Below are 46,330 nucleotides of genomic sequence, written 5' to 3' on the forward strand. Positions count from 1 at the left end.
ACATTTTGTAGATAATTTGCTAATATAGATTTTATTGAAAACATAAATCATTTTATATGAGATACAAATCTTTCAGTTTCTAAACTCTTTGATCAAGAGCTTTCATTATCTTTACCATATCAAAGAAACAGTGTAAAATGTAGATAAAGAAAAGGGGATGTCTTGATGTTAACGATTGAACAAGTAAAAAGTCTAAATGAGCTGGAGATGGGGATATATGATTACATTATGCAGCATAAGGAAAAAGTACTGCATATGAAGATCAGAGAGCTTGCGACAGAAGCTCATGTATCTACTACTACCATTCTTCGCTTTTGTAAAAAGGCGGGTTGTAATGGATTTGCGGAATTCAAAATCAAATTTAAGTTGTATCTACAACGTCATGAAGCAATCCGTATCGATCATGATATTCCTTTGATGCTTGATTTTTTCAATAAAATTAATTCAAATCAGTTCTTTAAAGAAATAGAAGAAGTGGCACAAAAAATTCAAGCAAGTGATTTTATCATCTGTATTGGTATTGGGACAAGTGGATTGTTAGGGCAGTATGCCGCACGTACCTTTACGAATTATGGGAAACTGGCATTTAGCATTCAAGATCCTTTTTATCCTATTGCGAAGGGATGCTATGAAAAGTCCTGTGTAATTGCGTTATCCGAGAGCGGAGAAACAACAGAAACGATTCAGCAATTAAAAGGTCTGATGGAAGAAAACAGCACTACCATTGCTATTACCAATAAGGAAGATTGTACCATATCTAGAATGTCAGATTATCATTTTCATTATTATATGCCAGAACAAAGAATGCATCAATTCTATAATGTGACAACACAAGTTCCGGTTATCTTCATCCTAGAAACCTTGGCAAAAAGAGTAAAAGAATTGATGGATGAAGCGTAAAAAAAGCTGTGGTTAATTCACAGCTTTTTCATCCTCTAGAACAGAAGTACAGTGTGGACAACGAGTCGCATGAATATCGATTTCACTCATACAATAAGGACATACCTTCGTATCCGGTTCTGCTTTTTCTTCTACTACCGGTTTTTTCACTCGATTAGCAAGTGTATTCATCGTTTTAACAAGCATAAAGATAACAAACGCCATGATAAGAAAATCTATGACCTGTGTTAGAAAAGCACCATAATTTAAGGTTGCTGCTTTTGCTTCTTGAGCTTGCGCAAGGGAAGCGTAACTTTTTCCATCCAAAGAAATAAACCAGTTTGAAAAATCTACACCACCGGTAAATAAGGATATGATCGGCATGATGACATCATTAACCAAAGAGCTGATGATTTTCTGAAATGCACCACCGATGATGACACCGACTGCCATATCTAATACATTGCCACGCATGATAAATTCTTTAAATTCTTGAATGATTCCTCTCATCATAACCTCCTAACTAGCTGCCTGCATAAACTTTTCAATCTCATCTGCATCTTTGATGATTGCTTCAGAAAGATTGATACAGCCATGTTCTGTAACAAGTACATTGTCTTCGATACGAATACCGATTCCTTCTTCTTCTAAATATAAGCCGGGTTCTATTGTAAAGACATTTCCAGGCTCAATCATATAATTAGATAAAGTGACATCATGTGTTTCCAGACCTAACATATGGGATACACCATGCCAGTAATAATCTTCAACTGTATGTCCGTCTTTTAATAAACCAATATGATCCAATTCTTTTTCATAAAAACGAATCAGTTCATTGTTTAATCCACGTAGTGTTACACCCGGTTTCACAAGACTCATGATATAACGATTTGCGGCTAATACGATGTCATAAATCTGACGTTGTCTTGGAGTAAATGTTCCATTCACAGGGAAGGTTCTTGTGATATCAGCATTCATATACTCAAAAGATGCACCTAAATCACATAATACTAGCTCGTTATCTTCAATATACTCATCATTATCACTATAATGAAGGATGGTAGCATTCTTACCACCGGCAACAATAGATGGGAAACTGTGTTTACAAGCATTGGATTTCACAACAAAATCAAAACAAGCTTCTATTTGATGTTCTCCCATTTCCGGTTCACTTGCCTGCATCATTTGAAGAATTCCCTCATTGGTCACTCGTATCGCTTCTTTTAATTGTTCGATTTCGATATCATCTTTGATCAAACGAAGGCGTGTAATCTTAGCCGCAACATTGGCAAGTTCAATATGCGGATATTGTTTTAATAGTTCACGGCAGAACACAAAAGATTCACGATCTGTTTGATATGGTTCTTGCTTAGTGAAATCCGCATAAACCATGATGCGTTCTTCATGATCATAGATTCTTTGAATATAGCTTCCTAAAGTGTCCATCAATTCTTCTAAAAGATAAATTTCCTCGATATCACTGATGTCACTTGCTTCATCAGGAAGGATCCTTCCTCCAACCCATTTCGCTTGTGTTTCATCATATGGTTCGATAAACAAGATCTCTTTTGTGATTTCGCCCATCTTACATAAGGCTAATACCATATTTTCTTTATCTAATCCGGTGAGATAAAAAAAGTTTCTATCTACCGAAAACTCATATTTTTCATCACCGACCTTATAAGGTGCTTTTCCTGAGAAAAATAAGGTGATAGAGCCAGATGGTAAGGAGCGTAATAATTTTGTTCTTCTTTTTTTATACATTTCAATCAACCTCTCTTCATGTTTTCATTTTACCACAGATGATAGACTTCTCCTATACGAAGATAGGTAAAAACCGTTTACAAGCAATCTTTTGCATACTATAATGATTACAGATATTGGAGATGAGGATATGAAATATACAGCTTTGATCGTTGCTGCCGGGAGTGGTTCTCGCATGGGACTTGGTTATAATAAGATGTTGTATCGTTTTCAAAATGGAAAGACGATACTGGAAACAACAGTAGCAATATTTTTAAAGGATGAGCGTTGCAAAGAGGTAATCGTTGTTGGCGGAAAGGATGATATCAAAGAATATCAAACCATTCTTAAACAGGATCGTATCGTATTTGCGTTAGGTGGAAAGACCAGACAAGAATCTGTTCATCGTGGATTAAAAAAGGTCACTCAAGAGTATGTCTTGATTCATGATGGAGCACGACCTTGGCTTACTATGGATTGTATCAATCATTTATGTCAAGCCTTAGAAGAACATCCAGCTTGTTTATTGATGGTACCCGTCAAGGATACTATCAAACAGGTGAAAGATGGTAAGATTGTGACTACCTTAAATAGAAGTGAATTATGGCAAGCGCAGACCCCTCAAGCATTCTTAACTTCCATTATATTAGATTGTCATGAACAAGCAATTCAAGATCATATTGAGGCTACAGATGATGCACAGCTAGTAGAACTATGTAGTAGTCAATCCGTATATGTTGTAAAGGGTGATTATGAAAATCTAAAGGTCACGACCATAGAGGATATTAAGGGAAGGTAAATCTTCTCTTTTTCTTTATAAAGTGAGGCTATGATGGTAGTTCCAGTATTCTTTCATAAAGATAGCCTTCACGTACACCATAATGGCTAACTTGCATCCTTTTACAATGGAAATAGTTTGCGATTTCAGAAAGAATAAACAAACCGGGCAATAGGGTATGAATACGATCAGGTCTTGCTTTTAAAATGGTATGACAAACTTCCTTTGGCGCATGTTTATAATTTGCATACATGAGATCTAATGCATTACATGGGAATTCTATCGCAAAGGGTTCCTTAAGATAAAGGGCATCTATCAATGCTTCAATGGCACGGATGCTACCTCCTGCTGCACAAAGGTATGGTATTTCCTTAGGAAAATCAGTCGGAAGATGTGCATCCAATTCTTTTCGTACTCTTTGCCTGATTGCTTTTTGTTCACTTTCTTTTGGTAGAAGTTTTGATATATAGCGTTGAAACATCGATAAAGAGCCAATGGGGATACTGAATACCTGATAAATTTTCTTGTTTTTAAAATAAACCAATTCACAACTTCCACCACCTAAATCAAGAAACAGGCCTTCTTGTTGTGAAATATGATGAGAGGCACCATAAAAACTTAACTTGCCTTCTGTTTCTCCTGATAATACATCAATGGATATCTTTGTTTTTTCTTTGATCGTATGCAAAACGATATCTTTATTTTTTAGGTTTCGTAATGATGCAGTTGAGAAAACACTGTAGTTGATGATATCTACACTATGTAATAGTTTCTGAAAGCTTATAAGTACATCACAAAGTAATTGAATACCAATCTCACTGAGCGTTCCTTTCTTTATATAGGATAGAATACCAATGGTTTCTTTTTTCGAAAATAATAGCTGTGCTGTTTGTTCCTTACACTCATATACATTCAAACGTATGGTATTGCTACCTAAATCAATGATTCCATATAGCATGAACTACACCTTCCTTTCCACATATAGTGTATAGAAAAGATGTTAGAACTATATGAAGAAAAGGTTAACGAATGGTTAAAAAAACATTCTGTTTAAGACAGAATGCTTTTGGTTATGGTTATGCTGTTACTGTTTCATATTTCTTTAGCCAATTTCCTCTTTTATAATAGATGAAGAGCCATATTGCGCTGATGACCCAACTGATTGGCCATCCGGCAAAGACAACACCAATGTTTTTAAATATAGGAACACTTGTTAATATCCAAGTCATTCTGACACCGCACCAACAGGTAACCATGACGATCATTGGAATTGTGGTAATACCAGCACCTCGAACGATACCGGCAAAAGCATGAGATAAGGCTAAGAATAAATACCCCGGTACTAGAACATGCATCATATAAAGCCCATAATCAATAACAACAGGATCATTAGAGAAAATTGCCAATACTTGTGGACCGAAAATCAATAAGATTGCGGAGATGACAAGGGTTGTGATACAGCTCATGATACAGCCTGTTTTACCACCCTTTCTAACCCGGTCGTACTTTTGTGCACCCATGTTTTGTCCAGTAAAGGTGGTTAGTGCCATCGCAAAGCTCATCGCTGGTAGAATGACAAAGCCATCAATCTTAGTATAAGAACCACAACCCGCCATTGCTAAGGAACCAAAAGCATTGATATTTGTTTGTACAATGACATTTGAGAAAGAAACAATTGCATTCTGAAGTCCACTAGGAAGCCCAAGTCGTACAATTTCCACGAGCATGTGCTTATGGATCTTAAGCTTGCTTAAGATGACTTTATATTCTCGTTTAGATTTTATGAGCAATAGCATAGTAAGTAACATACTAATAGTTTGTGCAATCAGTGTTGCCCATGCCACTCCTGCAATACCCATTTTGAATACTACGACAAATAGTAAATCCAGTCCTATATTGGTGACTGATGAAATAATTAAAAAATACAATGGATTTTTACTATCGCCAACAGATCGTAGGATACCGCTACCCATGTTATAGAGCATAACAGATACCACACCTAGAAAATAAATTCGCAAATATAAGACGGAATTAACCATAACATCTTCCGGTGTTCCCATCAATTCCAAAATAAGCGGGCTTAAGAGGATACCAACAATCGTCATAATGATACCAGCAATAAAAGTGAAGGCCAAGGACGTATGAATCGCAATTTCTAATGATTCATGATTTCTTGCGCCAAAATAACGAGATATGATAACCCCTGCACCAACAGATAGACCCATTAAAAAACTTACCAGCAGATTAATAAGTGGTGCACTAGAACCTACAGCCGCTAGTGCTTGTGGTCCTATGTAATTTCCAACAACGATGGAATCCACCGCATTGTATAGCTGCTGAAACAGATTTCCCAGTAATAATGGTATGGAGAACAGCAGCAGTTCTTTCCAGATGACACCTTCCGTCATCAGTCCTTTTGTTTTACCATCTTTTTTCATATTCTAAACTCTCCCTCAATACCGTATTATTATACTCCTTCATGTTAGTAAAAGATAGAAGAGATGTGGAAAAATCTGTATTCTTTCATTTCAGTTTAAGAACAAAATCCTAAATACTACTTTTGCCTTAGGGATTGATATTATTTGGGTTCCTATAAATATAGCATTGTGAATTGAATACAGAAATAGGGGGATTTATTCTCGCTTATTATAAAGTCGGCAGTATAGTCGGTAGTTAAATCGGCAGTGAAATCATATATTTAAAGGTTATGATTATGTAAAAATGAAATGAAACTCATTTATATAAAGAAAAAGTATGAATAATTGCTTTTTTGATATAAAAATCGGATTAAATGTTTCTCTTTTTCCATAAAAAAGGTATACTATATAATATAGATGTGAAGTCGGCAGTGAAGTCGGCAGTGAAGTCGGCAGTGAAGTCGGCAGTGAAGTCGGCAGTGAATTCGACGTGATTACATTAAAATTGCAAACCATGGAGAACTGCACGATTATGCTAATTTATATTTTGATGCTCGTAATCCTATGATGTATTACATAATAAATCATAATAATGTTAATGACTTATGCATCATTTGTGTTGATAAAAGAGTTCTTGACTTGAAAGATACTATTGTAACAGAATTAAATGCTGCTTCTGAATTAGCACTATTTGAAAAGTCAGAAAGAGGATTAAAATTCATAAAATTTGAGCAGGTGTTCGCAAAATCTTGGGATGATCCTAATTATTTAGAAAAGATAGAAAAGAAAGCGATTAAATGTGCTGAAGTATTAGTTTTAGGTAAAGTGCCAATAGAATACCTTTTGAAAATCAAAGTAGCTACACAATTGGCTAAACAAGAAGCGGAATCACTGAACTTAGGAGTTCCTATTGAAATAGATAAATTTAAGTTTTTTAAATAGAGGAGTGGTGATTATGATAAAAATGAAAATTGGTAATATTTTTGAATCACAAATGGATGTTTTAGTTAATACTGTCAATTGTGTGGGCGTTATGGGGAAAGGCATTGCAAAAACCTTTAAAACTAATTATCCTAAAATGTTTGATGAATATAAATCTCTCTGTGATAAAAAATTAGTCACTACTGGAAAACTTTATCCTTATCTGGAAAATGAAAAAGTCAAAGTTATCAATTTTCCAACAAAACAACATTGGCGTTCTCCATCAAAACTTGAATATGTTATTTCTGGTCTTGATTGGTTTGTAGGAAATTATAAAGATTTAGGAATAGAATCAATTGCATTTCCTCCGTTAGGATGTGGAAATGGTGGATTAGATTGGGATGTTGTTGGTCCAATAATGTATCAGAAACTTTATGATTTACCAATAGATATTGAGGTCTATGCACCTTTTGGAATAGAAAAAGATAAACTATCTACAAAATTTTTGATGCAAAAATCAGAGAACAAAAATACTGTCGGAGTTATATATGATAAAATAAACGATAATTGGTTATTGATTTTAAGATTAGTAAAATGTTTAGAAGAATCTGAGTATAGTGTTAAAGTGGGTAGAACTATTTTCCAAAAGATATGTTATGTGCTAACGAGGTTTGGCACAGATACAGGATTAAATTTTGTGAAAGGAACTTATGGACCTTATTCATCAGATATAAAAAATATGATTACAGTTTTATCAAACAATAATCTGATATACGAAAAAGAATTTGGAAAAATGATGCTTATTTGTGTGAGTGATAGCTTTAAGATAAACCCGGCTATTTATTCCGAAAAAGATAAAATGTATGTAAATAAAACTTACGACTTATTTAAAAGAATTAAGGATACAAATCATGCGGAGCTTATAACAACTATTTTATTTTCATTTGATCAATTAGCAACAGAAAATACAGTTGTAACAGAAAATTTGTTATTTGATTATATAATAGATTGGAAAAAAAAGATATCATACAAAAGAATATGAATATCAGATAAGGGAACTTTCTAAAAGCTTGACATCATTAAAAATGATTGACGTAGATTACAGCAGAGATTTTAAACTAAGCGAAATGTATTAAAAATATTTAATCAATATTAGGTTGATGAAATATAAGATGAAGATTATTAGATGCTGTAAGGCAGAAATAGTCTTCATTTTTTTTGTTTTTTCATAAAAGATATGCATATACTTAATAAGAATTAAGTTTGCAATGAGAAATTTTATAAGATTAATTCTAACGTAAAGGCTTTCAATTAACACAGATTGAAAATAAAATCATTAAGTCTAAAAAAGATTACAAAAATAGAAAATAAATCTTGAATGAGAAGATTATATGTAGTAGAATGAATTAGGTTACAAAATTGAGGAAAAGAATACAATAAGCGGCAGTGTTCATTTATGTATAGGATTATGAATGCTCTATTTTTTATCAAAATAATCTATAAATCTTATGTTATTTAGACTATTTAGATATAAAAAAGAGTGGTTCTCTCAATCAGGATATCTATACATTAACCTATACGTTTATAGATGTTATGCAACCTCAATTAGAACAAAAGGAGGGGAAAGAAAGCAGACCGGTAACGGTCATATGAATTTCAAAAGCAATGAGGACGAAAAAAAATATAAGTTTCATTAGTTTTCTACTAGAGCTTATCTTCATTCTTTTTATGACATTGCTGATGCGTAATTCTGTTGATTATTCTTTGCGTTTTGTGATTCTTTATCTTATGATCCAAGCCATGTTTGGGCATTATCGTGTTTCTACTTTATTGATTTGGGAAGAAATTGAATTGTTGATAAAGAGCCATCTTTGTTTCTATTTTGCCAGCCTCTTATTGATCGACATAGGAAGATATAGCATCTATCTAATGGTGATTAATTTGGTGATTACATTATTGGCATTTGTGTACAGTGTATTGATCAATCGAGCTATTCGTATTGTGATGCGTAATTCCTCAAAAGAAAATGTATTGATCATTGGTACTGGCAAAGAAGCAGCTCAGCTTGCTCATGTATGTAAAACCAATCGTTTTTCTTTGATGGATGTGCAAGGCTTTATTAATGTCAATGATGAAAAGCTATTTCCTAATCTACATCAAGAAGTTCTGGTAGAAGGCGATATTTATCCAGTGATCGATCTTTTAAAGAAGATATCAGATTTGGATATCGATACAGTTATTATCGCAATTCCAAATGTTTCTAGAAGTCAAATGAATCATTTTATGAGTATCCTTTACAATCAAGTGGAGAAAATCAAATATCTACCACAAACATCTAGTTTGATTACCTTTGATACAAAGGTAGAAGACTTTGATGGGTTGCTTGTAGTATCTACATCAAGAGGGATGACGAATATTGGAAGTAGAATAATGAAACGAGTAATTGATATTCTTGGTGGATTAGCAGGATGTTTATTATTACTACCATTGATTTGGTATGTTCGTAAGAAGAATCATGAAAATGGAGATAAAGAACCTATTTTCTTCACACAAGAAAGAATCGGTAAGGATGGTAAGCCATTCAAGATTTATAAGTTTCGAACAATGGTACCTCATGCAGAGGAAGTTCTAGAACAATTGATGGAAGATGATTCGGCAATCAGAGAAGAATATGAAACAAACAAAAAGTTAAGAGATGATCCAAGAATTACAGTAGCAGGAAAAGTATTAAGGGAGAAAAGCCTCGATGAGTTTCCACAGTTTATCAATGTGATAAAAGGACAAATGAGTTTAGTAGGACCAAGACCATATCTACCAAGAGAAATCAAGGATATGGGAATGTATTATAACAGCGTGATCGGTTGCACACCTGGAGTTACCGGAATGTGGCAGAGTCATGGAAGAAGTGATGTTAGTTTTGAAGATCGCCTACAGATGGACGATTACTATTATAGAAATTGGAGTATCTGGTTGGATATGACGATACTGATCAAAACAGTAAAGATGGTATTCAAAGGTGAAGGAGCACTCTAATGAAAGATACAAATTGGTATGTATTGTTTGTGATGGGTGGAAAAGAAAAGCAGATATGTGATTTTCTGAATCAGGAATGTAAGGTCTGGAAGGCGTTTATACCTTCTATTGAAATCATTCATACGAAACAAGGAAAAGAACATATCGTAGAGAAAGTAATGTTTCCAAGTTATCTATTCATAGAAAGTGAAATGAAACAGAAAGAATTCCAGAACAAGCTAAAAAGTGCGAAGCAGAAAAAGACTGGAATCATAAAGGAATTAAAGTTTGATGAAGAAACTCCAGCATTGAGAGATTATGAGCGAGATTATCTAGAAGGATTATTGAATGATCAGTATAAAGTGATACCGTCTACTGGATATATCGAGCATGATAAAGTGATGATTACTGATGGTCCTTTAAAAGGCTATGAAAGTCATATCACAAGAATAGATCGACATAAGAAGAAAGCAGTCTTGAGTCTTGATCTATTGCATAAAGAAGTCAATGTGACAGTTTCTTTGGAGATTATAAAAAAGATCTGAATCAGCGTAATAGTTGTCATAAGAGCACTTTACAAAGATACAAGGACATACATAACCGTTCAACACTATAGGTGGGGGAAGGGAGAAGTGTGTCTTTTTTTATTAAGCATCAGCCGTTATGACTGTTAGATAAAACATAATCTTCCATATAGTATTTATAAGAGGAGATAAACAATGAATCAACTAGATGAAAAAAGAGCAGAAAATGAAGAAATTGAAATAGATATCAGTGCATTATTAAAGTTGTTAAAAAAGAACATAAAAATGATCGTATTAAGCACTATATTATGTGCTGTTCTTGCATTATTGATCACGACTTTTTTTATGTCTAAGAAATATGCAAGTTCCGCACGTATCTATCTAAAACCCAATGTGACAGATCAAGGTGTAGTAGATTATAATACGCTGACATCAAACTCTAAAATGGTAAACAATTATATGTCTTTGATGCAAGGTGAAACGGTTCTTTCTAAAGTCGCAGAGAACCTAAACATTAAAGATGTAGAAGAGATAAAGAATTCTTTATCAGTAACAAACTTAAACGAAACAGAGATCATTATTGTGAAAGCTACCACAGATGATCCTACAAAATCTCAAGCAATTGTGAAGAATACAGTAGATGTATTCTTTGAAGAAATGAAGGAAAAGTTGGATATCAAAAACATGACGATATCTGATCAACCTAAGGTAGATGAAACACCGGTTTCGCCTAGCAAGAAAATGAATACTGTTATTGGTGCGGCACTTGGTCTTTTCTTGTCCTGTGGTTATGTATTCCTTCAGTATCTGTTTGACAAGAGATTGAAAACAAAAGCAGAAGCGGAAAGTTTTCTTGGTGTTCCGGTATTAGGAGAAATTCCTTGGTTTGAGGATTAAGATATGAATTTCATTGATATACATAATCATACTGCTTGGGAAATTGATGATGGTATGCCTTCAAAAGAAGATGCTATACAATCATTAGAACAAGCAAAAAAAGATGGTATTACTGCTATGATTTCTACTCCACATTTTGTGCCAGGAACACAAAAGGATGCTGAGATTCATATGATAAACGAACGTATTCAGGAATTAAAAGAGTTGGCAAATTCTTATGATATTAGCGTTTATTCAGGATCAGAGGTGTTCTTGAATCATGAATATCTGGATATGATTGATCAAAAGCAATTTCATACGCTAGCAGGATCTCATTATATCCTTGTGGAGTTTGATGTGCGAAGGAATATGGACAACAATGACTACGCAGAAGATTATCTTTATGAATTGACGGTTCGTGACTATATCCCAGTCATCGCCCATGTGGAGCGTTATTTTCCAAAAGGCATTGATTTAGATCGAGTACAGGGTTGGATCGATATGGGTTGCTTTGTACAAGTGAATCGAACGAGTATTCTTGGAACACATGGTGATGTTTGTAGAAAGAATGCGGAAAAGCTACTTACAGAAGGTATGGTGCATATCATCGCAAGCGATGCACACCGCTCTCAGGGTCATAGAATCACAAAACTGTCGGATGTTTATGAAGAGATTGCTAAAGATTATGGAAAAGAAAATGCAGCACTTTTGTTGAGAGATAATCCAAATCATATTTTACATGATGAGGAGTTAGAAGAGATGCAGATAGTAAAGAAGAAATCTCTATTCGATAAATTCAGAAGGAGAGGAAGATAAGATGGAACGAAAACTAACACCGAAACGACATACAGGGAAGAAAAAGACAGGAAAACAATCACAGTTTGATTTTTCTGAAGTGTATCGCCAATTGAGAACGAACATTGAATATTCTCAATTTGAAGGGGATATTCAAGTGGTCAATTTGACCAGTACAAATCCTGCAGAAGGAAAAAGTAGTGTTGCGAGTAATTTAGCAACCGTAAGTATTGCGAAATATCATAATGTACTTTTAATGGATTGTGATTTAAGAAAGCCGGTACAACATAAGATCTTCAATGTATCTAATAAGATGGGATTAAGTAATTTGATGAAGAACTTTGATAGTTTTGATGTGAATGAAGATACTTATTTCCAGAAGTTCAAGGACAATAATAGTGATGGAAAGCTATATCTACTTACTAGTGGAATGAAGGTCCCAAATCCACAGGAGTTATTATCTAGTGAAAAATTCAAACATTTGATGGAGCAATTGAGAACAAGATTTGATTTCATTGTGATAGATTGCCCACCTGTAGATGCAGTAGCGGATGCGATTCCGGTTAGTCGAGTAACAGATGGAACAGTGTATGTGGTATCAGCAAAGGAAACGAATAAAAACGATGCGAAGGCAGCATTGACACAGTTAAAAAGAAATGGTGCGAATATCCTTGGAACGGTATTAACAAAAGTAGAGGCAGAAGCAAAACATTATTATGGCTATTATTATAGTGAATCGTAATAGTGGAGAACTATTATGAACTATTTTTATGCTTATCTGCCAACGGATGAAGAAAAGAATCAGATTCAGAAGTTTTCTCAAGGCGATTCTTCTCATATTTTTTTCGATGATATTGAGAATGGACCAATTTGGAATCATTTGATTAAAAAAATCAAAAAGAAAGACAATGTTTACATTCCATCCATTGATAAGTTTTCCTTTGAAGAATTGGATTTAAAAGTGAAATTGGAAACCTTAAAGAAATTACATGTGCATCTATTAAATCTTGAGGAAAAAGAAATTGACATTGATTTAATTCTCGAGGTTATGAATTTTGTAGAGACAAGTAAAAAAGAAAGAGCAAAGCGTCTACAAAGAGTTGGGATAGATCGGGCTTTAGAAAAGAAATATAAAGGGGAAGGTAATTTTGGCAGGCCAAAGACACATTTACCTGTCGATTTTATAGAAAATATTCAGAGAATTGCGAATAAAGAAATGACGCATGAAGCTTATCGAGAAATGATTGGAATGAAGCGTTCTACTTATTACAAGCAGGTGCGAGAAGTGAAGGATGCGATGGAGAAAGCGAATAAGGAGGCGGGTAAATGGAAAATATAAAGAAATACGGAAGACATTTCTTTTGGGTAATGCAACTATTGATAAGCCTTTATTTATTGTATAGTATTTATCGTTTTTTACCTATGAAATATCTATTAATTGCTATTTTGGTTCTAGGTTTATTACTTGGACTTGTGATTTTTATGCAAATTTCGAATAAGACGAATCAGGCTGTAAAAATCGGTAGTAAAGTGTTAGCGATTGTTTTGAGTGTTCTGATGTTATTTATCAATGTCAAGATTGTTAATAAAGCACAAGAAACCATTCATAAAATTTCAAATGGCAATGTGGAAACGACAACGGTTTCTGTATTAGTGAAAAAAGATAGTTCATTTGATAAGATTGAAGATTTAGATGGAAAGTCTTTTGGCATCATGAAAGAAATTGATCGAGAAAATACAGATTTTATGTTGAATCGTTTGAGTGGTCAATTTACAAATGAAATATCAAAGACAGAATATAAAAATGGGGAAGAGATGTTGTCTGAATTATTGGATGGAAAAACAGATGCCATCATTATGAATGAAGGCTTTCGGGATAGTTTTGATTTGATCAACAACAAGTTTGAATCGGAAACAAAGGTTATTTATACTTTGGATCGTGAGAAGGTTATTGAGAATCTAAAGACAGCAGCAGTTACCAAAGAAAGCTTTGTTGTTTATATATCAGGAATTGATACAACTGGTCCAATTTCTACAACCAGCAGAAGTGATGTCAATATGTTAATGGCAGTGAATCCTGTAAAGAAAAAAATTGGCTTGGTCTTTATACCACGAGATTATTATGTTCCTTTGCAATGTCATGATAATGTTTGTCCAACAGGTTCTATGGATAAGTTGACACATGCTGGACTATATGGCGTAGAAGTTAGTCAAGCAACAATTGAACATGTGTTAGGAATTGATATTAATTACAATATACGTATTAATTTTGATACGTTAACGACGATGGTAGACGCACTTGGTGGTATTGATATTACTTCTGATCAGAATGTGACCCTATTACATGGGGAAGGATGTAATATCAAACAAGGTGTTAATCACGTGAATGGGAAATGTGCACTTGGATTTGCGAGAGAACGTTATGCTTACAATGAGGGAGATCGCCATCGTGGTGAAAACCAGCAAGAAGTTATCAAAGCAATGATCAATAAGCTGACGACAAGCAATATCATAAAGAATTATGAGAGCATTTTGAATGGTGTGCAGGGAATGTTTCAAACAAACATGACCACAGATGAAATTACTGCATTGATTCAGATGCAAATAAACGATATGAGCAAATGGGAAGTAAAGAGCACGTTGGTAGATGGTAGTGGAGATATGGTTCCTACGTATTCTTATGGTGCTACTCCGTTATATGTTATGAGGCCAGATAGTGAATCAATCATACAAGCAAAAGCAATGATAGATCAAATTATCAAATAAGGAGATTAAAGAAAATGAAGGGAATTATATTAGCCGGTGGTTCAGGAACAAGATTATATCCATTAACAATGGTAACATCAAAACAATTACTACCAATATACGACAAGCCAATGATTTATTATCCATTGTCTGTGTTAATGAATGCAGGTATCAGAGATATTTTAATTATTTCAACACCACAAGATACACCAAGATTTAAGGAATTATTAAATGATGGAAGCCAATTTGGTATTCATTTAAGTTATGCAGTACAACCATCTCCTGATGGATTAGCACAAGCATTTATCATAGGTGAAGATTTTATTGGTGATGAATCTGTAGCAATGATCTTAGGTGATAATATTTTTGCTGGACATGGATTAAAAAAGCGGTTGAAAGCGGCAGTTGAAAATGCTGATAATGGAAAAGGCGCAACAGTATTTGGTTATTATGTGGATGATCCAGAACGATTTGGTATTGTAGAATTTGATAAGGCAGGAAAGGCTATTTCTGTGGAAGAAAAACCAGAGTATCCAAAAAGCAATTATTGTATTACAGGATTATATTTTTATGATAACAAGGTTATAGATTATGCGAAAAACTTAAAACCATCTTCAAGAGGGGAATTAGAAATTACTGATTTAAATAAAATCTATCTTGAAAAAGAAAAGTTGAATGTAGAATTATTGGGTCAAGGATTTACTTGGTTAGATACTGGAACACATGAAAGCTTAGTAGAAGCAACTAATTTTGTACAGACGATTGAAAACCACCAGCACCGTAAGGTTGCATGTTTGGAGGAAATCGCCTTTTTAAATGGTTGGATAAATCGAGAAGATGTACTGAAATCTTATGAAGTTCTAAAGAAGAATGAATATGGAAAATATTTAAAAGATGTATTAGATGGAAAATACATAGATGTATTACGTTAGAAAGAGGGAATAAGGATGAGTAAAACAATTATAGTTACGGGTGGTGCAGGATTTATTGGTAGTAATTTTGTGTTTTATATGTTGAAAAAGTATAAGGATTATAGAATCGTTTGTTTAGATAAATTAACATATGCAGGAAATTTATCTACATTAAAATCTATCATGAATCATCCAAATTTTAGGTTTGTGAAAGCAGATATCTGTGATCGAGAAGCAGTTTATCGATTATTTGAAGAAGAGAAACCAAATGTTGTGGTAAATTTTGCGGCAGAATCACATGTGGATCGCTCTATTGAAAACCCTGGAATATTCCTTGAAACTAATATCATGGGAACAGCAATTTTATTGGATGCTTGTAGAACTTATGATATCAAACGTTATCACCAAGTTTCTACAGATGAAGTATATGGAGATTTGCCATTGGATCGACCAGATTTATTTTTTACAGAAGAAACACCGATTCATACAAGTAGCCCATATAGTTCTTCTAAAGCCTCTGCAGATCTTTTGGTATTAGCATATTATAGAACCTATGGACTTCCAGTAACGATATCAAGATGTTCTAATAACTATGGACCATATCATTTTCCTGAGAAACTGATTCCTTTGATGATTGCGAATGCATTGAATGATAAACCATTGCCAGTGTACGGAGAAGGTTTGAATGTGCGTGACTGGTTATATGTAGAAGATCATTGTAGTGCAATAGATTTGATTATTCATAAGGGGAAAGTCGGAGAAGTCTACAATGTAGGTGGACATAATGAGATGAAGAATATTGATATTGTGAAAATCATCTGTGAAGCATTAGATAAACCTGAAAGCCTGATTACTTATGTAACAGATCGTAAAGGACATGACATGCGTTATGCAATAGATCCTGAAAAGATACATACAGAATTAGGATGGTTACCTGAAACAAAATTTGAAGATGGAATTAAGAAGACGATTGACTGGTATTTAAACAATCGTGAATGGTGGCAAGAAATTATTTCAGGCGAATATCAGAATTATTATACAGAAATGTATGAGAATCGATAGGTAGGTTGAAGAGTATGAAAGTAGTTGTTACTGGGGTTGCTGGACAACTTGGTTATGATGTGATGAATGAATTGAAAAAAAGAGGGCATGAAGCAATTGGTACAGATATTGCTCCTTTTTGTCATGGTAGTATAGATAATTCTGCTACAACAAACCAACCATATTATTCTTTAGATATCACCAATAAAGAGAATGTACAAAAACTGTTACTTGGTCATAAACCAGATGCAGTTATACATTGTGCTGCATGGACTGCTGTAGATATGGCAGAAGATGAAGCGAATATCAAAAAAGTTAGGGCGGTAAATGTTGAAGGAACAGAAAATATCGCTCAAATTTGTAAAACATTAGATTGCAAAATGATTTATCTAAGTACGGACTATGTTTTTGATGGACAAGGTACAGAGCCATGGAAACCTGATTGTAAGGAATACAAACCGCTTAATGTATATGGAAAAACAAAGCTAGAAGGAGAACAAGCCGTTTCGTCATTATTAGAAAAATATTTTATTGTACGTATTGCATGGGTATTCGGTTTAAATGGGAAAAATTTTATTAAAACCATGCTGAATGTGGGGAAAACACACGATACAATCAAGGTAGTAAATGATCAAATCGGTACACCAACTTATACTTATGATTTGGCTCGTTTACTTGTTGATATGATTGAATCGGATAAATTCGGATATTATCATGCAACCAATGAAGGCGGGTATATTAGTTGGTATGATTTTACTTGTGAAATATTTAAACAGGCAGGTTATTCAACAAAGATAGTACCTGTTACAACAGAAGAATATGGATTATCAAAGGCGAAAAGGCCTTTTAACAGTAGACTAGATAAATCCAAACTAGTTGAAAATGGATTTTTACCATTGCCAACTTGGCAGGATGCGTTAAGTAGATATTTAAAACAAATTAAATATTAGAAAAGAGGGATAATATGGGACAGATTAAGGTTAGTAATTGTCCGATTGAAGGCTTGTATATTATAGAGCCAGCTGTACATGGAGACTCTCGTGGATATTTTATGGAAACATATAACCAAAAGGATATGCAGGAAGCCGGATTAAATATGATATTTGTGCAAGACAATCAGAGTATGTCTACAAAAGGAGTTTTAAGAGGTTTACATTTTCAAAAACAATATCCGCAAGGAAAACTAGTAAGAGTAATCAAAGGAAGTGTTTTTGATGTTGCTGTAGATTTGAGAGAAGGCAGTAAGACTTATGGGCAATGGTATGGGGTTGAATTAACAGAAGATAACAAGAAACAGTTTTATATTTCTGAAGGCTTTGCACATGGTTTTCTTGTATTAAGTGATGAAGCAGAATTCTGTTATAAAGTAACAGACTTTTATCATCCTGGGGATGAGGGAGGTTTAGCTTGGAATGATCCGAGTATAGGAATAAAATGGCCACAGCTTATTGGTGAATATCAAGGATCAGCGAGTGGGGAGAGTTATATGTTAGAGGATGGGACTAAGCTAAAGCTAAGTGATAAAGATCAAAAATGGTTAGGGTTGAAGGATACCTTCCATTTTTAATTGATGGAGGAAATGAATAATATGCAACATGTTTTTATTATAGGCAGTAAGGGTATTCCTGGAAACTATGGGGGATATGAAACTTTTGTTGATAAACTTACAGAGTATCATAAAGATGTAAAGGATTTAAAGTATCATGTTGCCTGCAAAGCAAAAGATACCAATGAATTTGAATATCATAATGCTCATTGTTTTAATATTAACGTTCCCAATATTGGACCAGCTCAGGCAATCTATTATGATGTTGCGGCATTAAAATATTGTTGCAAATACATAAAGGAGCACCATATTTCACATCCAATTGTTTATATTCTAGCATGTAGAATTGGCCCATTTGCAGGACATTATCAAAAGAAGATTCATAAACTCGGTGGAAAGGTATATGTTAATCCAGATGGTCATGAGTGGATGAGAGCTAAATGGTCAGCTCCAGTAAGAAAGTATTGGAAGATATCAGAACAGTTAATGGTAAAGCATTCTGATTTATTGATATGTGATAGCAAAAATATTGAAAAATATATATTAGAAACTTATGATAAATATCATCCAAAGACAACGTTTATTGCATATGGCGCAGAAACCCGAAGAAGCAATTTATCTAATGAAGATTTAAAACTAACAAATTGGTTTAAAGAAAAAGAATTATCATCTAAATCTTATTATCTAGTAGTAGGAAGATTTGTGCCTGAAAATAATTATGAAATTATGATTAGAGAATTTATATTAAGTAAGACAAAAAGAGATTTAGTATTAATAACGAATGTAAGCGACAAATTTTTAGAGAAATTAAAACGAAAGACAAGTTTTGAAAGAGATAAAAGAATTAAGTTTGTAGGAACTGTTTATGATAAAGAACTGTTGAAGAAAATTAGAGAACTATCTTATGCGTATTTACACGGACATGAGGTAGGTGGGACGAATCCTAGTTTATTAGAGGCATTAAGCAGTACAGATTTAAATTTACTATTAGATGTTGGATTTAATAGAGAAGTAGCTGAAGACGGGGCCTTGTATTGGAAAAAAGGAAATGGAACATTAGCAAAACTTATTAATAAAATAGATGAAATGGCTGAAAGCGAAATAAGTAATATTGGTCAGAAAGCTAAAAAGAGAGTGGAAACTGAATATTCTTGGGATAAAATATCTAGTGATTATGAAAATAGTTTTAAAATTGGGTTTCAAAATAAAAGTAAGTGTAAAGGGGATTTAAAATGAAGGTTTTAATGCAAAGTAGAAGGAATTTTTTTTGTTTATCTGGAGGCGATACAATTCAGCTAACAAAAACAAAAAAAGAATTAGAAAAATTAGGTGTAAAAATTGATCTATCGACAGAATTAGAGCCTGACTTATATAAATATGATTTTATTCATTTATCTAATTTAACTAGGATTCAAGAAACATATATTCAAGCAAAAAATGCAGTTAAGCAAAACAAAAAATTTGTTTTGTCTACAATCTATTGGCCGATGGAGGAATTTGAGAAAGAAGGACAAAGGGGATTGCGCAAAATAGTGAATAGTATCTTATCTTTGAATAATTTAGAAAGAGTTAAAGCAATTGTGAAAATTATAAAAAATAAAGAAGAACGGCATAAAGGAAATATAGCAGTTATATTTAGAGGATATAAAGCTATGCAAAAGTATGTAGTGAATAATGCGAGTCTCTTTTTGCCAAACTCATATATAGAATTTGAAATGATGAAAAAGCATATCTGCCCAATAGATGATGATAAATGTATCATTGTACCAAACGCTATTGATAAAGAATTCGCAAAAGAAAGCCTAAATGCAGTAAGTAATGATTTTGAGGAATTCAAAGATTATATTATATGTGTAGGAAGAATTGAACCTAGAAAAAATCAACTTGCATTAGTGAAAGCTTTAGACAATACCAATTATAAACTCTTGCTTGTTGGACAGGTGTCTGATAATCAAAAAAAATATTATGAAGAAATAAAACCGTATTTAGAAAAAAATAATTTTGTGCATATCAAAAAAGTTGATAATTATCAATTATATAATCTCTTTAAAGTTTGTAAAGTCAGCGTATTGCCAAGCTGGCTTGATACTCCAGGATTGGTAAGTTTAGAAGCAGGAGCAATGGGCTGTAATCTAGTAGTAAGTGATAGAGGTTCAACAGAAGAGTATTTCAAAGATCATGCTGAATATTGTCAACCTGATGATCTAAGAAGTATAAAAAAAGCAATTGATTCTGCATATCAGAAAGAAAATGATAGTGAATTACAGAAATTAATTTTTGAAAAGTATACTTGGAAAGAAGCTGGAGAAGTTACTTATAAAGCGTATAAAATGATTATGAATATTTGAAATGAGGAAATTTGATGATAAAATTTGATTTTGATAAATTCTGTTATGGCTGTACAGCCTGTGCTTCCATATGCCCAGTTTCTGCTATAACATTAGAGCAAAATAATGAAGGGTTTATAGTACCTAAAGTGAATGAGGATAAATGTATACAATGCAATGCATGTGAAAGGATTTGTATATTTTTAAACCCACTTAAATCTAAAAAAGATTTGAAATCTTCTAAATTCAATATAATGAGCTTGACAAATATAAAAGAATTACTAAAAAGTACATCAGGAGGCGCCTTTTATGCTATTGCTAAACACTTTATTGAAAATGAAGGATATGTTTGTGGATGTGCATGGAACAAAGAAATGAAAGCTGAGCATATAATCGTAAACACTTTATCTGACTTGGAAAAGCTTCAAGGATCAAAATATGTTCAAAGTGACATTAAGGCATGTATGGAAAAGGTTAAAATTTTAATTTCTGAAGGAAAAAAGGTGTTATTTAGTGGTACCCCTTGTCAAGTTGAGGCAATAAAGCGTGTTGTTAATAACTCTGAGTTATTATTCACGTGTTCTTTATATTGTGAAGGAGTACCATCTCCTAAAGTTCTTGATAAACATATAAAATGTTTAGAAGAAAGATATAATAGTAAAATAATCGATATAAAAATGCGAGAAAAAAAGCCATATGGATGGAATGCACCTAGAGCTGAATATCAATTTTTAAATCAAAAAAAATTATGTAAACTGAGCTATCTTAATGACGAATATATTGAGAGTTTTATTCAAGGTTTGTTTATGAGAAAAAGTTGTTTTAATTGTCATTATAAAGGTTCTAATATAGAAGCTGATTTTATCCTTGGAGATTATTGGGGTGCAAATTATTCAGATATTAAATCTAATAATAATCAAGGACTTTCAAGTGTAATAGTAAGAACTCAAAAGGCTGATGAATTAATAAATAAAGTACAAAACATTCATCTCATGGAAAGTTCCTATGAAAAAGCGGTAAGAAATAATAATAATTTAATTACTTCTATAAAAGAAAATGAGCATCGTGATGAGTTTTTTAAAAATATTGATGATATGGACTTTTTAATTAATGTAAACAGATTTATAAATTATAATTCTATAAAAATGAAAGCTACAGATTTTTTTGATAAAACAAGGCTATATAAATTATTAAGATTTATTCGTAATAGGAGGATTAGATAAATGAAAATTGCTTTAATAACTTTGCATGATACAGATAACTGCGGATCTAGTTTACAGGCATTTGCTTTACAACATTATTTGTTATCCATAGGTCATGATTGCGAAATTATTGATTATGTTCCATCCTATACTAAAAATAATGGAAGACCAATAAAAAACTTTCTAAAGAAATGTATATATTTCAAAGATAAAAAAAACCAAGATATATCTTTCAAAAAATTCAAAAATAGTTTTATGAAATTATCAGATTTAAAATATAAAACTTTTGAGGATTTGAGACAAAGGCCTCCTATTGCAGATATTTATATGACGGGAAGTGATCAACTATGGAATACATATTTTAAGTGTGGAAAGGATGATGCCTATTATTTGAAATTTATAAATAATGTGAAAAAAGTATCCTATGCTGTTAGTCTTGGTAGAAATAATTATACAAATGAAGAAATTAAAGGATTAATTGAAAAAACTAAAGATTATGATAAGATAACAGTTAGAGAGTTAAGTTCAATGGAAATATTAAAAATTAATAATCGAATTGATGCAGAACATGTCTGTGATCCTACATTATTACTAGAGAGGTCAGTGTATGAAGAGATAAAAATAGATTTATTAAAAGAACCATACGTATTTATTTATCTTACATTAGAATCTGATTTATTAGATTTAACAATATTAAAGATTAAAAAGATATATCCTAATCATAAAATTGTTTATTATGGATCATTCAAACCACATTGTCATTGTGATATACACATTCGAACAGCAGGTCCTCAGGAATTTTTAGGGTTAATATATAATGCTAGTTATGTTATTGCTGGCTCATTTCATGCAACAATTTTTTCTATAATTTTTAGAAAAAATTTTATTATATTACCTAGTAAAAACAATGAAAGAATGATACAACTATTAGAAATGTTAGATTTGGAAAAGAACTATATCACTTATGAAACTGATCTAAGTTTCATAAGTAATAACATTGACTATAATCATATATACGAAATCTTGGATAAACATGTGGATTCATCTAAAAAGGTATTGATGGAAATGTGTAATGAAAATAAATAATTTAATGTAAGATAGAAGAATATGAGGTAAATAGATATGAATAATAAAATGATTAGCATAATTGTTCCAGTATATAAAGTAGAGAATGAACTGGAGCGATGTATAAAAAGTCTTATAAAACAGACATATGAAAAAATTGAAATAATTCTTGTAGATGATGGAAGCCCAGATAATTGTCCAAGAATTTGCGATAGTTATGCGAAAAAGGATAATCGTATCAAAGTAATTCATAAAAAAAATGGAGGACTTTCAGATGCTAGAAATTATGGACTAAATGAAGCAAGTGGAGACTATATTTTATACGTAGATTCTGATGATTATTTAGAATTAGATGCATGTGAACAACTAGCAAAAGGAATTACTTCTGATGTAGATTTTATTGTTGGCGCCATGAAAAAAGTAGTTGGCGATAAAGAAAGTTATTTAAGACGATCTGATATCTTACCTAATAGAGTATATTCGGCAAAAGAATTTGCTATTGCATCTATAAAAAATAATGAATGGTTTGCAGGTGCTTCTTTTAATTTGTATAATAGAAAATTTTTGCTAGATAATGAATTGTTTTTTAAAGTAGGATATATGTTTGAAGATCACCAAATGCTTCCCAGATTATATTTGGCAGCCAATAATATAATATATATAGATTATCCTTTTTATAATTATATCATAAGAGAAGAATCAATAACGACTTCACCCAATTCACCAGAAAAAATTAAAATGATTTTAGACATATATAATGAATGGATGGATTTAATAGGAAAGATAAATGATTATGAATATCAAAGATATTTATATGGAGCTTTAGTTAAATATTATTTATATAACGCAAGAAATAAGAAATTTATAGGATGGCAAATTAAAGGCCTTGATTTTAAATTTTCATTTAAGTACGCTTTAAATTTAAAAGAAAAGTTAAAGGTGATATTTTTTTCAATATTTCCAAATCTTTACATAAATATGAAAATAAATTAAGAAATGGAATGCCGAGGAGGAAATAGATGCAATTTTTTACGCAAAAGCAAATTAAAATTACAAAAGAAAGATCCGATGAAATACAAGCTACTTTGATACCATTTGCAATATTATTTCTTATGCTAATGTTAAAAAAAACTTATTACTTTAATCAGAGTTCTTTTTTTATGAGTTTATTTAATATTATAGAGTGGCCAATGTACGCACTTCTATTTTTTATTGGTATACATAAAAAGCATTATCAATATAAAGAAATCATTATCGGTATAAGCTTATTAATAGTATTTATGATTACCTATATAAAGTCAGGGTTTGCAGAGCCATTAAAAGGAACTATTATAGTATTCGGAATGAAAAATATTAATTATAAAGATTTAATTAAGACTATGTATTATGTATTAATTGTTTCAATAATAGTTACATTACTGATGTATATTTTAGGGATTTCAGATGCAGGTGTACAGAGGAGAGGCTCAATTGCTCTAGGCTATATTCAAGTAAATGCTATAGGTTTTGTTCTTATGTTTCTAACTTTTTTAAGTTTATTAAAAAGTGATAATGTAACTAATAAAAATAAGTTTTGGTTATTATTGATTAATATATTTGGTTATATTATTGCTGATAGCAGAACTGGATTCATATTAGCTTGTTCATCTATATTTTTAATGAGTAAAACGGTTTATAAATATATTAATAATCATAAATTAATTAGTACAGTCCTATCTATATTGCCAATTATTTGTTGTATAATATCTGTAATAACTGCCTTAACATATGAAACTAATGTAATATCTCAAATACTTGATAAATTATTGACGAATCGAATTTGGCTAAATCATTATAATCTGACTCATTATAAAATACCGCTTTTTGGTCAATCAATTAGTCTGTGGAATATGACAGATTCTTTTTATAATCCAGTAACTAAAGTTTGGTCGAACTTTATGACTGTGGATAGTACATATGTTATTTCTTTACTTTGTTTAGGCTTAATATCTACTATAGTTATTTTAATACTGTATCAAAGATTGATTATTAAATTGAGGAATCATAAATATTATGGAACTATCATTGTTTTATCATTATTATGTTTATATGGATTTACCGAATCAAGTATGCTAAGCATTTTTATGTTTTTTCCTTTTTTGATTATGCTAAACGATGATTTAAAATATAGAATATCTTAGATAATAATGAACTTAATAAAATATTTAGTTATGAATATCATTAATATGGATTAGAGAGAGAGGTTATGATAAATTGATACCCAAAATTATTCATTATTGTTGGTTTGGAGGTAATCCCTTACCAGAATTAGCAATAAAATGTATTGAAAGTTGGAAAAAGTTTTGCCCAGAATATGAGATAATCGAATGGAATGAGAATAATTTTGATTTAAATTGCTGTGCTTATGTAAAAGAAGCATGTGAAGCTAAGAAATGGGCTTTTGTTTCAGATTATGTTAGATTATGGGCTATGGTAAATTATGGCGGTATTTACATGGATACTGATGTGGAAATGGTTAAACCAGTAGATGATTATTTAAAACATGAAGCATTTTCTGGATTCGAAAGTAATCATTCAGTGCCTACAGGAATAATGGCTTGCGAAAAGGGTTTTTCTCTTTTTCTAGAATTATTATCTGATTATGATAATAGACATTTTATTCTTGAGAACGGATCTTATGATCAAACAACTAATGTAATTGCTATAACTAAAACTTTAGTTAAGTATGGATTGGTTTTAAATAATAATATACAAACCGTGAAAGGATTCACTTTATATCCATTTGATTTTTTTTGTGCTAAAAGTATTGCAGATGGCTGCTTGTATATTACTGAAAACACAAGAACTGTTCATCATTTCTCAGGTTCATGGCATACTCTGACTGAGAAAAGAATAATGAAAATTGAGCAATGGACTAACATAAAGTTTGGGGATAGATACGGAAAGAAAATAGCAAGAATTATTCATTTTCCCCTAAGAGTTCTTGCGAAATTTAAGGAATTAGGTCTAAAAAAAACCGTTTTATTTGTATTGAAAAAATTGAATTGAATATGCTAAGCAATGTCAATGGAAAGGAATAAATAAAATGAAAAAAATAATGTTGGTGTTTGGAACTCGTCCTGAGGCAATAAAAATGTGTCCTTTAGTGAATGAATTGAAAAAACGAAAAGGAATTCAAACTATTGTCTGTGTTACAGGGCAACATAAAGAAATGCTAAATCAGGTCTTATATACATTTAATGTAACACCTGATTACAATTTGTCAATTATGAAAGAAAGACAGTCTCTTTTTGATGTAACTATTAATATTCTTGATAGAATAAAAAAAGTATTAGAAATTGAACAACCCAATGTAGTATTGGTACATGGTGATACATCTACTACATTTGTAACAGCATTAGCGTGTTTTTATTTACAAATTCCTGTCGGTCATGTGGAAGCTGGTTTAAGAACTAACAATATTTATTCACCCTATCCAGAAGAATTTAATCGTCAAGCAGTTAGCATCATAAGTAAATATAATTTTGCGCCAACAGAAATGGCTAAAGAAAATTTGATAAAAGAGGGCAAGAATCAAGCTGATATATATGTTACAGGAAACACAGCAATTGATGCGTTAAAAACGACAGTTAGATCCGATTATTCACATCCTGAGTTAGAGTGGGCAGAAAATAGTAAATTAATTATGATAACAGCCCATCGACGTGAAAATCTAGGAGAGCCAATGAAGCATATGTTTAGAGCGATTCGTCGAGTCATGGATGAACATTCAGATGTTAAAGCAATATACCCAATTCATATGAATCCTACAGTAAGAGAAATAGCAAATTCTATTTTAGGAAATGATGATCGCATACATATAATTGATCCTTTAGAAGTAGTAGATTTTCATAATTTTCTATCTAGAAGTTATTTGATCTTAACAGATTCTGGAGGAATACAAGAAGAAGCACCAAGTCTTGCAAAACCTGTATTAGTAATGAGAGATACAACAGAACGTCCTGAAGGCATTAAAGCAGGGACTTTAAAATTGGTAGGAACAGAAGAAGAGGCGATTTATCAAAGCTTTTCTCAGTTGTTAACTGATAATTCACTATATGCTCAAATGAGCAAAGCGTCAAATCCTTATGGCGATGGACACGCTTGTGAACGAATAGCTAACATCTTGATTGAAAACTAATATATGTTTATATCAATTTTGTAAGATATGTAGAAAAGAAAAGGAGGGTTATGAAAATGAAAAAAATAGGAATTATGACGTGGTATCATTATCACAATTATGGCAGTGCATTACAATGCACTGCACTTTCTCATGTAATAAGAAAATTAGGTTATGAACCGTATTTAATTCAATATCATCCACGTAAAACGACATGTACCATCCCTACATATAGAATTAAAGATATTTATCATAAAGTAAAAAAGAAAGTATATATCAATACTTATGTGCCATATACATCAAAGAGAAGAGAAGAATTGTTCATTGAATTTTTAAAAAGCAATATATCTGAAACTGAAGTAGTAGATACGTTTCCGGAATTATATCAATTAAATGATAAACTAGATGCATTTGTTTGTGGAAGTGATCAAATATGGGCACCATCTTGTTTTGATGACAAATATTTTTTATCTTATGTACAAAACACTTCTAAAATGGTGGCATATGCTCCTAGTTTAGGTGTTAATAAGATAGATGATATAATCATTAAAGAAAAAATGAAATGCTTAATATCAAGATTTAAGCACATTTCAGTAAGAGAAACACAAGGTGCAAAAATAATAAGAGATCTATGTAATATAGAAGCGAATGTGGTTTTAGATCCTACTTTATTAATAGAAGCGAATGATTGGGACAAGATAATTGGCACTTCAAAAATAAAAGAAGTAAATCAGCAATATATTTTATGTTATTTTCTTGGTGATGAAAGAAAATATATGGATACAGTCAAAAAAATTGCGAGTCTAGCAAATTTACAAATTGTAATAATTCCTACTACAACAGGTCAAACAACGATGGTAGAATGTATCAAAGATGATATTGGACCATCTGAATTTCTATATTTAATAAAACATGCTAGTTATGTTTGTACTGATTCATTTCATGGTGTTGCATTTTCAATAAATTATAAAAAACCATTTACTACATTTAAAAGATTTAAAGATACTGATAAAATATGTCAAAATTCTAGAATATATAGTTTGCTCAATTTATTAGGTTTAAAAGATAGATTAGATGGTGAAAAGGAAATAGAGCACTCATTATTAAAATATGATTATAATCAAGTAGAAAGTAAACTGATAGAGCTTAGAAAAGAATCTCTTTGCTATCTTGATGATTCACTTAAAGATGCTACAGATACAAGAGTTAAGACTGAGGAAGCGCCATATTATATTACGAAACAGTGTTGTGGTTGTGGTGCCTGTATGGCAGTATGCCCGACTAATGCAGTATCTGTTTCACTTAACGAATCAGGTTTTTATCAATATACGATTGATGATAGTAAATGTATAAAATGTGGAAAATGTAAAAAAGTTTGTCCAAACAATCTTATTGAAGCAGAGGAATTAAAGGAAATGGTGGGTTTATTTTCATATCGAACTGATAACAGAAATGTACTAAAAAAATCTTCATCTGGAGGAGCTGGATATGAAATCGCTAGTCTTTTGAATAAAGAGCATTATTGGATATGTGGTGTGACGTATGATAATAAAATTGATAATGCAAAACATATACTTATTAAACCAGATAAGGAAAACGAATTAGTTAAAATTCAAGGATCTAAATATATACAGAGCAATTCTGCACCAGCAATAAATAAATTAGCTAATTTGCCAATAAATGAGAAAGCAGTTTTCTTTGGAACACCTTGCCAAGTGGCAGGTTTAGATAAAGTTTTAAAAAGTCAAGGAAGAAGAAAGGATTTTATTTTAGTAGATTTAATTTGCCATGGAGTACCATCGCAAAACATGTTTAATAAATATTTATTTGAAATTAAAGAAAAATATAAGCTAGAAGATCATCCAATTGTAAATTTCCGATCAGGAAAAAATGGGTGGAGAAATATGATGATTTCAATTTCTGATTCTAAAACAGAATATAACAAAAGTGAAAAAAAAGATATGTTTTATTCTTTTTTTCGTTATGGATTATGCTATTTAGAGTCTTGCTATGATTGCCCTTACCGTCAAAAATCTGCTGCAGATATACGTATTGGAGATTATTGGGGAAATAAGTTTGAATCTGAAACAATAGGAGTTTCTATGTTGTTAGCAAATACTGAGAAAGGTTATGAGATATTAAAGAAAATCCCTGGTAATTTAAAAGAGCAAAATAAAGAAGATTATTGGACGATTCAATATCCTTATAATCCTCCTAAACCTATATTTTATGATTCTTTAATAAATGAATTAAAAAGAGAGGATATCTTATTATCTGATCTTCGAAAAAAATATGCTCGTGCTTTTGAAAAAAGAGAAAAAATAGGTAATTTAAAGTCTATTTTAAAAAAGATAGGAAGGAATAAATAAGTGAAAGAAAAGTATAAATATTTGTCGAAAAATGTTTTATTGTTTTCAATTAGTGGTTTTGTTCCTAAAATCCTATCTTTTTTATTAGTGCCGTTATATACAGGAATTCTAACTACTAAAGAATATGGCATATCAGATCTGATTTCAACAACTGTAATGTTGTTACTACCTATTTTTACATGTGATATTCAAGATGCAGTTATGAGATTTGCAATGGATAAAAAGTATTCCAAAAAAGATACTTTTACAGTAGGAATGCAAATTTTGCTTTTTGGTGGAATTATAGTAGCTTTGGGGGCATTCATAATTTATAAGTTAAAATTGATAAATGGTTTATATTTACTTTTTGCTACTATAATGTTTATTACAACAGCAATCTACAATAGTTCATCATTATTTTGTCGAGCGATTGATAAAGTAAAAGTTATTACGTATGCTAGTATTATAAATTCGTTTGTGACTCTGATTGCAAATATCGTTTTACTTGCAGTAATCCCACTCGGATTAACTGGTTATTTAATTGCTAATTCATTAGGTTCATTTATTGCACTCATATATATTTTTTACAAGGCAAATCTCATTCAATATTTAAGGACTAGAATCAATAAAAAATTAAGAAAAGAGATGCTTTTGTATAGTTTTCCTCTAATATTTAGTGTAATTGCATGGTGGATAAATAATGCTTCAGATCGTTATATATTAACATGGATGTCTGGAATTGCTATTAGTGGAGTATATGCAGTTTCATATAAAATACCAAACTTATTATCGATGTTTCAAAATATTTTTGCACAAGCTTGGTCTATCTCAGCCATTAAAGAATTCGACAAAAATGATAAGGATGGGTTTATAGGTAATACATATACCTTGATGAATTTTGCAATGGTAGCTGGTTGTTCATTCATAATGTTAATTAATATTCCTTTGGCAAAAATTTTATATTCAAATGAATTTTATGTTGCATGGAAATTTGTGCCTCCACTTCTGATAGCGGTAGTATTTAATGCAATGGCATTGTTTATTGGCAGTGTTTTTACAGCAGTAAAAGATACTAAAACTTTGTCATACACAACAGTTATTGGAGGATTAATAAATACGATTTGTAATTTTATTTTAATATATTTTTTTAATGCATATGGAGCAGCTATTGCAACATTAATCGGTTATGGCGCAACATTAATTTTAAGAAGAGTGATATTGCGTAAGTATATCTGTATAAGAGTAAATAATAAGCGAGATATTTTGTGTTATATGATTTTAGTTGCACAAATGGCGATCGCTTCTTTAGGCTGGATTTCCATAATTTTACAAGCGTGTCTTTTTATTTGTATTGTTATTTTATATAAGACAGAGTTTAAAAAAATTATTTTATTGTTTATAAAAAAATAGATTCTTAATTTAATAAAGGCAATATTTTCTGTACAAAAAAGCCTGTTTTTAGTAGCTGGTTTCGGGAATAGAATGGTACCAGTTACCTCAAACATTCTTAAACCATTAGTATAAGTTCAGGATAAAAAATATCAAAAGTTTGCTAGATGCATGTATTAATGTTGGTATAACTGATATCACTAAACCAATACCATTTTTAGTATTTAAATTGTACATGATTTACTAGAAAATGAATATTTTTTAGAATCATATTTTATTGGGATGAAGTTGCATTGTAAGAATGTAAAGAAAAATATAAGATATATGTGAGAAAGACGAGTAAAGATGATATTATCGAAATCGATACATTTAATGAATTAAAGGCTATAGACTATGTTTATGATATTCAAGAGGAATAACGAGAATTTGATAGAAAAATGATTTAAAATATATATCTTATTTTAAATTAATTGAAGAAAGAGAATGAGGAATTATGGATAAATTTAAATTTGAAAAGTTTAAAATTGATTTGATGAAGGGAAAAGTCACTGTTAATCAATTAAAACAATTAAAAGTCGAAGGTACAAAAAATCAATTTTTTTGGTTCATAAAGTTTTTAATGTATCAAAGAAATTTTAGCGATATTTATTTTCCTAAAGAATTAAAAAATTTAATAGCAATTGACAATATTCCATGCCTTGTTGAGGTTGAGGGGGAAGCTCTTGATTCAATTATTATGAGAGAATTTAGCTTTTATGTTCAATGTTTTCTAGTCTATCAAGTGGAAATAAATGATTTCTTATATTTAAGAGATTGTTTTGAAAAAAAACTAATTCTTAATGATTTTGAAGAAGCCTGTCAAATCCTGAAAAATATTCATAGTAATTATGGAGTTTCACATTGGTTGTTAGATGCAGTATTTGTATTAAAATCATTATCCAATAACGAGATAGAATATGTTTCATTTTACAGAAGTTTAAAAAAGAATAAAGATAAGGTAACAATCAAAGTAATAGAGTTATTCAAAGAAAAAAACAGAAACAGTAGTACTGAATCGGCATTTCGAGAAATAAAGACAAAAAATTTAGAAGATATTGATATAGGTGTTAAAAAAATAAACAGAAACTATAGTGCCTATAAATTCTATCTTGAATCTCTTGTTCAATTTGATTGTATTACTGATATAAAACAAACTGTTCCTCTTGTAAAATCAATCTCTTTTTTACCATTAATTGATAAATTTTTATTATTTGAAAAAATAATCTCTGTTGTTATAACAAATCAATTGTTGCCTTTAAAAAAAATAGTATCATTATGCAAACCGTTAAATAATGTTTTCCCTTATTCATTTTTAAGTAAAAGCAGTTTTGATTTAGAGAAAATTGAAACTAATCTAAGCTTTCAGGTTGAAAATGTAAATAAGTTATTTTTTAATGAAAAATATGAAGAGTGCTTAAGTGCTTGTTTAAACGCTCTTAATGAAAATGCTAATTGTTTTTCATTAATTTGCTTGGCAGGTAAATGTTGCTTAATACTTAATACAGATATTGAAAAGAATACAGTTTTAAATAAATTGATTTATTCGGTGAAATCACTTTTCATGTTTGATGAAAAACGGATAAATGATATTTATTTTAATAGTAAATTATTATCGCTTTTTTTAAACTCAACAATATTTTATGATTTTAATTATATTTTTGAAGACTGTAATGATATGAAAAAAAGTAATGTAGAATATAGCTTTTGGATGAAAAATGTATTTTCAAAAACATATTATTATTCTTTTGATGAAATATATAATAAAAATATTGTTTCAGAAAATAGAGCTAGTAATGAAATCCAGTATAGAAATAATTGGGGTAAATGTTTTTTGTTAGCGAATCAGCAAGAAAATATAAATTTAGGAAGAATAAGTAGAACAATTAAATCTGCACTTTTAAAAGATATTGAATTATTAAATGATTATTATATTGAAAATATAGAGCGGTTATCAAAACTTAATTCTGTAGATAGATACTGCTTCATAGAAATCGCAAAAATACTTTTAGATAAAAAAGAAAAGAATTTAGATATAATTGGTGCAATTACAATATTTAATGATTTATATTTAGAATCGATGTTAGTAGTCAAAAATATTGATTATAGGGAACTAAGTGCTAAAATTTTAGAATCAGAAATTGAGCAAAAATGTCTGAAATCAATAGATTATTTAATTTTTTCTTATATAATTCAAATGAATAGAGTACAGGCTACATCTGAAAGTATGAAATTAACAAAATATGCTATAAACTACATAAAATTGAATGGAATAGATGTTTTTGATGTATCATTTATTCCAAATGGCTATATGGAAAAAAAGAAATATTTGTTTATGATTTATTATATTTGCAATGTGAACTGGATAAAACATTATTATTTAAACGTAAATAAGAAAGTGTTAAAGCCAATAGAGCTATACAAAAAAAGATTGTGTTTGTTAGATATAATTAAAAAAAGCGGTTATGATGTTGATCTAGATGAATTAAATTCTGAAATAGAGAAATTAATTTATGACAGAGATATTTCGTTCATTAAAAAAAATAAAAATAGTGGGCATGTAGATTTAGGAGTAATTAATTTGACTGATGTTACAAAAAGTGAAGTTCTTAATGCTTTTACCCAAATAAAAACACAAGATATAATGCTTAGAAGTGAAGCTGAAAAAAACTCAAAATACTATTTGCTAATGGAAGCTTTTAAAAAATACAGAAAAGATTTTATCAGTAAAATGGATGTAGTGATAGGCCATATTCGACATAATAAGTTTAATAATATTTTAGATTTATTGCAAAAAAATGATTTATATATTAGGAAAAGTGAGAATTTTAATTATAGTCCCAAATTTATAGATGATTTAGTATTAGAGGAAAAAATTATTTCATCTTTTTCTTCTAAAGTTAATGCAAAAATTGAATTCATAAGATCAAAAAAATTAGGACCTTATGATGAGAAAAAGAACGAATATGGAATTCATTTGTTTATAGAGCATGATATCATATATGACGCATTTACGAAATTAAATCTTGAAAATATTAACAATTTATATGACACTTTTTATAAATTATTAGTAGATCAATTGAAAATGGAACTTAATAGAGTAAAGAAAGAAATTGTTGATTCTTTAAGAGAATTCTTTTCATTTGAATTTGATGATATGCTCAAAGCTTTATCAAGACAAAAAAAGTTAAGTGAAAATTTAAAAAAATCAAAATTAGAATTGGAAGACTTTTATAAGAATCTTGAAAAATGGTTATCATATAGCGAAGAATCTACCAAGCAAAATTATTCAATAGACGTTTTTGTAGATGATTTTATACAGGCGTGTATCAAAAAAGGATTAAATATAACATATGAGAATAGAAAAGAAGAAAGAAGAAACGTTAATATAAAAGATATTTCTCCATATAAACTGAATATGATTTTGGAAAATTTTTTAAGCAATGCTATAAAACATTCTGGCTTTGAATCACATGATCTAAATATTATTATTGAGTTTACAAAACTTGATGATAAAATAGCATTTAAGTTTTCAAATAAAATTTCTCAAGATATTAGTGATGAGGAAATGGATAACCGTATTAAGATGATACAAGAGAGAATTGATAGTAAAGAAAGAAGAGATGAAGATAAGAATATTTCTTTTGGTAACGGCTACTATACGGTGATTGAAATTTTGAATGAAGTTATTAGTAATGGATGGAGATTAACACCAAATTATGACAGAAAAAACGGTGTATTTAGCATATATTTAGAGTTACTAATAAGAAGAGAGGAAAATTAAATGAATAAAATTTTGATTATAGATGATGAGTTGGATAAACAAAAAATGTTGACAGAGTATTTTGAAAGTAAAAACTGCTGTGTGAAAATTGCTAATTGTGTAAATGAGGCTTTAGAAGTTTTGTTAACAGAAGAAAAATTTGAACTGTTAATATTAGATATGCATTTGCCTGAGAATAAGGACAGTATTGCTAACATGATGGGTGGATTAGAAATTGCAAAATTTTTATATATCAATAATTCTGATTTTCCTTATTTGGTATTTACACAGTATGAAGAATTCAGTACTGAGATGGATTCTAATAGAATATTAGAAAGTAAATATTATGAGCCAGCAAAATTATCAAACAGCTTTTATCAAGATATAAAAAACATAGCGGAATTAAATGCATTCCTTAGTGATTTAAGCGAAAAATACCTAGGAGCAATATTATGTTGTTATACAGATGATTATTGGATCAAATACATTGATGCTCTTTTACGAACATTATAAAATATAAAAAACAGTAATAAGTAAAATGGAGGATAAAATGAAGATTTTATTAATTGAGGATAGTGATGGAAAACGTGATGTGAAAGAATTTTTGAAAAAAAACAAACATGAGCTCTTTATTTTTCAAACTGTTGATGAAGCAAAAGAAAGATTGATGAACAAGCAATATGATATTGTTATTACAGATATGCAAATACCAATTGATCTTACCCAAGGACCAGAAGAAAATGGTGGAATCATGCTATATGATTATATAATACATGAGGATGAAATCTTTCAGCCTAAAGGAGTTATAGCTATTTCATCTTATGTAAATAATGATATAGTTGTAAAATGTAATCAATTAGGCTTACAGATCATAGACTACAGCAAAGAAAAAGACGAATGGGAACATCAGTTAAAAGATGCCATAAATAAATATGAAAATAAAAATAAGATTGATGTTGCAATAGTCAATGCAGTTGAAGTAGAATTCGAAGAAGCTAAAAATACTTTTGGTGGATCGGAAAATGCTGATGGATTTTATGAAAGCGTTCTATCTAATGATTTAAAAGTTCTTGTTTGTAGCCCTTTGAGCATGGGATTGATACCAATTACAGAATTAATTACGAAGCTGATTGTCAAATATGATCCTGAAATGATAATAATGACAGGAATAGCAGCTGGCTTAGGAAGCAAGGATAGTAAAGGATTTTGCGATGTTTTGGTAGCAGAATCAGCTTGGGATTATTCATCTACTACAATACAAGATAATGAAGAAAAGAATGACTTTACAGTTATTTATAATGCTTCTCCAAACAAAATAGATGTAGATTTAAGAAAAATATTTAATAAATATAAAGCTAATAAAGATCTATGTTCACAACTAAGGAAAGACATTTATAACAGTGATATTAAAATACATGTTGGTCCCTTTGCTTCAGGAACTGCTGTGATTAAGAGTGAGTATTATATCAATAAAGTAATTTCACCACTAAATAAAAAATTTATTGGACTAGATATGGAAACAGCAGGATTATATTATGCAGCCTTAAATTCTGATAAACATCCTGTATATTTTATATCTATGAAGTGTTTGAGTGATTGGGGTAATACTGAAAAAAATAAGATTTATCAAGAAAAAGGAAGCCGTATTTCTGCAAAACTGGCTTTGTACTTTTTAGAAAATGATTATAAAAGTTTTATTCGTTTAAAGAAAAAATAAAGTTTTGTTTTTTTTCATTCTAAATATCTCAATCAAAAAAAGTTGTAGATCGGCTCTGTACAATATGTTACTATTTATATAGAAATCAAAAGTAAATGTAGACTAATACAAGTTGGAGGCATCATGGGAAAAACAAAAGAAGAATTAAAGCATGGATCAGATGTATCGGAATTTGTAATAAAAAAGATAGAAGCAGAATTAATAATACATTAAAAAAAGTATGTGAAGAAAAGTATGTGAAGTAATAAGTATGAGATAGAGTTCATTGAAATAGGCTCCGATAAAGATTATGTGCATTTTTTGATTCAAGCGGTACCTATAATGAATCCTGCAGAAATAATCAAGAAAGTGAAAAGTATAACAGCAAGAGAAATATTCAAAAGAAATCCAGAAGTAAAAAAAAGCGATTATAGGGCAATGTCATTAAGTTAAGAAACAGAAGGAAATTAAAAAGTCCTCCTGTTTTTTATTTTGCTAAAATTTGCTTTTTTTCATTGACAATTATTCAAAAATCGGGACGCTTCGCTACTCTCAGCGTCTTTGTAGGTAGTTGAGGAGGTAAATCTTATGACATTTACTAAACTACTTATATTTCTTTGTTCTTTAGATTTCAGAAACGTTAACTATGGTGATATACATGCCTAATTATTCTAAAAAAGTTATATCTTCTTTTAAAAAGATTGTTAGAGATTTAGCTGCTCAAAAATCAAGTCTTAATCTCGTTGCGAATGCTTCTGTTGATTTCACCAGAAATAGAAAGCTCCCTTTATCTGATATGCTTTTGCTGATTGTTTTTATGTCCGCCAAGCCTATTAAAGAAGAACTTTTTGACTATTTCGACTTTTCTTTAGCTACTGCTTCTTCCAGCGCTTTTGTTCAAGCCAGAGATAAAATCCTTCCTGATGCTTTTGAATCCTTATTTCACAATGTAAATGACGCTTTCTCCTACTCTAAGACTTATCATGACTACCGTCTGATTGCTGTTGATGGTTCTGATCTCCCTATTTCTTATGATCCTAAAGATACCGAAACTTTGCAGGGACTTAGTGATGAGCACAATGGTCATAATCAATATCATATCAATGCCGCTTTTGATATCTTAAACAACTGCTATACAGATGCTATTGTAAATAGTGCAACTCATTCCGCCGAACAAGAATCTATGTGGAGAATGGTAGAAAGGTATAAGGGCAGTAAAGCGATTTTTATCGCCGATAGAAGTTATGCTACATGGAATAACATGGAACACATCAAACATGCCGGTCAATTCTTTTTGATTCGAGCGAAAGACATTTCCTCCAATGGTTTACTTAAAAAATTCAAGCTGCCTGATGGTGAATTTGACGTAGATATAGATACTATTTTAACTACCAGGCAGACCAACGAAGTGAAGGAGAATCCTGATACATATAGGTTCCTTTCGTCTTCTTCTACTTTTGATTTTATTGATAAGGATACTTCTTTTTATACTGTAAATTATCGATTGTGCGTTTTAAAATCAATGGTAAAGAAGAATATGAATCGATCATTTCTAACTTACCTAGAGAGTTGTTTACTCCTGATATGATTAAAGAACTCTATAATATGCGCTGGGGCATTGAGGTATAATTCCGTTATTTGAAATACGCTGTTGATTTATTGGCGCTTCATTCAAAGAAAAGAACATTCATTTTGCAGGAAATCTGGGCAAGAATGATACTTTTTAATATCTGCATGATTATTATTAATCATACAGCGGACAAACTAAACTCAAAAAACAAATGGGAATATGCTATCAATGTCACCAGAGCAGTCCATTTGATACGTGATGCAAGTAAAAGAAAAGGTGGTGTCCCACCTGATCTCGATAAATTAATCCGCAGTGAACTTTCGCCGATACGTCCGAACCGACATGTTAAACGAAAGATGAAGCTCAAGAGCTTCATACGATTTAATTATTGTATCTCATAACATCGTTATTATAGCACACATTTGAAAAAAAGTTCATTTTCAGAACTTCTTTTCATTACGCTTAAATTGTAGATTTTGACTGATGTTTTTTTGCTTTTATTAGCAGTACTCTTTAGTTTACCTTTTGCTTAACTCTTAAGTATCCTTAACTTAATGACATTGATTATAGGGAGGGAACTTTTGGACGAGTGACTATTTCGTTAATACGGCAGTATCAAGTGGTAGTGAAGCAGTGATACGTGAGTATGTGAAAAATCAAGGAATTGAAAAAGAATATAAGCAATTGCTCCAGCAGGAGCAATTAAACTTGAATGTTTTTGTGTGATAGCAATGAATGAGCTATGCCCGTTACAGATACCTAGTTGCTTGTAGCAGGGTAGTTCACTTTAGTATAGAATTTAAGGGAATTGAGTTGATACAAAATAAGAATAAACTTAAATATATCGCAATAAATGATGAAAGAGGGTCTTTAGACAGTTTCCTAAAGATTTATTATCTAGAATTGCTTTAATTCACAAGGATAGAGCTTTTAAACGTATCATTTCTACATCAATGGTTTTATATGAGAATTCATTTGAAAATATGTTGAATAACCAAGGGGTAAATTATGCAATTTTCAATGATTAACCTTTTCAATGTATAGAAACAAAGTAACAAAACTAAGAAATGTAGAATATAATTAGGCTATATTAAATGAAATTTAGTATTATATACAAAATAAATACCACCCAAAAATCTAAATAAAGTATTATAAAAATATCCTATGCATGTTACTACATAGAAATGTAAAAATATACTACTCAGCCATTATAATAATAGGCAGGTGGTGAAATGATGGGAATAGAAAATACAGAAGGAATAAGGAAAGATGATGAAATTGAAATTGATATTTCAGCATTATTGCATCAGCTATTGAGGTTTTGGTGGACGATGGTATTGGGAGTTGGGATAGGCATCTGTTGTGCATGGTTTTATACGACCAAATGTATGACACCAATGTATTCCGCATCTTCTATGGTTTATATGAGAGGAAGCGATAATGATGCAAATCCTGCGGTATCCTTGCAAGAATTACAAGTTAGCACAGAATTAACCAATGATTACGAAATCATTTTCAAAAGTAGACCAATCATGGAAAAGGTAATCAAAGCATTGGATTTAAAAATGTCATATAAACAACTTGCTGCTCGAGTTGAAATATCAAATCCAACGGATACAAGAATTCTAAAAGTATCTATCAAAGACAAGAATCCTAAGATTGCAAAAGATATTGTGAATAAGATTGTCTATTATGGTATGGAAAGTGTTGAAGAAATAGATTCTAAGGAGCCATATCTCATAGAGGAAGCAATAGAGGATCATGATAAGGTTGGTCCTAATCTGAAAATGAATGTCCTCATTGGTGGACTTGTTGGTGGCATTTTAGTGGCAGGAATTATTTTGCTCCAGTTTTTATTAAACGATCGTATCGTATCAAGTGATGATGTAGAAAAATATCTTGAGTTACCTGTTTTATGTGAGATTATGGAAGATGACTCTTTTAATTATCAGAAAAGGGGGAAAAAGAACTATGGTAAAAATAGAAGAAAATCATCATAATAAAATAATTGAGCAAGATATGAAAGAACAAACAATCATCCAATTACAAGATATCAAACTGGGATCAAGTGTAAAAGAATCTTACAAGACACTTCGTACAAATCTTCTATATACCGAAGCTACAAAGACGATTGCAATTACAAGTACATTGCCAAATGAAGGAAAATCTGTGACAGCATACCATCTTGCTGTTAGTTTTGCTAGTGCTGGAAAAAAGACATTATTAATTGATTGTGATTTAAGAAAATCAAAGTTGTATCGTTATCTTCATGTATCTAGAGAACTCCCAGGGCTTAGTGAATATCTAAGCAGGCAAATGGGAATGAATATATATCAAACAACATTTCCTGATTTGTTTTTGATGTTCAGCGGAAAAATCCCACCTAATCCTACTGAGTTATTAAGTAATGAGCTATTTGAATTAATGCTATATAAATGGAAAGAAGAATTTGATTATGTCATTTTAGATACTCCACCAGTGAATAGTGCAGTGGATGCATCTATTGTTGGCAGATATGTGGATGGGATCGTTTATGTTGTACGAAGCGATTATGTGAAACGTAAGTTTGTAGAAAAAAGCAAGAAAATGATACAAAGAAATGGAGGGCATATTGTAGGAGTGGTACTAAACCGGCTAGATCAATATCATGCAAATTATTATGGTTATTATGGAGAAACTGAATAGGAGTTTAAAGGGGGACTGATCAATCGATTGGTGCTTTTTTACTTTACTTACGTTTGAATAGAATAAACAGGCACAGTAATCATAACTATGTGATACAATATGAACGAAAGGATGAATGTTGATAGGAATATATGTAAATCCAGATAATGAAAACTTAAAATTGTAGGATGCGCAAGATAACGTGTTTATGTGAATATGGGTTCTTTTCAAAATGATATGACTGTGATTCGTTCCAGAGAAAGAAGCTTATATTATCAAAGCAACTACACTAATATTCTCAATCAATGTGCATGCATGTTATATGGAACGATAGGATAACAATGAAGACAATTTAAAATAAAATAGAACCTTTCCTGTGGTAAAATAAAAGGAGGAAGATGAGGAGTAATCATTATGAGCAGAGAATATTTAAAACAGGAGTACCGAAAAGCAATCAAGAATCAATTAGCACAACAGGATCCTATGAAAACAGTAATTGTGTATCATCATTTGTTGGAAATTGGGTATGATGAAAGTCGTGCTGTTGATGCACTCGCATATCAATTGGAAATGATGCTGTTAGACATGTTATCTGAAAATAAAAATTTTGATGAAGAAGTTTGGAACCGTAATTTAGATGAATTGATGAAAGAAGAAGAAAAAGATGTGGTTTTGAATGCTTATCAGTTAGAAAAGGTCGAAGGACGTTTAAGAAAAGAATATGGATATATTGCACATGGTGAGGAGGATTATTACTTAGATGGGCTTAATTTATATGAGAATAATCTGAAGTCACTGGCGCAACGTCATCAACTGAATTCTAGAGAATTGAAAAAAATTGTAGAAATGTGGATGTATTTCTTATATGGAAGTCTTCATGATACGACTTATGATTTTTCTAAAGTTGCAGATGAAGATCTGATTGGAATGGCAAAGATGCTTGATTACAATAGCAATATACTTCATAATGAAACCTTATTTGAAAAAATAAAAAAAGAACATCCTGATTTAGATTTTAGTTTGAGAGAGAATTTGGATAGGGTTTTTAAAATGTCGTTTCTTTTGCTAGGCAGAATTTATGAAAGTATGCGATTTTGGGAAAAAGAGTTGGGCAGTGATGGTTACCTATCGTATCTTAAACAGATCGGCGAATTTGATGTTGAGGATGATATCTAAAAAAGAAAGTATAAATTACATAAAATGATAGGAGTGTTGATCAAAAGATGAGCACTTTTTTTCTAGTTGAGAAATCAGTGTTTGAGCATATAAAAGTCTTAATATGAGCAAGCAATGATTTCTATGGGATGGCACTTGAAAATTGGTTGATTTTGTTGTTGCAAAATTCTGAAAGTATGATAAAATCAGCACATCTTATAAAAATAGTTAATTGTATCGTATTTCAAAAAGAGAAAAGCTTTCTTGTTTCAATTATAAGTAAAGGATATTAAAACTTTACTAATTGTTTCATCATTATATGCTGAAAAACAGAAGAAAGCGAGGAATACTATGAGCAGAGAATATTTGAATGAGCATTATCGTCAAGCAGTACTCAAGCAGTTAGAAGAAGAGAAACCAAAAATGATTACATTGGTGTATGAGCACTTATTAGAAATTGGTTATGAGGAGGATCGAGCAGTTGATGCAATAGCATTCAAAATGGAATTGCTGGCTAAGTACCATGAATTAAAGTTTCAAGAAAATTGGAATTACACTTTAAAAGAAATGATGAAGGAAAAAAGTAAAGATGGTATAGTTCTTGGTTTAGACAGTATTGCAATGCGTACCAAGGATATGTTTGGCGATATAGAGGATTGGGAACAAGATGTTTATAATATGATATTTAAAGAATTTGAAGAGTTTCTTGCTAGATTGAATGATTATTTTGAATTTGAATTTGAGGATTTAAAGGTAATCATAAAACTTTGGATGTATATGACATTTGGAGATCTTTATGAAATTACTTATTCATTTTCAATTGTTGTCAATGAAGATTTGATTGGAGCTGCAAGGTGTCTGTATATGATAAGCAATCCCTTTTATGATGAAAAATTGATGGATATGATAAAAAAGAGATATCCAAAGATAGATATCCATTTCGTTGATACAAGGGAAGAGATGTTGAGAATGAACTTTATTGTCCTGAATGGTATATATGATCATATGCTTGCAATGGAAAAAGAATCAGGCAAAGAGGCTTATATAGAGCATTTGAAACATTTGCGAAAAAAAGATGATGCTAACGGTATTTAAATGATTGAATCGAAGTCATAAAATACGGAAATTTATAAAATTATGAACATATAGGTATTGACTATGATGAGAGCCAATACCTATTATTTTAATGCTATAGTGATATAAGGATCATAAGGTAGAATATCAGGTATAAGAGAGTAAGAAAAAACGAAGCATTTCTTTGATAGAACTTTATGTTGAATGTCTTCATTATGTAAGGATAATAAGAAATTATCTGTAGATGAGGAGAAAACATGATGAATTATTATATTATATGTGATTTTCGTGAAGACTTTCCTAGTGTGAATGGAAATAATCGATATTACAATGATCATCCAAGAAAAGATTCTGTTATTGAAATATGCAATCTATTAAAAGAAAAAGGCTATAAATGTGAAATTTTCGGAGGTGTAAAAAAACTAATTCATTATTATGATAATAAAATATTAATGCCGAATGGTCTTTACATAAATATGTCTGATGGTTTGAATGAAGAATATTGTCGCATGCAAGTTCCTATTATGGCAGAAATGCTAAATATTTTTTTATCAGGTGGAAATTCATTTTTAGTTGGGCTTGCAAATAATAAATATTATGCAAATTGTGCAGTCGAAAAAGAGGGATTTCTTGTTCCTAAAAGTATTTTATTTGATTCTCTTTATACATTTTATGATTTAGATTTTATTAATATAAATTATCCGGTCATTTTAAAACCTAACACAGAAGGATCGTCTATTGGTATATCCGAAAAAAACATTTGTCATACTTATGATGAAGCAAGATTAATATATGACACATTGAATCAGAAGTATAATGAGATTATAATGCAAGAATATATAGATGGTTATGAAGTTACAAATATGCTTGTAGGAAACAAGGGAAATTATGTTTTAAATGAAGTCGTTATGACATTAAAAAATGGAAAAGAGTACTATATAGATACAGTATTATCACAAGATGATAAAGCAAACAAAAAAACAATAGATATCATTGCTGATCAAAAGCTACCAAAAGCTGTAATAGAAAATATAAAGCATACAACCATAAGTATTTTTGAAAAATTACATTATAAAGATATTATAAGAATAGACTATAGAGTTACAAAAGACTTTAAAGTATATTTCATTGAATTAAATACAGTTCCTAGAATTAGTAGTACAACAGAATTGGGCTTAATGTGCAAACATGCTGGTTTAACATTTGACGAGTTTCTATGTTTATATGTTGATTCTATTGAAAAAAGATTTAATCATGAGTCAAAGTAACGATCCAACAATCAAATGGCACACATTCATAATCTAATTCTGGCTGAGGGAAATTTTTAAGATATCCCTTCATTTCAGGAATGTTCTGAATTAATCTATGCAACTTTAATTCAGAACTTGTTCCTTCTACTTCCTTCAATATAGCTAAAATTTGTTTTTTTGAAGCAGTTATATCTCCACATTTAAAATTTATATAAGCTGTATTAACGGCTACTTTACGCAATATATCTGGATAGAAGAGATGATAATACTCTATATGTTCATTAATTTCTTTTAAAAGTCCAATAGCATTATTAGTATACCCAAGCTCTATTTTACAAATAGCAAGATTACACATTAAAGCAGTTTTTGTATAAGGAGAGCGATTCCAAAAAAGTGCCTCTTCAAGTTTTTCACAGGCTATAGAAAATTCATTTTTTATCATATGTAATACTGCTAGATTATTGAGCGAATAAGAACACTCATGTGGTTTGTAATTAAGTAAACTATCGATTGTTTCTTCAAAAAGCATGTTCGCCTCATCATATTTCCCCATTCGAAATAAAATCACCCCCATATTATGCTTCACACAGTCAATCATATAATTTTTTTTATAACGTTTCAAAATTTGTAAAGAAAGTTGTAATTTTTCAAGTGCTTCTTCATTAGGTAAAAAATCTTCTGAATTTTTTAGTACATATCCATCTCCTAATGTATAATTTTTATTTTTTTGTTTTCTTGTTGATGCAATATAATCATTAAATTTTTGTTCAGCTAACTTCTTTTTGTCTTTCATCTCTAATAACACACATAACTCTATATTAAGTAATAACAGCTTATTATTTCTGCTTTTTGCATAAATATAGGCTTTTTCAATATATAAAAGAGATAATTTTTTTTCTCCAAGGATACTAAAAGCTTTTGCCTTTAAAAAATAGAAATAAAAATCTTTAAAATCTACGCCAGCAGTGATATCTATGATTCGCTGATATTCTCCGGTATGATATAATGTATCTATAGCAAACAGCATTTCTTTTTTATTTAAGAATTGATTAACGCTACATAAACTAGACAAGACACTAGAAGCCTGGCTATATCTATGTTTATTTACTAGATATTTAGCAAATTGCATATTTTTTTCAATTTGAACATATGGCCGCATGATATATTGTGAAAGCTTTGCTTGAATTTCTATGCTTTCTATTTCATCAAGTTCATTTTGATTTGCTGCTTTTACGATTTCTTTTATTAAACAATTACTCCAACTAGGTAAAGCTTTAGATATGATTTTATCCTTTTTGATATAATTTTCAACAAGAAAAAAAATACTGTCATGAGAGAATTTATAAGTGAAATAAAAACCATTATAGTTATCAATTGCTAAAATATTATTGTTCACTAGCTTTTCAAAATTTTCATCAAGATATTTTTGTTGGTTGAAAAGTGCCATAGAGTAATGAATAATGATTTCTTTTGTTTTTGAATATCCTAAACACCAACATACAAATAAGATTGCAGATTCATAAGGATTAAATTTTATATTTAACCCCAATCTCATTTCGCCAAGATACTCTGCAATATCAACTATCTCTAAATTTATATCTGAATAAAAACAATCATGCTCTTTTTTTGATATTAACTTCATTAAAAAACATTTAAGATTTTGTGGATTTCCATCACAGTATTCATATAGATCTTTAATAATAGATTCATCACATTTTCTGATCATCATTTTTTTATTTAATATTCGAATAAATTCACTTTCACTAGGCAATTTACTGATTATATATGGTTTGATAAAGAGTTTTTCTCGTAATTCTAAGATAATAGAATCATAATTAACATTTTCAGTGAGTAGCAAGATAACTTTAATAATTTTATTTTCTCTGATTTTTTTTAATAGGGGTAAAAGTACTTCTAAAGAATCACAATCGCAATTTGTAAAGTTATCTAAAATAAGAATGCAATTTTTTTCTTTATTGATTCGTTCAAGATAATTTAATAAAACATCTTCCTTAAGCATCGGTTTTTTATTTTGTCCTAAAAAAGAGATGCCGTCATTAAAGAAAAAACTAATCAATTCGTCTAAATAGTCAATTTTTTTAAAGTTTAAAATAGATGTAATCCCCGCTGAAAGAAGATGTTGAATACATATTGAATTATGAATAAAGTAGTCCTTTAATGTAAGCTTACTTTCATCATTTAGTGTATTTAAAAAAATAGATAGATATGTTTCAGACGACCCGATTTTACGATTAATAAATATAAAATCATAATGATCTATTTCATCCTGTAGAGCATATAGAAGGGTTGTTTTACCAACACCATTTTCTCCTAGAAGGGTTATTAAAAATTCTTCTGATTTTAGAATTTCTTTTAAGTCTTGTCTTTCATGTTTTCGGTCCACAAACTGAAAGTTAAAAATTTCATTCATTTTCATCCCACCA

The 46,330-nt window shown here is 30.5% G+C and carries 39 protein-coding genes and 1 pseudogene; 35 read left to right on the plus strand and 5 right to left on the minus strand.

The features are described from left to right. The first annotated feature begins 165 nt into the window (after positions 1 to 165). The gene (locus tag UGRO018_RS12350) at positions 166 to 900 is read left to right on the plus strand and encodes a MurR/RpiR family transcriptional regulator (protein WP_416326798.1); all 735 of its coding nucleotides are present in this window, start codon (positions 166 to 168) and stop codon (positions 898 to 900) included. 12 nt (positions 901 to 912) lie between these two features. Here the strand turns inward: UGRO018_RS12350 and mscL are convergent, their stop codons facing one another. Then, positions 913 to 1,389 (minus strand): large conductance mechanosensitive channel protein MscL, encoded by a 477-nt coding sequence (gene mscL, locus UGRO018_RS12355; RefSeq protein WP_416326799.1) that lies wholly within the window; start codon positions 1,387 to 1,389, stop codon positions 913 to 915. A 9-nt stretch (positions 1,390 to 1,398) separates the two neighbouring features. Beyond that, a complete protein-coding gene (locus UGRO018_RS12360; RefSeq protein WP_416326800.1) occupies positions 1,399 to 2,643 on the minus strand; it encodes an aminopeptidase P family protein in 1,245 nt (414 codons plus the stop codon). Between the two features lie 130 nt (positions 2,644 to 2,773). Here UGRO018_RS12360 and ispD point away from each other — a divergent pair, with 130 nt between their 5' ends. Then, complete coding sequence (gene ispD, locus UGRO018_RS12365; protein WP_416326801.1) at positions 2,774 to 3,421, plus strand: 2-C-methyl-D-erythritol 4-phosphate cytidylyltransferase; 648 nt, start codon at positions 2,774 to 2,776, stop codon at positions 3,419 to 3,421. A 28-nt stretch (positions 3,422 to 3,449) separates the two neighbouring features. Here ispD and UGRO018_RS12370 read toward each other — a convergent pair whose 3' ends face one another. Both UGRO018_RS12370 and UGRO018_RS12375 read right to left on the minus strand, forming a co-directional pair. Next, positions 3,450 to 4,358: a Ppx/GppA phosphatase family protein gene (locus UGRO018_RS12370; RefSeq protein WP_416326802.1), complete on the minus strand. Its 909-nt coding sequence runs from the start codon at positions 4,356 to 4,358 to the stop codon at positions 3,450 to 3,452. Positions 4,359 to 4,476: 118 nt separating this feature from the next. Beyond that, positions 4,477 to 5,838: an MATE family efflux transporter gene (locus tag UGRO018_RS12375; RefSeq protein WP_416326803.1), complete on the minus strand. Its 1,362-nt coding sequence runs from the start codon at positions 5,836 to 5,838 to the stop codon at positions 4,477 to 4,479. A 483-nt stretch (positions 5,839 to 6,321) separates the two neighbouring features. On the opposite strand from UGRO018_RS12375, the gene UGRO018_RS12380 reads away from it, so the two are divergent. The 33 genes and pseudogenes from UGRO018_RS12380 to UGRO018_RS12540 all read left to right on the plus strand — a co-directional run bounded on the left by UGRO018_RS12380 (position 6,322) and on the right by UGRO018_RS12540 (position 43,904). After that, positions 6,322 to 6,759, plus strand: coding sequence for a DarT ssDNA thymidine ADP-ribosyltransferase family protein (locus tag UGRO018_RS12380; protein WP_416326836.1), 438 nt, complete (start codon positions 6,322 to 6,324; stop codon positions 6,757 to 6,759). 13 nt (positions 6,760 to 6,772) lie between these two features. Beyond that, the gene (darG, locus tag UGRO018_RS12385; RefSeq protein WP_416326804.1) at positions 6,773 to 7,780 is read left to right on the plus strand and encodes a type II toxin-antitoxin system antitoxin DNA ADP-ribosyl glycohydrolase DarG; all 1,008 of its coding nucleotides are present in this window, start codon (positions 6,773 to 6,775) and stop codon (positions 7,778 to 7,780) included. A 686-nt stretch (positions 7,781 to 8,466) separates the two neighbouring features. Continuing rightward, positions 8,467 to 9,771 carry an exopolysaccharide biosynthesis polyprenyl glycosylphosphotransferase gene (locus UGRO018_RS12390; protein WP_416326805.1) on the plus strand — a complete coding sequence of 435 codons (1,305 nt, stop codon included), beginning with the start codon at positions 8,467 to 8,469 and terminating at the stop codon, positions 9,769 to 9,771. Then, a complete protein-coding gene (gene loaP / locus UGRO018_RS12395; RefSeq protein ID WP_416326806.1) occupies positions 9,771 to 10,295 on the plus strand; it encodes an antiterminator LoaP in 525 nt (174 codons plus the stop codon). Before UGRO018_RS12390 ends, loaP begins: the two co-directional genes overlap by 1 nt. Positions 10,296 to 10,469: 174 nt before the next feature. Beyond that, positions 10,470 to 11,171 (plus strand): YveK family protein, encoded by a 702-nt coding sequence (locus UGRO018_RS12400; protein WP_416326807.1) that lies wholly within the window; start codon positions 10,470 to 10,472, stop codon positions 11,169 to 11,171. 3 nt (positions 11,172 to 11,174) lie between these two features. Then, positions 11,175 to 11,966, plus strand: coding sequence for a tyrosine-protein phosphatase (locus UGRO018_RS12405; protein WP_416326808.1), 792 nt, complete (start codon positions 11,175 to 11,177; stop codon positions 11,964 to 11,966). 1 nt (position 11,967) lies between these two features. After that, positions 11,968 to 12,687: a CpsD/CapB family tyrosine-protein kinase gene (locus tag UGRO018_RS12410; protein WP_416326809.1), complete on the plus strand. Its 720-nt coding sequence runs from the start codon at positions 11,968 to 11,970 to the stop codon at positions 12,685 to 12,687. A gap of 15 nt (positions 12,688 to 12,702) precedes the next feature. Beyond that, positions 12,703 to 13,284, plus strand: coding sequence for a hypothetical protein (locus UGRO018_RS12415; protein ID WP_416326810.1), 582 nt, complete (start codon positions 12,703 to 12,705; stop codon positions 13,282 to 13,284). Further along, a complete protein-coding gene (locus UGRO018_RS12420; protein WP_416326811.1) occupies positions 13,272 to 14,711 on the plus strand; it encodes an LCP family protein in 1,440 nt (479 codons plus the stop codon). Before UGRO018_RS12415 ends, UGRO018_RS12420 begins: the two co-directional genes overlap by 13 nt. A 14-nt stretch (positions 14,712 to 14,725) precedes the next feature. Next, on the plus strand, positions 14,726 to 15,622 hold the full coding sequence (rfbA, locus tag UGRO018_RS12425) for a glucose-1-phosphate thymidylyltransferase RfbA (protein WP_416326812.1): 897 nt from the start codon (positions 14,726 to 14,728) through the stop codon (positions 15,620 to 15,622). Positions 15,623 to 15,637: 15 nt separating this feature from the next. Continuing rightward, positions 15,638 to 16,663 (plus strand): dTDP-glucose 4,6-dehydratase, encoded by a 1,026-nt coding sequence (rfbB, locus tag UGRO018_RS12430; protein WP_416326813.1) that lies wholly within the window; start codon positions 15,638 to 15,640, stop codon positions 16,661 to 16,663. Between the two features lie 14 nt (positions 16,664 to 16,677). Next, positions 16,678 to 17,592: a dTDP-4-dehydrorhamnose reductase gene (gene rfbD, locus UGRO018_RS12435; protein ID WP_416326814.1), complete on the plus strand. Its 915-nt coding sequence runs from the start codon at positions 16,678 to 16,680 to the stop codon at positions 17,590 to 17,592. 14 nt (positions 17,593 to 17,606) lie between these two features. Further along, positions 17,607 to 18,209: a dTDP-4-dehydrorhamnose 3,5-epimerase gene (gene rfbC, locus UGRO018_RS12440; protein ID WP_416326815.1), complete on the plus strand. Its 603-nt coding sequence runs from the start codon at positions 17,607 to 17,609 to the stop codon at positions 18,207 to 18,209. A 21-nt stretch (positions 18,210 to 18,230) separates the two neighbouring features. Then, positions 18,231 to 19,424, plus strand: a complete 1,194-nt coding sequence (gene cps2T, locus UGRO018_RS12445) for a beta 1-4 rhamnosyltransferase Cps2T (protein ID WP_416326816.1) — start codon at positions 18,231 to 18,233, stop codon at positions 19,422 to 19,424. Continuing rightward, on the plus strand, positions 19,421 to 20,536 hold the full coding sequence (locus UGRO018_RS12450; RefSeq protein ID WP_416326817.1) for a glycosyltransferase: 1,116 nt from the start codon (positions 19,421 to 19,423) through the stop codon (positions 20,534 to 20,536). The genes cps2T and UGRO018_RS12450 overlap by 4 nt, the downstream gene beginning before the upstream one ends. A 14-nt stretch (positions 20,537 to 20,550) precedes the next feature. Continuing rightward, entirely contained in the window at positions 20,551 to 21,738 is a 1,188-nt protein-coding gene (locus UGRO018_RS12455; RefSeq protein WP_416326818.1) for a Coenzyme F420 hydrogenase/dehydrogenase, beta subunit C-terminal domain, read from the plus strand. Further along, a complete protein-coding gene (locus UGRO018_RS12460) occupies positions 21,739 to 22,803 on the plus strand; it encodes a polysaccharide pyruvyl transferase family protein (RefSeq protein ID WP_416326819.1) in 1,065 nt (354 codons plus the stop codon). It begins immediately after the preceding gene. A 36-nt stretch (positions 22,804 to 22,839) separates the two neighbouring features. Further along, positions 22,840 to 23,775, plus strand: a complete 936-nt coding sequence (locus tag UGRO018_RS12465) for a glycosyltransferase family 2 protein (protein WP_416326820.1) — start codon at positions 22,840 to 22,842, stop codon at positions 23,773 to 23,775. Between the two features lie 26 nt (positions 23,776 to 23,801). Continuing rightward, on the plus strand, positions 23,802 to 24,962 hold the full coding sequence (locus UGRO018_RS12470) for a hypothetical protein (RefSeq protein WP_416326821.1): 1,161 nt from the start codon (positions 23,802 to 23,804) through the stop codon (positions 24,960 to 24,962). Positions 24,963 to 25,035: 73 nt separating this feature from the next. Further along, the gene (locus UGRO018_RS12475; protein WP_416326822.1) at positions 25,036 to 25,830 is read left to right on the plus strand and encodes a glycosyltransferase family 32 protein; all 795 of its coding nucleotides are present in this window, start codon (positions 25,036 to 25,038) and stop codon (positions 25,828 to 25,830) included. A 37-nt stretch (positions 25,831 to 25,867) separates the two neighbouring features. Next, positions 25,868 to 26,962 (plus strand): non-hydrolyzing UDP-N-acetylglucosamine 2-epimerase, encoded by a 1,095-nt coding sequence (gene wecB / locus UGRO018_RS12480; protein ID WP_416326823.1) that lies wholly within the window; start codon positions 25,868 to 25,870, stop codon positions 26,960 to 26,962. A 56-nt stretch (positions 26,963 to 27,018) separates the two neighbouring features. Further along, entirely contained in the window at positions 27,019 to 29,310 is a 2,292-nt protein-coding gene (locus UGRO018_RS12485) for a polysaccharide pyruvyl transferase family protein (protein ID WP_416326824.1), read from the plus strand. Next, positions 29,311 to 30,699, plus strand: a complete 1,389-nt coding sequence (locus UGRO018_RS12490; protein ID WP_416326825.1) for an oligosaccharide flippase family protein — start codon at positions 29,311 to 29,313, stop codon at positions 30,697 to 30,699. It begins immediately after the preceding gene. A 472-nt stretch (positions 30,700 to 31,171) separates the two neighbouring features. After that, positions 31,172 to 34,498 carry a hypothetical protein gene (locus UGRO018_RS12495; RefSeq protein WP_416326826.1) on the plus strand — a complete coding sequence of 1,109 codons (3,327 nt, stop codon included), beginning with the start codon at positions 31,172 to 31,174 and terminating at the stop codon, positions 34,496 to 34,498. Then, entirely contained in the window at positions 34,499 to 34,990 is a 492-nt protein-coding gene (locus UGRO018_RS12500) for a response regulator (RefSeq protein WP_416326827.1), read from the plus strand. A gap of 37 nt (positions 34,991 to 35,027) precedes the next feature. Further along, on the plus strand, positions 35,028 to 36,194 hold the full coding sequence (locus tag UGRO018_RS12505) for a phosphorylase family protein (protein ID WP_416326828.1): 1,167 nt from the start codon (positions 35,028 to 35,030) through the stop codon (positions 36,192 to 36,194). A 255-nt stretch (positions 36,195 to 36,449) separates the two neighbouring features. Next, positions 36,450 to 36,596: pseudogene (locus UGRO018_RS12510) on the plus strand (transposase); the annotation flags it as partial. A gap of 235 nt (positions 36,597 to 36,831) precedes the next feature. After that, the gene (locus tag UGRO018_RS12515) at positions 36,832 to 37,761 is read left to right on the plus strand and encodes a transposase (protein WP_416326829.1); all 930 of its coding nucleotides are present in this window, start codon (positions 36,832 to 36,834) and stop codon (positions 37,759 to 37,761) included. A 1,217-nt stretch (positions 37,762 to 38,978) separates the two neighbouring features. Continuing rightward, positions 38,979 to 39,743 (plus strand): YveK family protein, encoded by a 765-nt coding sequence (locus tag UGRO018_RS12520; RefSeq protein ID WP_416326830.1) that lies wholly within the window; start codon positions 38,979 to 38,981, stop codon positions 39,741 to 39,743. Then, positions 39,715 to 40,428 carry a CpsD/CapB family tyrosine-protein kinase gene (locus tag UGRO018_RS12525; protein ID WP_416326831.1) on the plus strand — a complete coding sequence of 238 codons (714 nt, stop codon included), beginning with the start codon at positions 39,715 to 39,717 and terminating at the stop codon, positions 40,426 to 40,428. Before UGRO018_RS12520 ends, UGRO018_RS12525 begins: the two co-directional genes overlap by 29 nt. 393 nt (positions 40,429 to 40,821) lie before the next feature. After that, positions 40,822 to 41,583 carry a hypothetical protein gene (locus UGRO018_RS12530; protein WP_416326832.1) on the plus strand — a complete coding sequence of 254 codons (762 nt, stop codon included), beginning with the start codon at positions 40,822 to 40,824 and terminating at the stop codon, positions 41,581 to 41,583. Positions 41,584 to 41,913: 330 nt separating this feature from the next. Then, positions 41,914 to 42,657 carry a hypothetical protein gene (locus UGRO018_RS12535; RefSeq protein WP_416326833.1) on the plus strand — a complete coding sequence of 248 codons (744 nt, stop codon included), beginning with the start codon at positions 41,914 to 41,916 and terminating at the stop codon, positions 42,655 to 42,657. 239 nt (positions 42,658 to 42,896) lie between these two features. Continuing rightward, a complete protein-coding gene (locus UGRO018_RS12540; RefSeq protein WP_416326834.1) occupies positions 42,897 to 43,904 on the plus strand; it encodes a D-alanine--D-alanine ligase family protein in 1,008 nt (335 codons plus the stop codon). Here the strand turns inward: UGRO018_RS12540 and UGRO018_RS12545 are convergent. Further along, a complete protein-coding gene (locus UGRO018_RS12545) occupies positions 43,885 to 46,317 on the minus strand; it encodes a hypothetical protein (RefSeq protein WP_416326835.1) in 2,433 nt (810 codons plus the stop codon). The two genes, UGRO018_RS12540 and UGRO018_RS12545, sit on opposite strands and share 20 nt — an antisense overlap. Positions 46,318 to 46,330: the final 13 nt, after the last annotated feature.

Source organism: Hoskinsella mucinilytica (assembly GCF_045223415.1).
Classification (GTDB): domain Bacteria; phylum Bacillota_I; class Bacilli_A; order Erysipelotrichales; family Erysipelotrichaceae; genus Hoskinsella; species Hoskinsella mucinilytica.

What these genes read in the sequence shown, in the direction of transcription:
- UGRO018_RS12350 (WP_416326798.1), top strand. Translation starts at nt 166, where the DNA reads ATGTTAACGATTGAACAAGTAAAAAGTCTAAATGAGCTGGAGATGGGG.
- mscL (WP_416326799.1), bottom strand. Translation starts at nt 1,389, where the DNA reads ATGAGAGGAATCATTCAAGAATTTAAAGAATTTATCATGCGTGGCAAT.
- UGRO018_RS12360 (WP_416326800.1), bottom strand. Translation starts at nt 2,643, where the DNA reads ATGTATAAAAAAAGAAGAACAAAATTATTACGCTCCTTACCATCTGGC.
- ispD (WP_416326801.1), top strand. Translation starts at nt 2,774, where the DNA reads ATGAAATATACAGCTTTGATCGTTGCTGCCGGGAGTGGTTCTCGCATG.
- UGRO018_RS12370 (WP_416326802.1), bottom strand. Translation starts at nt 4,358, where the DNA reads ATGCTATATGGAATCATTGATTTAGGTAGCAATACCATACGTTTGAAT.
- UGRO018_RS12375 (WP_416326803.1), bottom strand. Translation starts at nt 5,838, where the DNA reads ATGAAAAAAGATGGTAAAACAAAAGGACTGATGACGGAAGGTGTCATC.
- darG (WP_416326804.1), top strand. Translation starts at nt 6,773, where the DNA reads ATGATAAAAATGAAAATTGGTAATATTTTTGAATCACAAATGGATGTT.
- UGRO018_RS12390 (WP_416326805.1), top strand. Translation starts at nt 8,467, where the DNA reads ATGACATTGCTGATGCGTAATTCTGTTGATTATTCTTTGCGTTTTGTG.
- loaP (WP_416326806.1), top strand. Translation starts at nt 9,771, where the DNA reads ATGAAAGATACAAATTGGTATGTATTGTTTGTGATGGGTGGAAAAGAA.
- UGRO018_RS12400 (WP_416326807.1), top strand. Translation starts at nt 10,470, where the DNA reads ATGAATCAACTAGATGAAAAAAGAGCAGAAAATGAAGAAATTGAAATA.
- UGRO018_RS12405 (WP_416326808.1), top strand. Translation starts at nt 11,175, where the DNA reads ATGAATTTCATTGATATACATAATCATACTGCTTGGGAAATTGATGAT.
- UGRO018_RS12410 (WP_416326809.1), top strand. Translation starts at nt 11,968, where the DNA reads ATGGAACGAAAACTAACACCGAAACGACATACAGGGAAGAAAAAGACA.
- UGRO018_RS12415 (WP_416326810.1), top strand. Translation starts at nt 12,703, where the DNA reads ATGAACTATTTTTATGCTTATCTGCCAACGGATGAAGAAAAGAATCAG.
- UGRO018_RS12420 (WP_416326811.1), top strand. Translation starts at nt 13,272, where the DNA reads ATGGAAAATATAAAGAAATACGGAAGACATTTCTTTTGGGTAATGCAA.
- rfbA (WP_416326812.1), top strand. Translation starts at nt 14,726, where the DNA reads ATGAAGGGAATTATATTAGCCGGTGGTTCAGGAACAAGATTATATCCA.
- rfbB (WP_416326813.1), top strand. Translation starts at nt 15,638, where the DNA reads ATGAGTAAAACAATTATAGTTACGGGTGGTGCAGGATTTATTGGTAGT.
- rfbD (WP_416326814.1), top strand. Translation starts at nt 16,678, where the DNA reads ATGAAAGTAGTTGTTACTGGGGTTGCTGGACAACTTGGTTATGATGTG.
- rfbC (WP_416326815.1), top strand. Translation starts at nt 17,607, where the DNA reads ATGGGACAGATTAAGGTTAGTAATTGTCCGATTGAAGGCTTGTATATT.
- cps2T (WP_416326816.1), top strand. Translation starts at nt 18,231, where the DNA reads ATGCAACATGTTTTTATTATAGGCAGTAAGGGTATTCCTGGAAACTAT.
- UGRO018_RS12450 (WP_416326817.1), top strand. Translation starts at nt 19,421, where the DNA reads ATGAAGGTTTTAATGCAAAGTAGAAGGAATTTTTTTTGTTTATCTGGA.
- UGRO018_RS12455 (WP_416326818.1), top strand. Translation starts at nt 20,551, where the DNA reads ATGATAAAATTTGATTTTGATAAATTCTGTTATGGCTGTACAGCCTGT.
- UGRO018_RS12460 (WP_416326819.1), top strand. Translation starts at nt 21,739, where the DNA reads ATGAAAATTGCTTTAATAACTTTGCATGATACAGATAACTGCGGATCT.
- UGRO018_RS12465 (WP_416326820.1), top strand. Translation starts at nt 22,840, where the DNA reads ATGAATAATAAAATGATTAGCATAATTGTTCCAGTATATAAAGTAGAG.
- UGRO018_RS12470 (WP_416326821.1), top strand. Translation starts at nt 23,802, where the DNA reads ATGCAATTTTTTACGCAAAAGCAAATTAAAATTACAAAAGAAAGATCC.
- wecB (WP_416326823.1), top strand. Translation starts at nt 25,868, where the DNA reads ATGAAAAAAATAATGTTGGTGTTTGGAACTCGTCCTGAGGCAATAAAA.
- UGRO018_RS12485 (WP_416326824.1), top strand. Translation starts at nt 27,019, where the DNA reads ATGAAAAAAATAGGAATTATGACGTGGTATCATTATCACAATTATGGC.
- UGRO018_RS12495 (WP_416326826.1), top strand. Translation starts at nt 31,172, where the DNA reads ATGGATAAATTTAAATTTGAAAAGTTTAAAATTGATTTGATGAAGGGA.
- UGRO018_RS12500 (WP_416326827.1), top strand. Translation starts at nt 34,499, where the DNA reads ATGAATAAAATTTTGATTATAGATGATGAGTTGGATAAACAAAAAATG.
- UGRO018_RS12505 (WP_416326828.1), top strand. Translation starts at nt 35,028, where the DNA reads ATGAAGATTTTATTAATTGAGGATAGTGATGGAAAACGTGATGTGAAA.
- UGRO018_RS12515 (WP_416326829.1), top strand. Translation starts at nt 36,832, where the DNA reads ATGCCTAATTATTCTAAAAAAGTTATATCTTCTTTTAAAAAGATTGTT.
- UGRO018_RS12520 (WP_416326830.1), top strand. Translation starts at nt 38,979, where the DNA reads ATGGGAATAGAAAATACAGAAGGAATAAGGAAAGATGATGAAATTGAA.
- UGRO018_RS12525 (WP_416326831.1), top strand. Translation starts at nt 39,715, where the DNA reads ATGGTAAAAATAGAAGAAAATCATCATAATAAAATAATTGAGCAAGAT.
- UGRO018_RS12530 (WP_416326832.1), top strand. Translation starts at nt 40,822, where the DNA reads ATGAGCAGAGAATATTTAAAACAGGAGTACCGAAAAGCAATCAAGAAT.
- UGRO018_RS12535 (WP_416326833.1), top strand. Translation starts at nt 41,914, where the DNA reads ATGAGCAGAGAATATTTGAATGAGCATTATCGTCAAGCAGTACTCAAG.
- UGRO018_RS12540 (WP_416326834.1), top strand. Translation starts at nt 42,897, where the DNA reads ATGAATTATTATATTATATGTGATTTTCGTGAAGACTTTCCTAGTGTG.
- UGRO018_RS12545 (WP_416326835.1), bottom strand. Translation starts at nt 46,317, where the DNA reads ATGAATGAAATTTTTAACTTTCAGTTTGTGGACCGAAAACATGAAAGA.